The sequence below is a fragment of the Pseudomonas sp. LAIL14HWK12:I10 genome (assembly GCF_900184205.1).
GTDB lineage: Bacteria > Pseudomonadota > Gammaproteobacteria > Pseudomonadales > Pseudomonadaceae > Aquipseudomonas > Aquipseudomonas kermanshahensis.
The window spans coordinates 485,007-542,677 of sequence record NZ_FXWU01000002.1 but is presented as its reverse complement, the minus strand read 5'-3'; the positions used below and the strand labels follow the sequence as shown (position 1 = coordinate 542,677).

43 protein-coding genes (2 of these 43 cut by a window edge) are annotated in these 57,671 nt (G+C 63.2%); 25 read left to right on the top strand and 18 right to left on the bottom strand.

Going from position 1 to position 57,671, the window contains the following annotated elements; genetic code table 11:
- From QOS90_RS06400 to QOS90_RS06375, 6 genes are all read right to left on the bottom strand, one after another.
- Window positions 1–764, bottom strand: partial view of an aminotransferase-like domain-containing protein gene (locus QOS90_RS06400; RefSeq protein ID WP_027592882.1) — the 5' portion only. 679 nt of this gene lie to the left of the window's left edge; only the first 764 of its 1,443 coding nucleotides appear in the window; its start codon is at window positions 762–764; its stop codon lies beyond the left edge, outside the window.
- A 274-nt stretch (window positions 765–1,038) separates the two neighbouring features.
- The gene (locus QOS90_RS06395) at window positions 1,039–1,851 is read right to left on the bottom strand and encodes an OmpA family protein (protein WP_085272563.1); all 813 of its coding nucleotides are present in this window, start codon (window positions 1,849–1,851) and stop codon (window positions 1,039–1,041) included.
- Entirely contained in the window at window positions 1,848–2,201 is a 354-nt protein-coding gene (locus QOS90_RS06390) for a DUF4398 domain-containing protein (RefSeq protein ID WP_027592884.1), read from the bottom strand. The genes QOS90_RS06395 and QOS90_RS06390 overlap by 4 nt, the downstream gene beginning before the upstream one ends.
- Before the next feature lie 9 nt (window positions 2,202–2,210).
- Entirely contained in the window at window positions 2,211–3,032 is an 822-nt protein-coding gene (locus QOS90_RS06385; RefSeq protein WP_085272562.1) for a substrate-binding periplasmic protein, read from the bottom strand.
- A gap of 235 nt (window positions 3,033–3,267) precedes the next feature.
- Entirely contained in the window at window positions 3,268–4,197 is a 930-nt protein-coding gene (locus QOS90_RS06380; RefSeq protein WP_027592886.1) for an electron transfer flavoprotein subunit alpha/FixB family protein, read from the bottom strand.
- Entirely contained in the window at window positions 4,198–4,947 is a 750-nt protein-coding gene (locus tag QOS90_RS06375) for an electron transfer flavoprotein subunit beta/FixA family protein (protein WP_027592887.1), read from the bottom strand.
- A 538-nt stretch (window positions 4,948–5,485) separates the two neighbouring features.
- Here QOS90_RS06375 and QOS90_RS06370 point away from each other — a divergent pair.
- The gene (locus tag QOS90_RS06370; protein ID WP_085272561.1) at window positions 5,486–7,168 is read left to right on the top strand and encodes an electron transfer flavoprotein-ubiquinone oxidoreductase; all 1,683 of its coding nucleotides are present in this window, start codon (window positions 5,486–5,488) and stop codon (window positions 7,166–7,168) included.
- Window positions 7,169–7,347: 179 nt separating this feature from the next.
- On the opposite strand, the gene QOS90_RS06365 is transcribed toward QOS90_RS06370, so the two are convergent.
- The 3 genes from QOS90_RS06365 to QOS90_RS06355 all read right to left on the bottom strand — a co-directional run bounded on the left by QOS90_RS06365 (window position 7,348) and on the right by QOS90_RS06355 (window position 9,871).
- Entirely contained in the window at window positions 7,348–8,673 is a 1,326-nt protein-coding gene (locus tag QOS90_RS06365; RefSeq protein ID WP_027592891.1) for an MFS transporter, read from the bottom strand.
- A gap of 72 nt (window positions 8,674–8,745) precedes the next feature.
- On the bottom strand, window positions 8,746–9,225 hold the full coding sequence (locus QOS90_RS06360) for a response regulator (protein WP_027592892.1): 480 nt from the start codon (window positions 9,223–9,225) through the stop codon (window positions 8,746–8,748).
- Between the two features lie 169 nt (window positions 9,226–9,394).
- Window positions 9,395–9,871, bottom strand: coding sequence for a sigma-70 family RNA polymerase sigma factor (locus QOS90_RS06355; RefSeq protein WP_027592893.1), 477 nt, complete (start codon window positions 9,869–9,871; stop codon window positions 9,395–9,397).
- A gap of 229 nt (window positions 9,872–10,100) precedes the next feature.
- On the opposite strand from QOS90_RS06355, the gene QOS90_RS06350 reads away from it, so the two are divergent.
- From QOS90_RS06350 to QOS90_RS06340, 3 genes are read left to right on the top strand one after another with little or no spacing between them, the layout of a single operon-like run.
- Entirely contained in the window at window positions 10,101–11,273 is a 1,173-nt protein-coding gene (locus tag QOS90_RS06350) for an efflux RND transporter periplasmic adaptor subunit (protein WP_085272560.1), read from the top strand.
- The gene (locus QOS90_RS06345) at window positions 11,274–13,238 is read left to right on the top strand and encodes a MacB family efflux pump subunit (RefSeq protein ID WP_085272559.1); all 1,965 of its coding nucleotides are present in this window, start codon (window positions 11,274–11,276) and stop codon (window positions 13,236–13,238) included. It begins immediately after the preceding gene.
- Between the two features lie 3 nt (window positions 13,239–13,241).
- Window positions 13,242–14,645, top strand: coding sequence for an efflux transporter outer membrane subunit (locus QOS90_RS06340; protein WP_085272558.1), 1,404 nt, complete (start codon window positions 13,242–13,244; stop codon window positions 14,643–14,645).
- A gap of 115 nt (window positions 14,646–14,760) precedes the next feature.
- Here the strand turns inward: QOS90_RS06340 and pvdP are convergent, their stop codons facing one another.
- Complete coding sequence (gene pvdP / locus QOS90_RS06335) at window positions 14,761–16,386, bottom strand: pyoverdine maturation tyrosinase PvdP (RefSeq protein WP_085272557.1); 1,626 nt, start codon at window positions 16,384–16,386, stop codon at window positions 14,761–14,763.
- A 198-nt stretch (window positions 16,387–16,584) separates the two neighbouring features.
- Here pvdP and pvdM point away from each other — a divergent pair, with 198 nt between their 5' ends.
- Entirely contained in the window at window positions 16,585–17,931 is a 1,347-nt protein-coding gene (gene pvdM / locus QOS90_RS06330; RefSeq protein ID WP_085272556.1) for a pyoverdine-tailoring dipeptidase-like protein PvdM, read from the top strand.
- Between the two features lie 16 nt (window positions 17,932–17,947).
- The gene (gene pvdN, locus QOS90_RS06325; protein ID WP_085272555.1) at window positions 17,948–19,237 is read left to right on the top strand and encodes a pyoverdine-tailoring periplasmic protein PvdN; all 1,290 of its coding nucleotides are present in this window, start codon (window positions 17,948–17,950) and stop codon (window positions 19,235–19,237) included.
- 129 nt (window positions 19,238–19,366) lie between these two features.
- Here pvdN and QOS90_RS06320 read toward each other — a convergent pair whose 3' ends face one another.
- The gene (locus QOS90_RS06320; RefSeq protein WP_085272554.1) at window positions 19,367–20,329 is read right to left on the bottom strand and encodes an alpha/beta hydrolase; all 963 of its coding nucleotides are present in this window, start codon (window positions 20,327–20,329) and stop codon (window positions 19,367–19,369) included.
- A gap of 140 nt (window positions 20,330–20,469) precedes the next feature.
- Between QOS90_RS06320 and QOS90_RS06315 the strand changes: the two genes are divergently transcribed.
- A complete protein-coding gene (locus QOS90_RS06315; RefSeq protein ID WP_085272553.1) occupies window positions 20,470–21,591 on the top strand; it encodes a cupin-like domain-containing protein in 1,122 nt (373 codons plus the stop codon).
- 160 nt (window positions 21,592–21,751) lie between these two features.
- Here the strand turns inward: QOS90_RS06315 and QOS90_RS06310 are convergent, their stop codons facing one another.
- The 3 genes from QOS90_RS06310 to QOS90_RS06300 form a co-directional block, all read right to left on the bottom strand.
- Window positions 21,752–23,143 (bottom strand): aspartate aminotransferase family protein, encoded by a 1,392-nt coding sequence (locus tag QOS90_RS06310; RefSeq protein ID WP_085272552.1) that lies wholly within the window; start codon window positions 23,141–23,143, stop codon window positions 21,752–21,754.
- A gap of 164 nt (window positions 23,144–23,307) precedes the next feature.
- The gene (locus tag QOS90_RS06305) at window positions 23,308–24,630 is read right to left on the bottom strand and encodes an ATP-binding protein (RefSeq protein ID WP_085272551.1); all 1,323 of its coding nucleotides are present in this window, start codon (window positions 24,628–24,630) and stop codon (window positions 23,308–23,310) included.
- On the bottom strand, window positions 24,627–25,310 hold the full coding sequence (locus QOS90_RS06300) for a response regulator (RefSeq protein ID WP_027592904.1): 684 nt from the start codon (window positions 25,308–25,310) through the stop codon (window positions 24,627–24,629). Before QOS90_RS06300 ends, QOS90_RS06305 begins: the two co-directional genes overlap by 4 nt.
- Window positions 25,311–25,475: 165 nt before the next feature.
- Between QOS90_RS06300 and dsbD the strand changes: the two genes are divergently transcribed.
- From dsbD to QOS90_RS06260, 8 genes are all read left to right on the top strand, one after another.
- Complete coding sequence (gene dsbD, locus QOS90_RS06295; RefSeq protein ID WP_027592905.1) at window positions 25,476–27,188, top strand: protein-disulfide reductase DsbD; 1,713 nt, start codon at window positions 25,476–25,478, stop codon at window positions 27,186–27,188.
- Window positions 27,188–28,024 (top strand): TlpA family protein disulfide reductase, encoded by an 837-nt coding sequence (locus tag QOS90_RS06290; protein WP_027592906.1) that lies wholly within the window; start codon window positions 27,188–27,190, stop codon window positions 28,022–28,024. Before dsbD ends, QOS90_RS06290 begins: the two co-directional genes overlap by 1 nt.
- Window position 28,025: 1 nt before the next feature.
- On the top strand, window positions 28,026–28,787 hold the full coding sequence (dsbG, locus tag QOS90_RS06285; RefSeq protein ID WP_027592907.1) for a thiol:disulfide interchange protein DsbG: 762 nt from the start codon (window positions 28,026–28,028) through the stop codon (window positions 28,785–28,787).
- A gap of 1,147 nt (window positions 28,788–29,934) precedes the next feature.
- Window positions 29,935–30,801 carry an McbB family protein gene (locus QOS90_RS06280; protein WP_085272550.1) on the top strand — a complete coding sequence of 289 codons (867 nt, stop codon included), beginning with the start codon at window positions 29,935–29,937 and terminating at the stop codon, window positions 30,799–30,801.
- Window positions 30,798–31,589, top strand: a complete 792-nt coding sequence (locus tag QOS90_RS06275; RefSeq protein WP_033693988.1) for a nitroreductase family protein — start codon at window positions 30,798–30,800, stop codon at window positions 31,587–31,589. The genes QOS90_RS06280 and QOS90_RS06275 overlap by 4 nt, the downstream gene beginning before the upstream one ends.
- 3 nt (window positions 31,590–31,592) lie before the next feature.
- Window positions 31,593–32,795 carry a YcaO-like family protein gene (locus QOS90_RS06270; RefSeq protein WP_085272549.1) on the top strand — a complete coding sequence of 401 codons (1,203 nt, stop codon included), beginning with the start codon at window positions 31,593–31,595 and terminating at the stop codon, window positions 32,793–32,795.
- A complete protein-coding gene (locus QOS90_RS06265) occupies window positions 32,792–33,547 on the top strand; it encodes an ABC transporter permease (RefSeq protein ID WP_027592911.1) in 756 nt (251 codons plus the stop codon). Before QOS90_RS06270 ends, QOS90_RS06265 begins: the two co-directional genes overlap by 4 nt.
- Window positions 33,548–34,249, top strand: a complete 702-nt coding sequence (locus tag QOS90_RS06260; protein WP_027592912.1) for an ATP-binding cassette domain-containing protein — start codon at window positions 33,548–33,550, stop codon at window positions 34,247–34,249.
- 67 nt (window positions 34,250–34,316) lie between these two features.
- On the opposite strand, the gene QOS90_RS06255 is transcribed toward QOS90_RS06260, so the two are convergent.
- A complete protein-coding gene (locus tag QOS90_RS06255) occupies window positions 34,317–47,270 on the bottom strand; it encodes a non-ribosomal peptide synthetase (RefSeq protein ID WP_085272548.1) in 12,954 nt (4,317 codons plus the stop codon).
- A 316-nt stretch (window positions 47,271–47,586) separates the two neighbouring features.
- Between QOS90_RS06255 and QOS90_RS06250 the strand changes: the two genes are divergently transcribed.
- Window positions 47,587–48,117, top strand: coding sequence for an RNA polymerase factor sigma-70 (locus QOS90_RS06250; protein WP_027592914.1), 531 nt, complete (start codon window positions 47,587–47,589; stop codon window positions 48,115–48,117).
- A 40-nt stretch (window positions 48,118–48,157) separates the two neighbouring features.
- On the opposite strand, the gene QOS90_RS06245 is transcribed toward QOS90_RS06250, so the two are convergent.
- Window positions 48,158–49,171 (bottom strand): GNAT family N-acetyltransferase, encoded by a 1,014-nt coding sequence (locus QOS90_RS06245; protein ID WP_085272547.1) that lies wholly within the window; start codon window positions 49,169–49,171, stop codon window positions 48,158–48,160.
- Window positions 49,172–49,234: 63 nt separating this feature from the next.
- Entirely contained in the window at window positions 49,235–50,035 is an 801-nt protein-coding gene (locus tag QOS90_RS06240) for a substrate-binding periplasmic protein (RefSeq protein ID WP_027592916.1), read from the bottom strand.
- A 171-nt stretch (window positions 50,036–50,206) separates the two neighbouring features.
- On the opposite strand from QOS90_RS06240, the gene QOS90_RS06235 reads away from it, so the two are divergent.
- Together QOS90_RS06235 and ppnP are read left to right on the top strand one after the other, a co-directional pair.
- Entirely contained in the window at window positions 50,207–50,758 is a 552-nt protein-coding gene (locus QOS90_RS06235; protein WP_027592917.1) for a 3'-5' exonuclease, read from the top strand.
- 73 nt (window positions 50,759–50,831) lie between these two features.
- Window positions 50,832–51,116: a pyrimidine/purine nucleoside phosphorylase gene (ppnP, locus tag QOS90_RS06230; RefSeq protein ID WP_027592918.1), complete on the top strand. Its 285-nt coding sequence runs from the start codon at window positions 50,832–50,834 to the stop codon at window positions 51,114–51,116.
- 113 nt (window positions 51,117–51,229) lie between these two features.
- Here ppnP and QOS90_RS06225 read toward each other — a convergent pair whose 3' ends face one another.
- On the bottom strand, window positions 51,230–51,922 hold the full coding sequence (locus QOS90_RS06225; RefSeq protein WP_085272546.1) for an alpha/beta family hydrolase: 693 nt from the start codon (window positions 51,920–51,922) through the stop codon (window positions 51,230–51,232).
- 49 nt (window positions 51,923–51,971) lie between these two features.
- Here QOS90_RS06225 and ccoN (QOS90_RS06220) point away from each other — a divergent pair, with 49 nt between their 5' ends.
- From ccoN (QOS90_RS06220) to QOS90_RS06190, 7 genes are all read left to right on the top strand, one after another.
- Window positions 51,972–53,396 carry a cytochrome-c oxidase, cbb3-type subunit I gene (gene ccoN / locus QOS90_RS06220; RefSeq protein WP_027592920.1) on the top strand — a complete coding sequence of 475 codons (1,425 nt, stop codon included), beginning with the start codon at window positions 51,972–51,974 and terminating at the stop codon, window positions 53,394–53,396.
- A gap of 13 nt (window positions 53,397–53,409) precedes the next feature.
- Window positions 53,410–54,018 (top strand): cytochrome-c oxidase, cbb3-type subunit II, encoded by a 609-nt coding sequence (ccoO, locus tag QOS90_RS06215; RefSeq protein ID WP_027592921.1) that lies wholly within the window; start codon window positions 53,410–53,412, stop codon window positions 54,016–54,018.
- 5 nt (window positions 54,019–54,023) lie between these two features.
- Window positions 54,024–54,218 carry a cbb3-type cytochrome oxidase subunit 3 gene (locus QOS90_RS06210; RefSeq protein ID WP_027592922.1) on the top strand — a complete coding sequence of 65 codons (195 nt, stop codon included), beginning with the start codon at window positions 54,024–54,026 and terminating at the stop codon, window positions 54,216–54,218.
- Entirely contained in the window at window positions 54,215–55,156 is a 942-nt protein-coding gene (gene ccoP, locus QOS90_RS06205; protein ID WP_027592923.1) for a cytochrome-c oxidase, cbb3-type subunit III, read from the top strand. The genes QOS90_RS06210 and ccoP overlap by 4 nt, the downstream gene beginning before the upstream one ends.
- Before the next feature lie 454 nt (window positions 55,157–55,610).
- Complete coding sequence (gene ccoN, locus QOS90_RS06200) at window positions 55,611–57,053, top strand: cytochrome-c oxidase, cbb3-type subunit I (protein ID WP_027592924.1); 1,443 nt, start codon at window positions 55,611–55,613, stop codon at window positions 57,051–57,053.
- Window positions 57,053–57,661: a cytochrome-c oxidase, cbb3-type subunit II gene (gene ccoO / locus QOS90_RS06195; protein ID WP_003254286.1), complete on the top strand. Its 609-nt coding sequence runs from the start codon at window positions 57,053–57,055 to the stop codon at window positions 57,659–57,661. The genes ccoN (QOS90_RS06200) and ccoO (QOS90_RS06195) overlap by 1 nt, the downstream gene beginning before the upstream one ends.
- Before the next feature lie 5 nt (window positions 57,662–57,666).
- Window positions 57,667–57,671, top strand: the 5' end (the start) of a protein-coding gene (locus tag QOS90_RS06190; RefSeq protein ID WP_027592925.1) for a CcoQ/FixQ family Cbb3-type cytochrome c oxidase assembly chaperone. Its footprint extends 193 nt past the window's final position; 5 of the gene's 198 nt are visible here — the first part of the coding sequence; its start codon is at window positions 57,667–57,669; the stop codon falls past the right edge of the window.

The window sequence follows — 57,671 nt, the reverse complement described above, 5'->3', positions numbered from 1 at the left end:
TTGCTCAGGCGCGACGTCAGCACCAACGCCTTGATCGACCACTGGTTGGCGGCCAACTGCAAGGCTTCCAGGCTGATCCCGGTGGACGGGTCGCTTGGAATTTCGATCACTTTCAGGCCCAGCAGGTCAGCCAACTGCAGCAAACCGTAGTAAGTCGGCGACTCGGCGGCGATCAAGTCCCCCGGGCGGGTCAGCACGCGCAGCGACATCTGCAAGGCATCGACGCAGCCATGGGTGACGATGATTTCACGCGGGTCGACCAGCACACCGGCATCGCGCATGCGGATGGCGATCTGCCGGCGCAGCGGCTCGAAGCCTGGGCTGAACATGTAACTGAACGCACGTGGGCTATGGAAGCGGGTCACCTTGGCAATCTGCTGATGCAGGGCGCGCACCGGCAGGTAATCCACATGAGGCACCGCAGCACCGAACGGAAACACGCCGTCGCGGCGCGCTTCGGTCAACACCTGCTGAATGATGCTGGCCCGGGTCACCAGGCCAGGGCGCTCGACCCGGGCGATATCCGGTGTTTGCGCGGTCAAGGCTGGGGTCTGGTGAACGTAGTAGCCCGACTGCGGGCGCGCGCGGATCAGCCCCTGGTCTTCAAGATTGGCATAGGCCTGCAGCACCGTGGCATGGCTGACATTGAGCTGGGCGCTCATCTTGCGCACGGAGGGCACGCGCTCGCCCGGCTGGTAGACACCGCGGCGGATGTCCTCGGCCAGTTGCTGGGCGATACGCTGGTAAAGCAGCAGGTTGGTCATGGCGATATCTCGACGCGCGGACGGGCTCGTTATTGTTGTGCGACTCACTGACGGCACAGAATACCGTAACAGTTGCGAAGTGTACTGGGACAGATTGCAGAATAGCCAACACTACAGTCGCGTGACAGTACCCCAGCGCAGGAACTCACCCACTCACCGATAATCGGTGTAGGAGCAGCCTTGTGCTGCGAAGAGGCCGGTAATAACAGCACAATTCTCTAGGGCTGCTACCGGCCTCTTCGCAGCGCAAGGCTGCTCCTACAAGGGTCGGGGATCAACGCGCGGGGGCGAGCTTGCCTTTGTCGTCAGAAAAGACGATTTCTACCCGGCGATTCTGCGCCCTGCCCCGCTCCGAAGCATTGGCTTCGATCGGGTACTGGTCACCATAGCCTTCAACCTCCAGACGCTTTTCGTCGATGCCCAGGTCCACCAGCATGTCAGCCACCGCCTGCGCGCGATCACGCGAGAGCTTCAGGTTGTCTTCCGGGGCGCCGGTGCTGTCGGTGTAACCCTCGATGCGCACCACACGGCGCGGGTTGAGCTGGAGGAACTGCACCAGTTTGAGCACCGTACGGCTGGCCGAATTCTTCAGGTCGGCACGCCCGGTATCGAACAGCACATCGCCCAAGGTCATCACCAGGCCACGGTCCGTCTGCTCCGAAGCCAATGCGGCAATCTGCGACTCGACCCACTTGCCTTGCTGCTGCACGCTGGCAAGCTTCGCTTCACGCAGCGCCAATTGCAGGCGTTGGCGCTCCAGGTCGAGCTTGGCCAGGCGCTCCTGGTTCAATGCAAGCTTGGCATGCTCGCTGGCAATTTCGCTGTAGCGCTGGCTCAGGTAGGCGTAGTGGCGCACATCGGTACCGGTGCCGATATAACTGGACAGGCGCTCGGCACGCGCCAGCGACTCACCGGCACGAATTACATCGCGCGGCGCACTGCGCAGCACGTCGGAGTCGTCTTTTACCTTCTGGAAGGTGGCACTGGCTTCATCCAACGCCGCCTCGCTGCGATGGCTGGCGCACCCGTGCAAGCCTGCCGTCAACGCCAGCAACACCAGCGCCGTCATGGGTGTATGGCGCATCATGGCTGCACCTCCAGCTGTTTGCGCAGGCGCGTAACCCGCGATTGCAGCACTTGCAGCTGCTCTTCACTCTTCTGGTTCAGCACCTGAGCCTCGGCCAGGCGTGCATCCAGCTCGGCCTGCTCGGCACGCATGCGCGCATCGCGAAAATCTTCGGTAAGCATGTTGGTCTTGGCCCGGGCCAGCTTGTCTTCGGCCAGCTTCAGCGCCTCGACCTGCTCGGTGGCGCCAACGGCCTTGGCCTGTTCCAGCGCCTGCTCGGAAATGCGCAGTTGCTCGTTCGGCGCCGGGTCGTTGGCGCAACCCGCCAGGCCGAGCATGGCCAGAGCAAGGAATAGTGGTTGGATTCTCACGCAATCTTCCTAATGTTTGGGGGCGTCCAGCGGCACCTGCATCTGCGCCTTCCAGCGCTCGACATTTCGTTGCAGCACAGCCTCGGACGCACCGGAGATCGGCAATTCTGTCAGTTTTTTCGCCAATTGCCCACGCAACCAGCTGTCATTGCACGCCGAGTTGTGCGACACGGCCAGGTACAGCCCTGGGCGATCGACTGGCAGGCCGCGGGCAATCAGGTCGTTGCTCATGCCCAGGCTCTGGGTCATGGCCATGCCGGAATAGCGCCCGGCGAGCACATAGTCCACCTGCCCCAGCACCAGTTTCTGGAATGCCTGGGTCAGGTTTTGCGCAGGCTGCAACTTCAGGTGGGCTTTGGCGAACGCTTCAAAGGCCGGCGTGAGACGCGCGCGCTCAGACAAACTGCCCTGGTACTTGGCCAGGTCTGCCGGGCCCTCGAAGGCCAGCTCGGCGTCATGCCGCGTCCAGACCAGGTATTCGTTCAACTGCAACGGCGGGTGGATGTAGTCCAGTGCGGTCAGCTGGCCGACCTGCAGGGGCGTATCGAGCAGCAGGTCCATTCGCCCACTGCGCACTTCCTCCAGCGCCTGATCGCGTCGCCCAGCACTCAGCACGTCCACCTTCACACCCAGCTCACTGGCCACCTGCTGCAACAGGTCGACATTGGCGCCGATCAGGTGCTTGGGGTCTTTCGGGTCCTGCCAGGAATACGGGGGCGCATCGGGGCTGCCGGTCGCGACCAAACGTTCGCACTTGCCTGCCGCCATCGCGCCGGGCGCCAGCAACGCCGCCATGCATGCCAGCACCCCGCCTGCTTTACGCAGCACCATTGCTCACTCCTTGTATTGCTTGGCCCGGCCCATCAGGTACACGCCGCACCTGTAGGAGCAGCCTTGTGCTGCGAAAGGGCCGGCATGACCAACAAATTTCTGTGGCTGTGACTGCCTCTTCGCAGCACAAGGCTGCTCCGACAGGAACCGCGACAAGCACTGCATCGGAAAAGGCCATAAAAAAACCCGGCCCTCAGTACGAGGGCCGGGCTTCTTTATAAGTGAAGCAGGCGGATCAGACCAGCTTTTCCAGCTCCGGAACCGCTTCGAACAGGTCAGCGACCAGGCCGTAGTCGGCCACCTGGAAGATCGGTGCCTCTTCGTCCTTGTTGATCGCAACGATCACTTTGGAGTCTTTCATGCCGGCCAGGTGTTGGATCGCGCCGGAGATACCGACGGCGATGTACAGCTGCGGTGCGACGATCTTGCCGGTCTGGCCGACCTGCATGTCGTTCGGCACAAAGCCTGCGTCGACTGCGGCGCGCGAGGCACCGACGGCGGCGCCGAGCTTGTCGGCCAGGCTGTACAGGTGCTTGAAGTTGTCACCGTTGCCCATGCCACGGCCGCCGGAAACGACGATCTTGGCAGCGGTCAGTTCTGGGCGGTCGGACTTGGCCAGCTCTTCACCGACGAAGGTGGAGATACCGGCGTTGTGCGCAGCGCCAACAGTTTCGACAGCAGCGGAACCGCCTTCGGCAGCAACGGCGTCAAAACCGGTGGTACGCACGGTGATGACCTTGACCGCAGCGCTCGATTGCACGGTGGCAATGGCGTTACCGGCATAGATCGGGCGCTTGAAGGTGTCGGCCGATTCAACCGAGATGATCTCGGAGATCTGGTCGACGTCCAGCAGTGCGGCGACGCGTGGCAGGATGTTCTTGCCGTTGGTGGTGGCCGGGGCCAGCACGTGGCTGTAACCCTTTGCCAGCTCGACGATCAGCGGCGCGACGTTTTCTGGCAGGACGTGGGCGTAGGCTGCGTTGTCAGCAACCAGTACCTTGGCAACACCCGCGATCTTGGCAGCAGATTCGGCAACGCCGCCGACGTTCTGGCCAGCGACCAGCACGTGCACATCACCACCGATCTTGGCGGCTGCGGCGACAGTGTTCAGGGTGGACGGGGCTACAGCACCGTTTTCGTATTCAGCGACAACCAGGATAGTCATTTAGATTACCTTCGCTTCGTTCTTCAGCTTCTCGACCAGTTCGGCCACCGACTTGACCTTGATACCTGCGCTGCGTGCAGCCGGCGCTTCGACTTTCAGGGTCTTGTTGGTGGAAGCGAGCGATACGCCCAGCGCGTCTGGCGTAACGGTCTCCAGCGGCTTCTTCTTGGCCTTCATGATGTTCGGCAGCGACGCGTAGCGCGGCTCGTTCAGGCGCAGGTCGGTGGTGACGATCGCTGGCAGGCTCAGCGATACGGTCTGCAAGCCGCCATCGATTTCACGGGTGACGTTCAGCTTGTCGCCAGCGACTTCAACCTTGGAGGCGAAGGTGCCTTGGGCGTAGCCGGTCAGCGCAGCCAGCATCTGACCGGTCTGGTTGTTGTCGCTGTCGATGGCCTGCTTGCCGAGAATGACCAGCTGTGGCTGCTCTTTGTCGACAACGGCTTTCAGCGCTTTGGCCACGGCCAGCGAATTCAGCTCATCAGCGGCTTCGACCAGAATGGCACGATCGGCACCCAGTGCCAGCGCAGTACGCAGCTGCTCCTGGGCAGTGGTCGGGCCGACGGAAACGACGACGATCTCGGTCGCAACGCCCTTCTCTTTCAGGCGTACGGCTTCCTCAACGGCGATTTCGCAGAAGGGGTTCATGGACATCTTGACGTTTGCAAGGTCGACGCCGGAGTTGTCCGCTTTGACGCGAACCTTGACGTTGTAGTCGACCACTCGTTTGACAGCTACAAGAACCTTCATGGATTCCTCGTTACTCTCCGGTGAATAGAAAGTCGCCTGGGGACATGCCCGGCGATGCGCGTGGGTACAAGGGCACCTCTAAAAACGTACCGGGAGAAGCAAACTTCAAGGTGACCGAGCAGTCTTGTCGCGACGCTTGCGGCAAATACCCGCGGGTCATTTTCTGTGGTGGCGTGTAAACTCCACTACATACCGTGAATTGGCCCGAAAGCCTTACTCCACACCTGGTCTTTAGAGGTGTACCTGCGCCCGGCGGTAAGCCTACGGCGAACGTAAAACCGCTCGTATCTTGACCGCAACACCCAATCCGGTCAATACGGCAAATCGGTCACCCTCCAGCCGTACGCCTGTGATTTTACTGGCCTGCGGCAAATTCAAACAAACGTTTGTATTGGACCCGCCAAGTGGTGTAGATATAATGCGCGGCCAAGACAAAACGGTGTAGTCCATCCTCTGCGCTGCTACAGCTCCGCTCCCGTGAAGCGCGGTGCGCATGATCACCCCACACCCATAAGACAAAGCAACAGCACGAGCCTTGATGAGTAGGAGAGAACCAGTGGAACGCGAATACATGGAATTCGACGTGGTCATCGTCGGCGCCGGCCCGGCGGGGCTGTCCGCCGCCTGCCGCCTGAAGCAGAAGGCCGCCGAAGCCGGTAGCGAGATCAGCGTCTGCGTGGTCGAAAAAGGCTCCGAAGTCGGTGCGCACATCCTCTCCGGTGCGGTGTTCGAGCCGCGCGCACTGAACGAACTGTTCCCTGACTGGAAGGCACTCGGCGCGCCGCTGAACACCGAGGTCAAGCGCGACGATATCTATGTGCTGAAGGATGCAGGCAGCTCGACCAAGGTCCCCGACCTGTTCGTGCCCAAGACCATGCACAACCACGGCAACTACATCATCTCCCTGGGCAACCTGTGCCGCTGGCTGGCCCAGCAGGCCGAAAACCTGGGCGTTGAAATCTACCCAGGCTTCGCTGCCCAGGAAGCGCTGTTCGATGAAAACGGCGTGGTGCGTGGCATCGTCACCGGCGACCTGGGTGTCGACCGCGAAGGCAACCCGAAAGACGGCCTGTACACCCCTGGCATGGAACTGCGCGCCAAGTACACGCTGTTCGCCGAAGGTTGCCGCGGCCATATCGGCAAGCAGCTGATCAAGCGCTTCAACCTCGACAGCGAGTCCGACGTCCAGCACTACGGCATCGGCCTCAAGGAAATCTGGGAAATCGACCCAAGCAAGCACGAGCAGGGCCTGGTGGTGCACACCGCAGGCTGGCCGCTGGACGTGATGAGCACCGAAAACACCGGTGGTTCGTTCCTCTATCACCTGGAAAACAACCAGGTGGTGGTGGGCCTGATCGTCGACCTGTCCTACAGCAATGCCTACCTGTCGCCGTTCGATGAGTTCCAGCGCCTGAAGCACCACCCGGTGATCAGCCAGTACCTTGAAGGCGGCAAGCGCATCAGCTACGGCGCCCGCGCCTTGGCCAAAGGCGGCATCAACTCACTGCCGAAGATGGTCTTCAACGGCGGTGCGCTGATCGGTTGCGATTTGGGCACCATGAACGTGGCCAAGATCAAGGGCAGCCACACGGCGATGAAGTCCGGCATGCTTGCCGCTGAAGCCGTTGCCGACGCCTTGATCGCCGGTAGCGAGGGCGGCGACCAGCTCAATGGCTACGTCACCGCGTTCAAGGCCAGCTGGCTCCACGAAGAATTGTTCGCCAGCCGTAACTTTGGCCCAGCCATGCACAAGTTCGGCCCACTGCTCGGTGCGGCATTCAACTATGTTGACCAGAACTGGTTCGGCGGCAAGCTGCCCTTCACGCTGCACGACACCAAGCCGGATTATGCCTGCCTCAAGCTCGCAGCCGACTCGAAAAAGATCGACTACCCGAAACCGGACGGCAAGCTCAGCTTCGACAAGCTCAGCTCGGTATTCCTCTCCAGCACCAACCATGAAGAGGAACAACCCTGCCACCTGAAGCTGACCGACCCGAACATCCCGATCGCCAGCAACCTACCGCTGTACGACGAGCCGGCCCAGCGTTACTGCCCTGCCGGCGTGTACGAAGTGGTCAGCCAGGATGACGGCAGCAAGCGCTTCCAGATCAACGCGCAAAACTGCGTGCACTGCAAGACCTGCGACATCAAGGACCCCGCCCAGAACATCACCTGGGTAACCCCTGAAGGCGCCGGCGGGCCGAACTACCCGAACATGTAAGGCCCCCTGCCCTTGCGGCACTAAAAAGCCCCCGCCTCGTGAGAGCCGGGGGCTTTTTAGTGCCTACCTGCATCAGGCAGTGCGTACTTCTTCGAACAGTTCCGGGTGGGTTGGCTAATAGGTTATTCCAATAGCCCCCACCCGAAAGTCTGCCTCACCACCTACCAGCCGCTACTGGCTCATTTGTCACCGCACATGATTGGCATGGGCTCCGCCGCAAACGCCAAGGGCTCGCGACGCCCGAAGTACAGGGCAGTAAGCAGCCCCACCATGCCCATGATCAGACAAAACCCGACACACACCCATGGGCTCCAAGGCATCAAGGCGATCAGCGCCAGCGGCGTGGTGCTGGCCCACAGGGCATAGGCGACGTTATAGGTGAAGGAAATGCCCGACACCCGGATCTGCGCAGGGAACAGCCCGACCATCACCGACGGCACCACGCCCACCACGCCACAGCACAGCCCTGCCACGGCATAAGCCAGCCAGGTTGCGCCCCACTGGCCCACCAGGCTTGCATACAACACACCGATGCCCAGCGGCAGCAGCAGGCTGTACATCATCAGGGCACGCCAGGCGCCCAGGCGATCGACCAGCAGGCCGGCCAGCACACAACCGATATTAAGGAAGACAATACCCGCACTGCTGAGGGCAAAGGTGTGCCCGGCAGTCATGCCAAAACGCTGTTGCATCACCGTCGGCGTGATCACCACCAGCACCACCACCGCCGACGTCAGCACACAGGTCAGCAGCGCCGCGGGGATCAGCGCCCGGCGATGCTCGCCCAGGACGCGCCGCAGCGGAAACGCCACCGGCTGCTCCTGACGCTCGCGCAAGGCCAGGAACACGGGCGTTTCACTGAGCCACCGGCGCAGCCACACACCTATCACGCCAAACACCCCACCCAGCAGGAAGGGGTAGCGCCAGGCATGGTCGAGAATTTCTTCGGGGGTAAACACCTGCGCCAGCAGCGTGGCCGTCAGTGCGCCCAGCAAGTAACCGAAGGTAAGCCCAGCCTGCAAGAAGCCCAGGGCATAGCCCCGTCGCCCAGGTGGCGCATGCTCGGCAACGAACGTCCAGGCACTGGGCACTTCGCCGCCGACAGCCGCCCCCTGCAGAATGCGCAGCGCCAGCAGAATCAACGGCGCGGCGTAGCCGATATCGGCGTACGTCGGCATCACACCGATCAGCAGGCACGGCAGGGCCATCATCAGGATGCTCAGGCTGAACACCCGCTTGCGCCCCAGATGATCGGCGAAATGCGCCATCAGGATGCCGCCCAGTGGCCGCGCCAGGTAACCGGTGACGAAGATCCCGAAGCTTTGCAGCAGGCGCAGCCATTCAGGCATTTCTGGCGGGAAAAATAGCTTGCTGAGGGTCAGGGCGAAGAACACGAAGATGATGAAATCGTAGATTTCCAGCGCGCCACCCAGTGCCGCCAGGCCCAAGGTCCGGTGGTCGCCACGGCTGAAGCGTGGCGGGCGAGCGGTATCGATGGCAGTCATGGCAGAGTCCGCAGATCGGCAAAGGGCAAGAGGATAGCAAATAGCTGCCCCCTTGCCCCGCCCACATCGGCGCTAGCGGCTGAAGACCGTGTGCGCGAAGTTCACCCGCGGGCGCGGGTGCAGCGCGCTGGCGGGCACGGCAGCTGGCAGGGGCAGCTTGCCGACCAAAAGCGGCGCATCGATGATCGCCATGAACGATTCCAGTGCCTCGTTATCGGGCGCTTGCGGCAGGCTCACGCTCACGGATTGGCGCTCGGTTTGCGGCACCGAAGGCACTTGCAACTGCTGGGAGTGGTAAAGCAGGGCGTGCTGGATTTGCGTGCTCACCCGGCAGAAACGCGCCAGGTCGACGCCGACGTGGCTGGCCAGTTCGATGTTGCCAAGCAACAGATGAAAAGGCTGCAAGGCAGATTGCACCAGGCGTTGCAGCTCCTCGAAGCTGTCCACGGGCGCAATCCGGTAATAGCCCAGGCCATTGAGCAACTTTTCCAGCTGCAAGCGCTGGCTGGGGTGCTCGTCGGCGATGAGGATGCGCAGGGTCTTGTTTGCCATTTTCGGACCTGGGCAGTTAGGTAAAAAGGGACACTCCCTGACCATACTGCGCCAGTAACGGCAATCGCCAAAGCTTTGCCTGGCTGGGGTCTACCTAGATAGTTGTCGGGAAACCCGCAGAAATCAAGTCGATGCTTGACGGAATTTTCATTCGTCTTTCACCAGACTTTCAGGATTCCCACTCACGCATGCGCACCCGGCAGTGCTTCATGGCATTGACGATGTGCTTTTCCACCACGCTGCGAGACACCCCCAGGTGCTCGGCAATCTGCTGATGTGACAGGCCATCGAGCTTGCGCAACAGGAAGCAGTCGCGGCAGACCTTGCCCAGTTCATCCAGGGCGCGCTGCATCAGCGCCAGGCGCTGATCGAGCTGCATGTCATGGGTGGGTGCCGGGCTGTGCCAGCGCTCGTCGCTGTCGAGCACCTCCAGTGGCTCGGCCTGGCGAACCTGATGCCGCCGGTGGCGGTCGACCACCAGGTTGAGCGCGGTACGGTACAGAAAGGCACGCGGGTGCTCGATCCGTTCCGCATCGGTGCGCTCCAGCACCCGCAGATAAGCATCGTGCGCAACATCTTCGGCCGCCTGACGACTGCCCAGGCGCGCGGAAAGGAAGCCCACCAGTTCGCGATAGTAATGTTCCACGACGTTACCTGAGAGGGCCCTGCTGCTTTTTCTGAAAGCCATTTCACAAAGCTGTGCAGGACCGAAGTGATGTCAACGTGCGATCTTACAAATTATAATTATTCTCAGCAACACGACATCCTCCTGCCCTGTACGCTAAATCCCGCCCGCTAGCCTTCGTCTATCTGGGACCTCAGTGCGCGCCGCTTCTTGCGCTGCGCGTGGCCTTCACTCCTGGCTGGAAGTCTGCATGCGACGTTTACCCCACACCCGCCGTCGGCTACTGCTCAGTGGCTTGGCCCTGCTGAGCCTGGGCAGTTTGCTGGCCTGGAAGACCCTGCCCTTTGGCGCGCAGCCGATCAGCACAGTCGCCGTCACCCGTGCCGACATCGAAAGCAGCGTGACTGCCCTGGGCACCCTGCAGCCGCGGCGCTACGTCGACGTGGGCGCCCAGGCTTCCGGGCAGATCCACACGCTGCACGTTGAAGCCGGTGACCAGGTACGCAAAGGCCAACTGCTGGTCGAGATCGACCCGTCCACCCAGCAAGCCAGGCTCGATGCCGGGCGTTACTCGATCGACAACCTCAAGGCACAACTGGCCGAGCAACGTGCACAGTTTCAACTGGCCCAGCAGCAGCTCAAGCGCCAGCGTGACCTGGCGGCCGCCGGTGCGACCCGTGACGAAGACGTGCAGACGGCCGCTGCCCAGCTCAAGGTGACTCAGGCCCGCATCGACATGTTCCAGGCGCAGATTCGTCAGGCCCAGGCCAACCTGCGCAGCGACGAGGCGGAACTGGGCTACACGCGCATTTATGCCCCCATGGACGGCACCGTGGTCGCGGTCGATGCCCGAGAAGGCCAGACCCTCAATGCCCAACAGCAGACCCCTCTGATCCTGCGCATCGCCAGGCTTTCGCCAATGACCGTCTGGGCCCAGGTGTCGGAAGCCGACATCGGCAAGGTCAAGCCCGGCATGACCGCCTACTTCACCACCTTGGCCGGCGGCAAGCGCCGCTGGACCAGCACGGTCCGGCAGATCCTGCCGATCCCGCCTAAACCGCTGGACCAGAGCAGCCAGGGCGGCGGCAGCCCGACCAGCGCCACCAATGGCACCACCGGCAGCCAGGTGGTGCAGTACACCGTGCTGCTGGATGTCGACAACCCGGATGGCGCCCTGATGGCCGAGATGACCACGCAGGTGTTCTTTGTCGCCGGCCAGGCCAGCCAAGTGCTGACCGTGCCGCTTGCCGCACTGGACGACAACAATGGCTTGCGCCTCGCCCGGGTACTCAACAGCAAAGGCGAAGTGGAACAGCGCCAGGTCCAGACCGGCCTGAGCGACCGGCTGCGGGTGCAGGTACTTGACGGCCTCAGCGAAGGCGAGCGCCTGGTGATCGGCGCCCCCAGCGTCAGCGGAGGTTGAATGACTACGCCCCTGATCGAACTGATCGACATCCGTAAATCCTACGGCGGCGTCGATACCCCCAAGGTCGACATTCTCCAAGGCATCAGCCTGAGCATCCACCCCGGCGAGTTCGTCGCCATTGTCGGCGCCTCCGGCTCCGGCAAATCGACGCTGATGAATATCCTCGGCTGCCTCGACCGGCCAACCGCTGGCAGCTACCACTTTGCGGGCAAGGACGTGGCCGAGCTGGACAGCGACGAACTGGCCTGGTTACGCCGTGAAGCCTTTGGCTTCGTCTTCCAGGGCTACCACCTGATCCCTTCGGGCTCGGCCCAGGAGAACGTCGAGATGCCGGCCATCTATGCCGGTATCGCCGCCAGCGAGCGGCACGCGCGCGCCACCGCCCTGCTCACCCGCCTGGGCCTGGCCAGCCGCACGGGCAACCGCCCGCACCAGTTGTCCGGCGGCCAGCAACAACGCGTATCGATTGCCCGGGCACTGATGAACGGTGGCCACATCATCCTCGCCGACGAACCCACCGGCGCGCTCGACAGCCACAGCGGCACCGAAGTCATGGCGCTGCTCGACGAACTGGCCAGCCAGGGCCATGTGATCATCCTGATTACCCACGACCGCGACGTGGCGGCGCGGGCGCAGCGGGTCATTGAAATCCGCGATGGCCTGATCATCAGCGATTCGGCCGCCGAGCAGCCACCGCCCCCCACACGCCAAGGGCTGCAGGCCGACGACCTGCGCCAGCGCCTGGGCCGCGGCGCCACCCTGCGCGGGGCCTGGAAAGGTGAACTGGTCGAAGCCCTGCAGGCCGCCTGGCGAGTGATGTGGGTCAACCGTTTTCGCACCGCCCTGACCCTGCTCGGCATCGTCATCGGGGTAGCCTCGGTGGTGGTCATGCTGGCCGTCGGCGAAGGCAGCAAGCGCCAGGTCATGGCGCAAATGGCGGCGTTTGGCTCGAACGTGCTCTACCTCAATGGCAAGCCGGCAACGCTGGGTGAACAGGCCGGCACCATCACCCTCGACGACGTCGCGGCCATCGGCGAGCTGCCCCAGGTCAAGCACGTCATGCCGGTGATCGGCGACAAACTGATGGTGCGCCACGGCAACAACAGCCAGCAGTTTTATGTCGGCGGCAACAACATCTGGTTCCCGGAGATCTTCAACTGGCCGGCGGTCGAGGGCGCCTTCTACACCGAGGCCGACGAAGCCAGTGCCGCGCCTGTGGCGGTGATCGGCCAGAAGGTGCGGGAAAAGATGCTGGACCCTGGGCGCGACCCGCTGGGGCAATACATCCTGATCGGCAATGTGCCGTTCCAAGTCGTCGGCATTCTCGCCGGTAAAGGCGCCAGTTCCGGCGACCAGGACAGCGACGGGCGCATCGCGGTGCCCTATTCCGCCGCGGCTATCCGCCTGTTCGGCCAGCGCGACCCAGACTACATCGCCGTCGCCGCGCACGACTCCACCCGGGTCAATGAAGCCGAAGTGGCCATCGATCACTTGCTGCGCCAGCGTCACCAGGGCCGTCAGGATTTCGAGCTGACCAACGACGCAGCACTGATCCAGGCCGAAGCACGCACGCAGAACAGCTTGTCGCTGATGTTGGGGGCGATTGCCGCGATCTCATTGTTGGTGGGCGGCATCGGAGTCATGAACATCATGCTCATGACCGTGCGCGAGCGTACTCGTGAGATTGGCATCCGCATGGCCACCGGCGCGCGCCAGCGCGACATCCTGCGGCAGTTTCTCAGCGAGGCCGTGATGCTGTCGATGGTCGGCGGCGTGGCCGGCATCGTCCTGGCCCTGGCCATCGGCGGCGGCCTGATGCTGGCCGAGGTTGCCGTAGCCTTCGCCCTGCCTGCCATATTCGGCGCGTTCGCCTGCGCTGTCGTCACCGGCATCGTGTTCGGCTTCATGCCGGCCCGCAAAGCCGCCCGACTCGACCCGGTCAAAGCCCTTACCAGCGAATAATCCATGACCTTGCCAAGCCGTATCAGCCTGTTGACCTTGTGCCTGAGCCTTGCCGCCTGCAGCACGCCGCCCACGCCTGACAGCGGGATTGCCGCGCCGCACGCCTGGCAAGGCGAGGCCGCGCCGTCATCCACCGAGCTGCCATCAGCACAGTGGTGGCGCGCGTTTGCCAGCAGCGAGCTGGACCGCCTGGTCGAGCGCGCCCGGCTCAACGCCTATGACCTCGCGGCCGCCACGGCGCGTGTGCGCCAGGCCCAGGCCCAGGCCGTCATCGCTGGCGCGCCATTGCTGCCCGAACTGAACCTGGGCCTGGATGGCAGCCGCCAGCGGCTGTTGAAGGGTGAAGGCAACGACCAACTGGACGTCAGCAGCAGCGAACGCACCAGCACCGCGTTCGACCTCAAACTCAGCGCCAGCTACGAGATCGACTTCTGGGGTGGCCTGCGCGCAGCACGGGCCAGTGCCTTGCGCAGCCTCGATGCCAGCCGCTTCGACCGGCAGACGGTCGAGCTGACCTTGGTCAGCGCCGTGGCCGACAGCTACCTGCAAGGCCTGGCCCTGGAAGCGCAACTGAACATCGCCCGGCTCAACCTGCGCAATGCACGTGACGTGCTGGGCCTGGTCGAAGCCCGCCAGCGCACCGGCTCGGCCACACGCCTGGAACTGGCCCAACAGCGCAGCCTGGTGGCTGCCCAGGAGCGGCAAGTGCCGTTGCTCGAACAGCAGTGGCAAGACAGCCGGGTCACCTTGGCGACGCTGCTCGGCGACCCGGTGCAGGCCCTGCCGCCCAGCCGTGAAGCGTTCGATGCGCTGCAGTGGCCGTCCATTGGCAGCGGCGTCCCCAGCGACCTGCTGGCCCGTCGCCCCGACATCGCCGCCGCCGAAGCGCGGCTGGCAGCGGCCAGCGCCAACGTACAGGTGGCCAGGGCGGCGATGCTGCCCAAGCTGACCCTAGGGGCCAACCTGGGCAGTGGCGCCAATACCTTTGCTCATGTGCTCGACAGCTCGTTTTATACCCTCAGCGCCGGGCTGGTCGCGCCGATCTTCAACAACGGCCGGCTGCGCGCTTCTCGCGACCTGGCCGAGGCCGAGCAAGCTGAGTTGCTGGAGACTTACCGGGGCAGCATCCTGGCCGGTTTCGCCGATGTCGAGAAAGCGCTCAATGCGATTCACGGCGTGGACCGCCAACGCCGCTGGCAGGACGAGGAAGTGCAGGAGGCGCGCCTGGCTTTCGAGCTGGCCCAGCAGCGCTATGGCGCGGGCGCCGAGACCCTGCTCAGCGTGCTTGAAACCCAGCGCACCCTTTACCTGGCCCAGGATCAGCAGGCGCAGCTGCGCTTGGCACGGCTGCAAGGGAGTGTGGCGCTGTACAAGGCGTTGGGGGGTGGGTGGAAGGTTGAGCGGTAGTGTAGGGCGATGGATTTGCTGCGGGTTCGAGATCGAGCGCCGCCCGCGCGGCGCTCGATCTAAAACCCACCGAAAATCCCTCGCCCTACACCCCGATCCCATCCCCCAATCCCCCTCAAAGCGACCGCTGCGCCACCTTCAGATTGCGCGCATACCAAGGCCGCTGGGGCACCTTCGGTCGCAACTTGTCGAACAGGTCTTCATCGCTGTAGATGATGCGCAAAGCCAGCTTCATCGTCTCCGGGTCCATCTCGACGCTGCGCCCCGGCCGCAAGCCCGGCACCGTCGAGCAACCATGGGTGTCAGGCCCTAGCCAAGGGTCCGACACTTCGACCCAGCGCCCTGGCGCAAACCAAGGCACGCCATTGACTTCCAGGCGCCGCACCTCGCCGGGGTGAACCCGCTCATGGGCGCGGAACCAGTCCTCGATGCGGTCATCGATCCAGCCATGAAAGTGCCAGAACACCGGGTTTACATGGGACGAAAACGGGTCACCCAGAAAGTCGTTTTCGGCCGCAAACCAACGCGCTGCAAAGTCGTCAGGCGTGCGCGCCGTCGGCACCGGCATGCCGTTGGCCGGGTCACGCGGCACCGAAGCCCAGCGCATGTGCAGCCAGTCATGCAGGCCCAGCTCCACCTCTGAACCGAACTGGCCCAGGGTCAGTGTGCTCAGGTAGTCCGGGTCGCTGTAACGCGACTCCCAGACCTGGAAGTTGCCATGGTAGGTATCCGGGTGCTTGATGTCGCGCACCCACTGGGTGTATTCCGCATCACCACTCGCCAACCAGGTGGGCGGCAAGGCGTTGCCGTCATGGTTGTCCCAATAGCGTGCGAACCCGGCACGGTCGCGCTCAAGCTCCGGTTGTGGCTGCGGAAACCGCGTCCATGAAGGCAGGTCCTGCAAGGCACGGGCACTGCCAAGCATGTGCCGGTGCATGAAAAAGAAATCCTCTCCCGAACCGTTGCGGTCCTTGTGCCGGCCGCGCGCGTCACGCTCCCGATCACGCGGCCCCGGCTGCCAGCCCAAGCCGCGCAGGGCGGCTTGCTTGTCTTTGTCCAGCTTGTGCCATTTGTCACGCGAGGAATGCCACAACTGGTGGAACAGTCGGTGCTCCGGGGTGATCAACCAGGCCAGCAGTTGCGGGCTTAACGGCGTGCGCTCGCGCGCCTCGGGGAAGGTGTGTTTCAGCGCCAGAAAGTGGTTGTCTTGCACCGGCAGCGACAACGCTCGGTCCAGTGGCGCAATGCGCCCGTTGAGGGTCGCAGGCCCGGCATTGCCGAAGCGGCCCCAGACCTCGTCGATGACGATATGGCATTCGTAGCGGGCCTGCACCTCACCTGGCCGGCTCGAGAACAAGCGCCAGCGTAAAGTGCCCGGTTTGTCTGCCAGCAGGTCGCCCACCACACGGTAACGCGGCTGTTCATCGCTGCGTAGGCGCTCAGGGGTATCCAAGTAGCCGCGCAACGCCCGCCCACTGGGCGCAACATCCAGGAACAGCTCCAGCTCGCCCTCAGGCAACCCTTGCAGGCCCGCGTCCTTGCCCTGCAAGGTCCAGCGCCAGATCCCGCGCAAGGTGTCACCCAACTGCTGCAGGTGCGTATCAGCCCGTTCGACGACCGCCTCGCCGGGGGTTTCCGGAAACGCCTCGGCGGCCCGCTGGCGCTGTACATACAACGCACCGGGCACCACCACGCCCGTCAATGCCACACCGGCGATGAACCCGCGTCGAGAAATCGTCATTGCAACTACCTGTGCATTTATTGCGGCCGTGGAGCACAGCCCGTCCAAGGCTAGAACGTTGTCCACACCGCGAAATTTACCGCTGCCGACGCAGGGGCGCCGCCACGGCTGGCTAAATTTCCACGGGGTGGGCTCGTTCACTCCAGGTAGCGGCGGCCTCTGTGCCCATCCCTCGACGGTGAACCTACTGAGACCAAGATGACGACTCCACGCTGGAAAAAAGCCCTGTTTATCAGCCTGGCCGCGGCCGTGACCGCAGGTGCCGGATTTGCCGCCTGGCACTACTTCACCACGCCGGCCGGCTACTCCAGAGAGGTGGTGCGCCAGGCCAACGACCTGCAGGAACGCATCATCTCGTTCGACAGCCATGTCACCCTGCCGCTGACTTTCGGCACTGAAGGCAGCGAGGCCGACAAGGATGGCAATGGCCGCTTCGACCTGGCCAAGGCCGCCCGCGGGCGGCTGTCTGGCGCCGCGCTGACGATCTTCGCCTGGCCCGAATCGTGGACCGGCGACGATGGCCCGCACCGGCCGACCGCAGGCTTCGTCGAAGCCGCACGCCACACCCAGGACGTGCGCTACAACGCCATCGACGCCATGGTCCGCGACTTCCCCGAACAGGTCGGTATCGCCTACACCCCGCAAGACATGCGACGCCTGCACGGCGAAGGCAAGTTCGCGGTGTTCCTCAGCATGCTCAATGCCTATGCCCTGGGCGACGATATCGACCAGCTCGACCGCTGGGCCGCCCGCGGCGTGCGCATGTTCGGCTTCAGCTACGTGGGCAACAACAGCTGGGCCGACTCTTCGCGCCCGTTGCCGTTTTTCAATGACACCGCCGATGCTTTGGACGGCCTTTCGCCAGTCGGCAAACGCGCCGTACAGCGCCTTAACGACCTGGGTGTGATCATCGATGTGTCGCAGATGTCGAGCAAGGCACTGACCCAGGCGGTCAGCCTCAGCCGCGCGCCGGTGGTGGCGTCGCACTCTGCGCCACGCGCCATGGTCGACATTGCCCGCAACCTGTCCGACAAGGAAATGCAACTGATCAAGGACAGCGGCGGCGTGATTCAACTGGTGGCCTTCTCCACCTACCTCAAGCCACTGAGCGCGAAAACCCAGGACAAACTCAACGCCCTGCGCGCCCGCTACGACTTGCCACCGCTGGCCAACCTCAACTACGCGCTGATGCCGGGTGACCCGGTCATCGCCGGCTGGCCCGAGCAGAAGGTGGGCCAGTACGCCAACGCGTTGTACGGCATCCTCGACGAAGAGCCACCGGCCACGCTCAAAGACTTCGGCGACGCCATCGACTACACGGTGCGCAAGGTCGGCATCGACCATGTGGGGCTGAGCTCGGACTTCAATGAAGGCGGCGGCATCGACGGTTGGCACGACGCAAGCGAAGCGCGCAACGTCACTGCCGAACTGATCACCCGGGGCTATTCCGAGGCCGATATCGCCAAGCTCTGGGGCGGCAACTTCCTGCGGGTGTGGGAGCAGGTGCAGCACGCCGCGCAACCCGCCACCACTTCGTCCCGATAACCCTGCGAGCGCCTTCATGAACGACCGCCGTACCTTCCTCAAGCAGGCAGGCCTGCTGGCCGCGGCCCTGCCCTTGGCCAGCCAGTTGCTGCCGGGCGCTCAGGCCGCGCCATTACCACCCGCTGGCAGCGACGCCTGGGCCGCCTTTCGCGGCCTGTTCGACCTGGACCCCGCCTACGCGCACTTCGCCAACTTTCTGATCACGTCACACCCAAAGCCGGTGCGCGAGGCCATCGAGGCCTTGCGTGCGAGCTTCGACCGCCACCCGGCGCGCAGGGTTGACTGGGACAGCCAGGCGGAGTGGAAGCACGAGGCCGCAGTGCGTGAATGGGCCGGTCGCTACCTTGAGGTAACCCCCCGACAGATCGCCCTGACCGGCAGCACCACGGAAGGCCTGGGCCTGATCTATGGCGGCCTGAAGCTTGCACCTGGGCAGGAAATTCTCACCACCGTGCACGAGCATTCGGCGGCGCGCCAGACGATGAGTTTCCGCACGGCACGCGATGGCACGCCGGTGCGCCGCTTGCGCCTGTTCGAGAACCCGTCACAGGTGAGCACCGACCAGGTACTCGGCACCCTGGCTGCGGCCATCAGCGCCAAGACGCGGGTACTGGGCATGACCTGGGTCCATTCCGGCAGTGGTGTGAAGCTGCCGGTGGGTGAGATTGGCGCGCTGGTGCGCGAGGTCAATCGCCAGCGCGACGAGAAGGACCACATTATTTACGTGATCGACGGGGTACATGGCTTTGGCGTCGAGGACATGCGCTTTGCCGACCTGAACTGCGACTACTTCATCGCCGGCACCCACAAGTGGATGTTCGGGCCACGTGGCACCGGGATCATCTGCGCGGCCTCCACCGAGCTCAAGCAGCTGAACCCGACCATTGCCACGTTTTCCGAGAATGAAGACTTCGCCACCATCATGACCCCAGGCGGCTACCATGCCTTTGAGCATCGCTGGGCGCTGGGCAAGGCATTCGAGCTGCACCTGCAGCAGGGCAAGGCGAATATCCAGGCGCGTATTCATGGGCTCAATGACTACCTCAAGCAGCGTCTTGAGGCGGTTGAAGCGGTCGAACTGGTGACGCCGCGCAGTGCCCAGTACTCGGCTGGGTTTACCTTTTTCAGGGTCAAGGGCCAGGATGCGGATGACGTGGCCGGGTATCTCAACAGCCAGCGCATTGTCGTCGATGCCGTGTCACGTGATGCTGGGCCGGTGGTGCGTACCGCGCCTGGGCTGCTGAACACCGAGGCCGAGATCGACCGCTTGGTCGATGTGCTGGGGCGGCGGGTGCGTAGTTCGTGACGAATGCTGGGGGCGCTTTGCGCCCCTTTCGCGACGCAAGGCCGCTCCTACAGGCTGAGGATAGCGCTGGACGTGTAAGAGCGGCCTTGCGTCGCGAAAGGGCCGCAAAGCGGCCCCAGTGCCCCCAAACTAACCCCCAACCTTCTGCAGCCAGCCCCCCACATCCTGATAAATCTCCCCCACCTGCCCCACGATCCCGGACATGCGCAAGAAGTCATGGGTCAGCCCCTCGACACGGGCAAACGTCACCTCGGTACCCCCCGCCACCAGCCAGTCACGGTAGGCAAGCCCTTCGTCATGCAACGGATCGTACTCGGCCACGAACAGGTACGCCGGCGCCAATGGCTCACGCACCGTCGACAGCAAGGGCGACACACGCCAGTCCAGACGCTGCTCCGCCTGCGGCGCATAGTGCTGGTAGAACCACTCCAGGGTAGGCGTTTCCAGCAGGTACCCCTCGGCATGCTCGCGGTGAGAGTTGCGCTGGCAGGAAATGTCTGTCACCGGGTAGAACAGCAACTGCGCCAGCGGCTTGAACGCCAGCGCTTCGGGCTGCTCGACGGCCGTGATGGCCAGCACGGCGGCCAGGCTGGCACCGACGCTGTCCCCGGCCACCACCACCCGGCGGTTGTCCAGGCCCAGCGCCACAGCCTGCTCGGCCAGCCAGTTGGCGGCATCCAGCACATCGTGCAGCGCCACCGGAAACTGCTGCTCCGGCGCCAATCGGTAGTCCGGCGCCAGCACCGCGAACTCACCCATGGCTGCCAGGCGGCGGCACACCGAGTCATGCGAGTCGAGGCTGCCTACCACATAGCCACCACCGTGCAGGTAGAAGATCACCGGCTGCAAGGCATCGCCTGCGTCACCCGTGCGGTACAGCCGCGCTGGCAGGCTGGCGCCATCGCGCGCCAGGACCTGCAGCTCGCTCACCGCCACGCTGCCGGGCGGGCTTGGGTCGAGCACTTGCGAACTGCCCTCGAACTCGGCCCGGGCCTGGGCCACGTCCATCGCGTGCATGGGCAGGCTTCTGCCCGTCAACCGGCCAAATTCGACCAGCTCCAGAAATCCCGCCAAATCAGGGTGCAATGCCATGTCGGATCCTTGCTTGAACAATATGACTGCTGTCCCTACGGGACGTAGAAGGCGCACCGAAAATTAGCTGTACGCGCCGCTAAATCGATGGCGGACACACTCGTTATCCCTGCACAACGAAATCCCATCAGAGGCTAACCGTGGACCTTCAGAGCATCCTCAGCAAACTGTTCGCCAACGCCCATGCCGTCGGCATCGAAGGCGTGTTCCAGTTCGTCTTCGGCCAGGACCGTGCCTTCTGGTCGGAAGTGCGCGACACCAGCCGCACCGGCGCAGGCCGGCACAGCACCCCGGATGTCACCATCGAGGTGGCCGAGCGCGACTTCCTCGGCATCATGGGCGGCACGGCCAACGTCGAGGAGCTGTTCGCCAGCGCACGCCTGAAGATCACCGGCAACATGGGCCTGGCCACCTTGCTGCCGCAAATCATCAACAACGCCCGCAAAGGCGCCGCAGCAACCAAAGTGGCGATGAACCAGCGCTACCCAACGCCGTCACGCCTCAGCGAGCGGGTCTCGGCCGCGCAGCCGGTGCAGCGCGAAGTGCAGCGCATTGCCCGGGCAGACATGCCTCTGCAACGGTTTCAAAGCGACTACCTGGCGCACGGCATACCGGTGGTGCTCAGCGATGCCCTGCAGGACTGGCCACTGTTCACCATGGGCCGCGAAGCGTCACTTGAGCATTTCGCCGAACTGCAAGGCATTACCCGGCACGGTGACTACGTCAAGAAAACCTTCTCTACCGACCGCGACTTCCGCTCGACCTCCATGGCCGATTTCATCGCCTCGCTGGACACCCCGGCCAAGCCTGGCGAAACGCCGGCCTACATGGGCAACAACATCGTCCCGGAAAAACTCCTGACCCTGATCCGCTTTCCGGACTACTTCGAGCGCCAGCGCTTCATCTCGCCACGCATCTGGATCGGCCCAAAGGGCACCCTGACGCCCCTGCACCGCGACGACACCGACAACCTGTTCGCGCAGGTGTGGGGGCAGAAGTCGTTCATCCTGGCTGCGCCCCACCACCGTGCGGCACTGGGCACCTGGTCGACCAGCCCCAAGGGCGGCCTGGACGGCTGCGATTTCAACCCCGACGCACCGGACTACCAGCGCTTCCCGGCAGCGCGTGACGTGCCGTTCCTGCGCGTGGTGCTGCAGGCCGGTGACCTATTGTTCCTGCCTGAAGGCTGGTTCCACCAGGTGCAGTCGGTGTCCACGTCGTTGTCGGTGAACTTCTGGGTGAATTCCGGGCGCGGCTGGTAGCCGCACCTGCGGGGTTAATTTGCAGTGGCGTCGGCTCGTTCCTTGAGAAACCGCTTGCAAGAGGACTCCCGCATGCCCCCCTCAAAAGGTCTGAGCCTGCGCAGTTACCTGTGGGAGCTGGCTTGCCGGCGATTGGGCCGCAGAGCGGCCCCGGAAATGATCAGACAGCAGCCCTGAGGGCTTCGGCAAACCGCTGCGCCACGTCGTCGATCTGCTCGCCACTGATGATCAACGGCGGCAGGAAGCGCACGACCGCGCCATGGCGCCCACCCAGCTCCAGGATCAGGCCACGCTTGAGGCACTCACGCTGCACCTTCGGCGCAAGCTCACGGTTGGCCACAGGGTGACCTAGGGCATCGCGCTGACCTTGCGGGTCGACCAGCTCCACCCCAAGCATCAGCCCACGCCCACGGATATCACCCAGTTGCGGGTAATCCCGCTGCAGGTGAAGCAAATGCTGGCGCAGGCGCTGGCCCATGGCCTCGGCATGCTCGGCCAGGCGATTTTCGACCAGATAATTAATCACTGCGGAACCTGCGGCCATGGCCATCTGGTTACCACGGAAGGTGCCGGCATGGGCGCCCGGCTTCCAGGTGTCCAGCCAGTCGCGGTACACCACCACTGCCAGCGGCAGGCTGCCGCCAATTGCCTTGGACAAGGTCACCACGTCCGGCACGATACCGGCATGCTCGAAGGCGAACATGCGCCCGGTGCGGGCGAAGCCGCTCTGGATCTCGTCGACGATCAGCGCCACCCCGGCTTGCTCGGTGATCCGCCGCACGCCCTTGAGCCACTCGATATCGGCCGGGATCACCCCGCCCTCGCCCTGCACCACTTCAAGGATCACTGCCGCCGGCAGCGGCACACCGCTTTCTGGGTCGAGCAGCAGGTTTTCCAGGTAATGCAGGTTAGCCTTCACCCCCGCTTCGCCACCCAGGCCGAACGGGCAACGGTAGTCGTACGGGTACGGCATGAACTGCACACCGTTGCCCAACAAGGCACCCAACGGCTGCTTGGGCCCGTGGCTGCCCATCAGGCTCAGCGCACCTTGGCTCATGCCATGGTAGGCACCTTGGAAGGCCAGCACGGTGCTGCGCCCCGTGGCGCCGCGCACCAGTTTCAGCGCCGCCTCAACGGCATCGGTCCCGGTCGGGCCGCAAAATTGCACCTTGGCTTCCCGGCGCAGCGCCTCGGGCAGCACGCCGAACAGGTCCTGAACAAAGCGGTCCTTGACCGGCGTGGTCAGGTCGAGGGTGTGCAGCGGCAGTTCGTCGGCCAGTACACGCTGGATCGCCTCGATCACCACCGGGTGGTTATGGCCCAGGGCCAAGGTGCCGGCACCGGCCAGGCAGTCGATGAACTGACGGCCTTCGACATCTTCGACATGGATGCCACGGGCGCGCTTGAGCGCCAACGGGATGCGCCGCGGGTAGCTGCGGGCGTTGGATTCCTGTTGCTGCTGGCGTTGCAGCAAGGGCGAATCGGTGAACGCATACAGGGGTTGCGGCGCACTGGCCGGCAAGACCTGGGCAAAGCTGGAAGCGGTCGACATGGGTAGATCCTCGCAAGCAAGCGAAAGTGCCCCGCCACGCCCCTGTAAGCAGATGTGTGCGGGTAGTTGTCGCTTGGAGAACGCTTCAGCGCAAGGAGGATTTAGCGGTTGTTGTGGGATTTTTACAGCCTGGGCCGGCCAATAGGCCGGCCCAGGCCAGCAGATCAACGCCCCGAACGCGCCGGTACCTGCAACAGCACCCGCAAGCCATCGCTACGGCTGTCGAAACGCAGGCTGCCGGCACAGCGCTGGACGATTGCCTGGACGATCGCCAAGCCCAAGCCACACCCGCCACTCTGGCCGTTGCGCCAGAAACGCTCGGTCAGGTGCTGCAGGTCCGCTTCGGCAATGCCGGGCCCGTGGTCGCGCACCATGAACCCCACCTGGCCGTCAGTCATCTGCACCTCCAGCTCCACCGCGCTTTCGCCACCATGGCGCAGGGCGTTGTCCAGCAGGTTGCGCAAGGCCGCAACTGCCAGCGGCGCGGGCATGCCCAGGTAGATTTGCGTGGCCTCCTCGGGCAGACGCAATACGATGCGACGGTTATCGCCACCGCCGGCATCCTGCACCGCCTGGCGGGCGACCTGATCGGCGCTGCACTGCACGCCATCCTCGAACGACAGGCTGCCTTCCACACGCGCCAGCATCAGCAGTTGCTCAAGCGTGCGGTGCATGCGGTCGGTACCTTGCTCGGCATGCTCCAGTGCCTGCTCACGCACCGCGCCGTCGGTCATCCGCGCCACCTGCAGGTGAGTCTTGATCGCCGTCAGCGGGCTGCGCAGCTCGTGGGCGGCGTCATCGGTCAGGCGCCGTTCGCGCTCGATGGTTTGGGCGATCCGCAGGAACAACTGGTTCTGCGTGTCCAACAGCGGCTGCAGCTCGCTGGGCAGGCCCGCCACCTGCAGGGGTTCGACGCTGTCGGCGCGCCTTCGACGCAAGGCGTCGCGCATCCGGTTGAGCGGCTCCAGCCCCTTGCCCAAGCCGATCCACAACAGGCCGAGGCTGCCGAGCAATGCCATCAGCACCGGCGCCGAGGCGGCCAGCAGGATCGACTGGTTGAGGGCCTCGCGCTCCATGTGGCGGTCGGCGGTGGTGATGCGCACATCGCCGTGGTTATAGGTGAACGTACGCCACAACGCCCCGTCGATGGTCTGGTCACGGAAGCCGCTGCGCTGGTCATCCATGGCGCCATCATGCTTGTGGTTGCTGGCCAGGATCTCGCCGCGCAGCGAGCTTACCTGGCACGCCATGCCATCCGGCACGCTGAACTGGTCGGCGGAAAAATGCGCGTCCTCGCCCTTGGCCGCCAGCGGCTGCGGCAACTGGTCGATCAACCCGGCCACCATGCGTGCCGAAGCCACGAGGCGCTGGTCGAGGGAGAACATCATCTGCTGGCGCAAGTCGCGCAGCATCCACGCGGCAGCCAGTACCCAGATAATCACGAAGGCGCTGCCCAGGATCAGGCTCAGGCGTACCCGCAGGCTCATGAAGCAGCCTCTTCCGGTGCTTGCGCCGGGCCAAGCCGGTAGCCCAGGCCGCGAACGGTCTCGACGATACCGTTGCCAAGCTTGCGGCGCAGGTGGTGGATATGCACGTTGAGGGCGTTGCTTTCGACCTCGTCGCTGAAGCCGTACACGCAGTCCTTCAACTGCTCGCTGGACAGCACCCGCCCAGGGTTCTGCAGCAATGCCTGGAGCAGCGCCTGCTCACGACGGGACAGATCGACCGGCTGCCCGGCCAGGAAGGCTTCGCAGCTGCTAGGGTCGTAACGCAGCGGCCCATGCTCGATGACATTCACCGCGCGCCCGGCCACCCGGCGCAGCAGGGTGTGCAGGCGCGCTGCCAGCTCGCGCAGGTCGAACGGCTTGAGCAGGTAGTCGTCGGCACCGGCTTGCAAGCCATCGACCCGGTCGGTGACCGCATCGCGGGCGGTGAGCACCAGCACAGGCAGGGTCTCGCCCTGCTGACGCAAGCGCCGCAACAGCTTCAGGCCATCTTCGTCGGGCAGGCCGAGGTCGAGGATCATCACATCGAACTGCGCGGCCTGGAGCATCGCCCGCGCACCTGCAGCATTGGCTACCCGGTCCACGGTCAGGCCCTGGGCGGTGAGGCCGGCGCAGATGCCGCTGGCGATCAGGTCATCGTCCTCGCAGAGCAGAACGTGCATGGTGGGGGCTCCGGGGTAAGTGAGGCAGATACTGCACCACGGGTGGATTAAGTGGGGATTATGGACCTTGAGCGTGCGTTTAGGGGGGATGTAGGACCGGGTTAACCTTGGGTTAATCGACCCAGGCCAGCATGGCCCACTTCATCGTATAGCCAAGGCGAAGACATGCGCGCCCTCTTTCTGTTCCTGGCCCTCCTGCTGGCCGGCCCCCTGCAAGCCAACCCGTTCGAGGTCAAATCCGACTTCCTGCCGGTCGACCAGGCCTTTGTCCTGAGCCACGACCGCCAACCCGACGGCCAGATGCGCCTGTTCTTCCAGATCAAGCAAGGCTACTACCTGTACCAGAAGCGGCTGAAGTTCGACGGGCTGAGCCCCGAGCAGCAGCCACAGCTGCCCCCCGCGCTCAACCACCATGACGAATTTTTCGGCGACAGCGCGGTGTACCGCGACCAGCTCGAACTGCTGATCCCGGCCAGTGCGCAAGGCCAACTGCGCCTGGGCTGGCAAGGCTGTGCCGACGCCGGCCTATGCTACCCGCCGCAGACCACCGCCATCGACCTGGGCGGCAGCGTGGCCCCCGCCGCCGATCAGGCCAGCGACCAGGCCCTGGCCAGCAACCTGCAACAGGGCAACCTGGCCTGGGGCCTGCTGGCCTTCTTTGGCCTCGGCTTGCTGCTGGCCTTTACACCCTGCTCGCTGCCGATGCTGCCGATCCTTGCCGGGCTGGTGCTGGGCAATGGCGCCAGCGCCCGGCGCGGCTGGCTGCTGGCCGGGGTCTACGTGCTGAGCATGGCGTTGGTGTACGCCGCCCTGGGGGTGGTGGCCGCGCTGCTCGGCGCCAGCCTGCAGGCCTGGTTGCAGCAACCCTGGCTGCTGGGCAGCCTGGCGGTACTGTTCGTGTTGCTGGCGCTGCCGATGTTCGGCGCTTTCGAGCTGCAGTTGCCCGCTGCCTTGCGCGATCGCCTCGACCGCGCCGGCCAAGGCACCCGTGGCGGCAACCTGTACGGCGCGGCGTTGCTCGGGGCGCTTTCCGGCTTGCTGCTCGGCCCGTGCATGACCGCACCGCTGGCTGGCGCGCTGCTGTATATCGCCCAGAGCGGTGACGTGCTGCAGGGTGCGCTGGTGCTGTTCAGCCTGGGCCTGGGCATGGGCGTGCCGCTGCTGTTGCTGGTGACCCTGGGCAATCGCTACCTGCCACGCCCCGGCGCGTGGATGAATCGGATCAAGGGCGTGTTCGGCTTCGTGTTCCTGGCCATGGCCCTGTATACCGTGCGCAGCCTGCTGCCAGACAGCCTGCTGCTGGCCCTGAGCGGCGCCTGGCTGATCGCCCTCGCCTGGGCCGCGTGGCCGGCCCTGCAGCGGTTGCCGGCACTGCGCGCGGTGCCGTTGCTGGGCGCGCTCTGGGGTGCCCTGTTGCTGGTCGGCGCGGCCGCCGGGGGGGATGACCTCTGGCAACCCCTGCGACCGTTCGCGGGGGGTGCCGCGCCTGCGGCCGGGCAGCACGCCGAGGATGCCTTCGTCACCGTCAACCGCCCCGAGGACCTGCAACGCGAGCTTGCGGCTGCCAAAGCCCGTGGCCAGTGGGTGATGGTCGACTACTATGCCGACTGGTGCGTGTCGTGCAAGGTCATGGAAAAAAACGTCTTCACCCGCGCCGACGTGCAAGCCAGCCTGGCCGGCGTGCACCTGCTGCGCCTCGACGTGACCGCCGATACCCCGGCGAGCAAGGCATTGTTGCAACGCTACCAGGTACCCGGCCCGCCCAGCATCATCTGGGTCGGCCCGGAAGGCGACGAACGCCGCGCGCGGCGCATCACCGGTGAAGTGGATGCCGCCGCGTTCCTGCAACACTGGACCCAGACCAGGAGCCAAGGCTGATGCTGACCGTAACCCTCGGGCCACTGACCATGGCCCTCAACCACCTGCTGATGCTCACCGCCCTGGTGATCGCCAGCGTGGTCGGCTGGTGGGTCGCCCGACGCGGTGGCGAAAGCCCGGAGTCGGCCCTGTTCAACCTGTTTCTGATAGGGGTGCTGTGCGCGCGGCTGGGCTTCGTCGTGGCTTACTGGCCGATGTACCAGGATGACCTGGTGCAAGTCATCGACATCCGCGACGGCGGCTTCCTGTTCTGGTCTGGCCTTGCCGGCATCGTGCTGGCCGCGCTATGGCAAGGCTGGCGTCAACCAGGCCTGCGTCGCCCGCTGGGCTGGGCATTGTTCAGCGGCGCGCTGTTCTGGGGCCTGAGCAGCCTGGGCAGCCACCTGTACAGCAAAGGCACCGAGCTGCCTGAGTTGAGCCTGCGCAACGCTGGCGGGCAGCCCGTGGCGTTGCACAGCTACCGCGGCAAGCCACTGGTCATCAACATCTGGGCCACCTGGTGCCCACCTTGCCGCCGTGAAATGCCCGTGCTGCAACAAGCCCAGGGTGACTATCCCCACGTAACCTTCCTGTTCGTCAACCAGGGCGAGACGCCTGAGAATGTCAGCACCTTCCTCGCCACCACTGGCTTGAGCCTGACCCACGTGCTGTTCGACGGCGCCGGGCAACTGGCCCAGCGCGTCGGCTCGATGGCCCTGCCCACCACGCTGTTCTACGACAGTGATGGGCGGCTGATCGGCAGCCACCTTGGCGAGCTGTCCCGGGCCAGCCTGCGCCATGCCTTGGAACCTTTCGACCGGGCCACCGCGCCCACCCCTGCCGCACAAGGAAACTGACATGCGATTGACTGCACTGCTGCCCCTGTCCCTGGCCCTGCTGGCCGCCCCGCCCTTGCACGCCGAAGACGCACTGCCCAAGGCGATCCAGCAACTGCAAACCAAGGGCGCCGTGATCAAGGGCAGCTTCGACGCCCCCGACGGCCTGCGCGGCTACGCCGCCGAATACCAGAACAACGGCATCGCCCTGTACCTGACGCCTGATGGCAAGCATGTACTGGTCGGCAGCCTGTTCGACGAACAAGGCCAAGACCTCAGCGCCGCACCGCTGGACAAGCTGGTGTATGGGCCGATGAGCAAGGAAATCTGGGCGAAGATGGAGAAAACCGCCTGGATCGCCGACGGCAAGGCCGACGCCCCGCGCAAGGTGTACCTGTTCAGCGACCCCAACTGCCCGTACTGCAACATGTTCTGGGAACAGGCGCGGCCGTGGGTCGAGTCGGGCAAGGTGCAGCTGCGCCACATCATGGTTGGCATCATTCGCGAAGACAGCCCCGCCAAGTCGGCGGCATTGCTGGCGGCAAAAGACCCGGCCAAAGCATTGGCAGAGCACGAGAAGGCCGGCAAGGCCAGTACGCTCAAGCCGCTGGAGAAGGTGCCAGAGGCCGTGCAGCAGAAGCTGGCGGCGAACATGGCGTTGATGGAAGAAATGGGGCTGCAGGCGACCCCGGCGATTTTCTACCAGGATGAGCAGGGTAACTTGCAGAGCCAACAAGGGGCGCCGCGGCCGGAGGTGCTTGGGAAGATTTTGGGTAAGCGCTAGCGCATGTGTTGAGTTTTGCAGTGGGGCAGAAATCGAGCGCCGCCCGCGCGGCGCTTCGCGGGGCAAGCCCGCTCCCACATTTGTTTCGGGCCAGTTATTCCTGGGGCAAATGCGCGCGGCCCCTTTAGTGCCCGCCTCAATATAGAGTCGAATCAACAAGGCGGTCGCGCGCGGAAGGCACAGGCGAAACTGGCCCGAAACAACTGTAGGAGCAGCCTTGTGCTGCGAAGCGCCGCGCGGGCGGCGCTCGATGTCCGCCGCCCCGCAAAACCCAAGGCGAAACCCTAACCCTACAGCCCCTCAAGCTCCGCCATCAGGTCACTCAGCCGGTCGACCTTGTCGTCATCCAGCACACGCCCCTGCAACCCCTCCACATACACCGCCAGTTCCGGCGCCGTGCCCGCCATGATCGAAGAGCATTACCCCTACCTACTTCATGCACATAAGCCCTTTCGACTTTAGTACTACTTCTCTTTCGTACGTCAGCTTGCATAGTTGAAAACAGCCACATGGAAATATAATGAAACACTACAACTTACTCATTTGCAACTGAACACAGAGCCAGCAACACCAGTGCCAAAATATAAAAATCAAACCAATCTAGGAAACATCCTTATTGCGATCAGAACCATCAGACACAGGAATCAGAAAATTCCGACTATGATTCGAGAAACGAAAACCAAATAACTGCAACGCTAACCCTTTGCAGGAATATCCTTAAAGAACACTCTTACACAAAGCTATTCTGGCAAACAAAGCAGGCAACAGCGCCTGCGACCCTAAAACCCACAAACCATTGACATTATGCAAATCCAAATCTAATCCTCTAAGTGCCCTGGCAATCGGGGCGACAACAAAAACAATCGAGGATATATCAATGGAAATTCAATACGGCATCAACCTGTTGGAACTAGCTCCTGATGCAAACTGCGAAATGGAAGCGACATTTTTCGGTGGTTCAGGGGGTGCCGGCGGGTGTGGCGGTAGTGGCGGTTGTGGAGGTGGCGGTGGATGTAGTGGTGGCAGCGGTGGTTCAGGAGGTAGCGGCGGCAACGCGGCAGACAATAGCGAGAACGCTAGCCACTAACTAAAAGGCGGCGCTCTTGATGATTTATCGAGAGCGCCCGCCCCTGCCCAGGCGACAACTATGAATACGCTGAGAATTTACAACTACGAAATCCTCAACTTTGACACTGAGCCTATGGTCTTCTCTGCCACGGGCTTTACGAAAATCACTGAACCTAACATTACAAATGCGCTGAAACGTATCGAAAAAATTCGATCAAAATACATTCACTACGACGCATTACAACAACTACTTCGCGATGAAAACCTTCATCCCGACACCGCCATTCAATTCCTGAAATCGCTACTAATTATTAGCGAAAAAGCAGAAACACCCCACATTAAAAACACAATAATATATCACGACCTAAACATATCAGATAACCTGAAGCTCCACCTGGAGAAAACAAACGAAAGAAATATACAATTCAAAGATCTCCCAACCAACGACCTACCTCATTCGGACTCACCCACCTTATACGTGCTCGCCTGTTTAAAACTTTGCCCTCAATCGCTTAGAAACACCTATACCGAACTACTAAAACAGAATCCAGAATGCGCAATTAGCGTTGGCTTTGTCAGTGGAAATCATTTCCACTTGACCGAGCCTCACATACCAGCGATTGGGAATCCTTGCGCCTACTGTACGCTCGACCGCATCGCTCATTACGAGTCAAACAGGACCAGCCAGCACTACTGGAGCAAGATTTGGACGTTCTGTTGCGCTAACAACCTTGACCTTCCCAGAACAGAGACTGACGAGTTTCAAAACACCTTAATTCTCGGAGCCATCATTTCCTTCGCAAACAAACTGACGCAGGCCCCTAAATCCAAGATCACGCAAGATCAAACATTACTCTCAAGAACCCTTAACTTGGACAACGGCACATACACTGAGGACTGCAGCATTCACTGGCCACTCTGCCAATGCCTAGGAGACAAACCATGAGCATTAGCCACGATCACTACCTGAAATACACCTCCCCCAGCGTACTGGATGAAACCTTAGCATTCCACGCCAAAGGCAATTACGTAATTCACAAGACCACCCACCACTTGAGCACCCTCCATCAACTACCACCCAGCGCGCTCGGAAAACTGACCGGCAATGAACTTCAACTCAATATCCTCGCCTGCGAAAACGGACAAGGAAATATCGAACTTACAGGACTCCCCTCGCCCCACCCCCTGCAGAGAAACAGCTCCTGCGAACGATTTAATGAACGTCCACTCCACTTTGACACTGTCCGAGCACTCCTTGCCCCCTTACTTGAAAAGGACAGTACCACGGGTAAGCGAGGCTACCCAAGTGGCGGAGCACTTTACCCTGTTGAGGTTTTTTGCATTAAATTAACTAACACCATTCAACAATGGCCATCCGAGCAGAGCGCACTGCACTTACTTCCCTCATCAAGATCCTTTGAAGTGCATACACCCGACCTCAATTCAAAGCCACTCGCGCGTGCAATTCTACCGATGACTGCCGACATAGGCTCGCCCTCGCTGGCGCTGATTTACTTCATTTACTTACCCAAGGCGCTGTTCAAGTATCGCTACAGAGGGTATCGCTTAGCGCTCATGGAGGTGGGTTCAATGTACATGCTCACAGATCTGCGTTGTAAGGAGCTGAAGCTTGGCAGTAGGCCTTGGTCAGGCTTCACCGACCATCAAGTATCAAAGTACTTAAACTTAAATCCCACCCTCTTTTTACCTGCATGCATCCAACTAATTGGTTGACCCATGAATACGTATAACGAGATCCACAACCCTACCTTTGCTGATTTTAAATTACTCCGACCCAGCGCGACCCTCCACTTCCCGCACAGCATCGAATGCGGTAGCCGCTGGCAAACATTCGGCTCCAGCAGCGGCTGGACCACTGACATAGCATCAAGCGCCTTAGGTGAGCATTTCGAACGCAAGCATTTCTATTTGGACGTACCGGTGCATTACACTGGTACGCTCGATGACGGATTGACATCTCAAGAATACGACGATTTTATCAAAGCATTCTCCCAGACAAAAAACCACCGAACGAGGGCGGACTTGGCTTTACATGTCTTTGATCGTACAAATGTTTATAGGATCGTTGACTTTACACGCTGCAAAGTACCGACCGCATGCATCTCAATATCAGCGTGCCTAAATCCCATCGACAATCACTTTTACCCCATGAGGGACACCTGCGGCTGCAGCGCACATATTAGTGTAGAGCGCGCACTTCTTGGCGCTCTTAAAGAGGCTATGGAACGCCAGTTTCTGCTCCGATTCTGGTTAACCAACACCTGCACTGAGAAAATCGGACATGACGAATCCTGCGCCATGCTTCTTGGGCGCTCTTGTTTGTCGCTTTTTAAGGAGCTGTGTAAAACGGGGGAAATCTGCGTACTCGATCTAACTGATAAGCGCTTCCCCGGTAGCTGCATTTTTCTGTCTTACGGAAATCAAAATGACAACGCTAAAGTCAAATATTGCGCTGGCATGGCGTATGCGGAATCGCTAGACAAAGCACTCGACAAGTCGATTGTTGAATTATGGCAGACCTTTCGCTTCATGCTGTCATTCGACCAGGCAAACATCGGCAAGACTGAAACCTTAGACCCTTACATCAAGCACTTTCTAGAGTGCAATCGATATGAGACATTTGGCAAGACCTCTTCCCCCACCAAACTGGCAGCTCTCCAACATCACAAAATACAACCCGACACACTGAGCCTTAGCAGCTTGCTCCCTGCTGTACGCCGCCTCGAAATCAATGGCTATTTTTATTTAGCCTCCCTACCAACAAAAGGGCCGACCCTCTACTTTTGCAAGTACCTTTCACCCAAACTATTCCTCCACATGAACAATGCCAGCAACTTCAATCTTGAGAACACCTACTCCGCCCCCTTCCTTGATCAAATTATTAAAAATCGTCTAACAGAAATGGTACCCTTCCCATGACCCACTCAGTCCAGCACATTACTTCCACTGCGGCAAGTATATTTAAGCTTACAAAAACCCTCACCCTCGAAAACCTGAGAGAACCCACTGCACTTCTATGGACAGCTATTGCACCATCGGTGATGTTCATCTTCGCAACCCAAAACAACCGAGCACTCCCCCCTTTAGAAGAAAACTTCCTAGCCTCAGCCGCGTGGTTTTACTCATATATTTCTGCAAGCGTCGCCTTTTTTGGATTCAGTTTTTACTTAATAGGAAGAAGGGAAAGTGGGTTTCTCCGATCCTTTATTTATCAACGGAACGCAATCAGGCTCTTCCTCGCCTCACACACCCTAAGCTATTCATTACTCAGCTTCGTCTACTCCTCGCTTTTCTACATCGTCGCCAAACCCTTGCACGGTCCTTATTCGGCCAACGAGTTCTTTTACCTTACAGCATGTTTCTATACCAGCTATCTTATATTTACCTGCATTGGCCTGGTGATCATTGCACTGCCGATTAAATTCAGCACTGCCAGCACCCTATTCTCGCTCATGTCATTTCTCATGCTGCTTTCCGGCTATTTAGGTGCAGCTCAACACAGCACTCCTCACGCAGTGACACTGCTCAGCCCATTGTATTTAAGCACCCAAATCTTCCTGGGCGACGTCTCACTGCCTATCAGTTTTCTCTCAGCGTTTAGCGCCTCAACGCTTGGCATCTACCTCACGGGAAGATTCTTCAGAACCCAGCCTGTCTGGAGCAGATATTAAATGAACCTATTATCTATCGATAACTTAAAATACCAACACAACCGCAAGACACTCATGGAGAACTTATCACTCACGGTAAAAAAAGGCGAACTCGTTGGCGTCCTCGGCATTAATGGTGCCGGAAAAACAACACTATTTGATCTGATCTGTAAAATGAGAAAACCCAGCCACGGGACGATTATCAACCGCGCCGAGCGCCAAGTTTACTTGACGCAGATCCTGACACCACCTCCTTTACTTCGTATGCGTGAGATTTTCAGCATCATCAGTTGCCTAAATTCAAACCATGCGCTCAGCCAGCGCGAAGTTTTTTCCCGCCTAGCCCACTGGTCACCCTCATTGTCCAAACGCTATGCGGATATATCGGAAAAGAAAGCCGCCACGTGCAGCTATGGTGAGATTCGCAGTTTTTTCACGCTGACGCTTCTGCTGATGGGCAGTGACTTGATCATCCTCGACGAGCCCACTGCAGGGGTGGACCCTGAGTTCCGACATTATATTTGGCTCGGCATCAAGCACGCCTGCGAGGAAGGCGCAAGTGTGCTGGTTTCCTCACACTACACTCAAGAAATCTCAGAGAACTGCCACCGTTTTTACATGCTTGCCCATCACCGGCTCGAAGCCTTCGACAATGGCGATCAATTTTTGAATCGCCACAACGCAGCCACGCTCGATGAGGCGTTTATCAATGCCGCGATGTAGTAGCTGAGGTTGCTGGGTGGGGAGACTTGGCATGCCCGCGAAGGGGCGCAAAGCGCCCCTCAACTTTTTACAGCCCCTCAAGCTCCGCCATCAGGTCACTCAGCCGGTCAACCTTGTCGTCATCCAGCACACGCCCCTGCAACCCCTCCACATACACCGCCAGTTCCTCCACCGTGCTGCACTCGAACATCGCCCGCAGCGGCACATCCAACTGCAACTGCTTCTGCACCCGCGAAGCGATCTGCGTGGCCAGCAGCGAATGCCCGCCCAACGCGAAGAAGTTGTCGTGTACCCCCACCCGCTCGGCCTTGAGCACATCGGCCCAGATACCGGCCAACACCGTTTCCAGCTCGTTGCGCGGCGCCAGGTAGGCCTGGCTGTGCTGGCTGCCGATGTCGATGGCCGGCAGTGCCTTGCGGTCGAGCTTGCCGTTGGCGTTGTGCGGCAGGCTGTCGAACCAACCCCAATGCAGCGGCACCATGTACTCCGGCAATGCCGCGCGCAGGCGCTGCTTGATCTGTTCGAGCAACGCCGCATCAGGGGTTACGCCCTGATGGGCCACCAGGTAGCCGACCAGGTGCTTGCCGTTGGCGCCTTCCTGCACGCCCACCGCGGCATCACGGATTTCGGCCTGTTCATGCAGGCGCGCTTCAATCTCACCCAGTTCGATGCGGTACCCGCGAATCTTCACCTGGTGATCGATGCGGCCCACATACTCCAGCACCCCGTCCAGGCGCTGGCGCGCCAGGTCGCCGGTACGGTACAGGCGTTCACCCGGCGCGCCATGGGGGTGCGGGATAAAGGCCAGGGCGGTACGCACGGGGTCGCCAACATAGCCACGGCCGACGCCGGTACCGGCAACACACAGCTCGCCAACCGCGCCCAACGGCACCAGGGCCTGGTCCTCGCCGAACAGGTACAGGCGGTTGTTGTCGGTCGGGGTGCCAATCGGCAGGTAACTGCCGCGGGTGGACTCGACATCGACACGGAAGAACGCCACATCGTCCGAACACTCCGCCGGGCCGTAGGCATTGACCAGGCCAATGCCTGGGTAACGCTGTAGCCATTGCGCGGCCAGCTCTGGCGGCATCGCCTCGCCGGTCGGCAGCATCCAGCGCAGGCCGTTGAGGGCCTGGTGATCGTTGGCCAGCATGCCCTGGATCAGCGACGGCACGCTCTCCAGCACGGTGATGCCGGTAGCCTGCACATGCGCCAGCAGGCCTTGCGGATCATGGGCGATGGCATTGGGCACGATCTCCAGCCTGGCGCCGAACAACGGCGCGGCCAGGAACTGCCAGACCGAGATATCGAAGCTCTGCGAAGCGGTCTGGGCAATTACGTCCTGCTCGTTCAGGGCCAGGTAAGGCACCTTGCTGAGCTGGTTGTTGAGCATGCCGCGCTGCTCGACCATCACCCCTTTGGGCAAACCGGTGGAGCCCGAGGTGTAGATGACATACGCGAGGTTGTCGGGCCCGCTATGAATACCCGGGTTGTGGCTGGCGATGTTGCTGGCCTGGATGTCTTCCCACACCAACAATTGCGGCCGCGCCACACCCTCCAGTGCGTCCAGCAACTGCCGCCCCTGCTCGGCACAGGCCGCGCTGCATACCAGCACCGGTGTGCGGCTGAGCGCGACGATGCGCTGCAGGCGCGCGGCGGGCAGGCCGGGGTCCAGCGGCAGGTAGCCGGCACCGGCCTTGAAGCTGCCGACGATCATCCCCAGCAATGGCAAACCGCGCTCGGCCAACAGCGCAACCGGCTGATCGACGGTTACGCCTGCGCCGATCAGGGCATGGCCCAGGCGGTTGGCCGCAAGGTTCAGGCCCGCGTAGTCAAAGGACGCGTCCAGGCAACGCGCCACCGTGCGTTCTGGGTGCGCGGCGACCTGCGCCTCGAACTGCTCGACATAGCTCTGTTCCAGCGCATAGGCGTGCTCGGTGCGGTTGCAGTCTTCAATCAGGAAGCGTTGCTCTTCGGCACCCAGCAGCGGCAAGTCGCTTACCTCGCCCTCGAAGCCCTGCACCAGCGCCAACAGCAGGCGCTTGAACTCGGCCAGCAGGCGTTCGACGGTCGAAGTGTCGAAGTAACGTTGGTCGAACGACAGGTGCAGGCCCAGGTCATCCCCCGGGTAGCACACCGCCGTCAACGGGAAGTTGGTGTGGGTGCGGCCCGAGTCGGAGCTGGCGTTGAGGTGCTGGGCGTGGTCCAGCACTGCGGTTTCCACCGGCGCGTTCTCGAACACGAACAGGCTGTTGAACAGCGGCTGGCCCTTGGGCAGTTCGCTGCATTCCTGGATCGCCACCAGCGGCAGGTACTCGTACTCGCGCACTTCCATATTGTGCTCGAGCACGCCTTGCAGCCACTGGCGCACGCTGCAGCGCTCGCCGGCAGCGGGCAGTTGCACGCGCAAGGCGATACTGTTGATGAACAGGCCAACGGTGCGCTGCATCTGCGGCATGCTCACCGGGCGCCCGGCCACGGTGACGCCAAAGGCCACGTCGCGCTCGCCGCTGTAGCGCGCCAGCACCAGGGCCCAGGCCGCCTGGGCAAAGGTGTTGATGGTCAGCTGATGGGCCTGGGCCAGTTCGCGCAAGCGAACACCGTCAGTGACGTCCAGGCGGGTGTAGCAGTCGCCGACGATCATGCCGTCACCGGCGTGGTCGTGGCGCAACGGGCGGTCGCTGGGGATCGCCGTGGCCCGTTCGAACCCGGCCAGGTTGGCTTGCCACCACTGGCGCGCTTCGTTCAGGTCCTGGCGTTGCAGCCAGCCGATGTAGTCCCGGTAGCGTGGCGGCACCGGCAACTGGGCCGGGCGGCCTTCGCCAAGGGCCTGGTAGACCTCGAAGAAGTCGTTCATCAGCAACGAGCGGCACCAAGCATCGATCAGGATGTGGTGGTTGCTCATCATGAACCAGTAGCGTTCATCGGCGACGCGCACCAGGCGCAGGTGGAACGGCGCTTCACGCAGCAGTTCGAAACCGGCCTCGCGCTCCTGTTTGTGCAGGGCTTGCAGGCGGGCTTCCTGGGCACCGTCGTCGAGGCCGCGCCAGTCTTGATAATCCACTGCCGTCTTGCCGGGCTTGTGGATGATCTGCAGCATCGCCTCGCCGGCGTTCCAACTGAACGACGCCCGCAGGGCCTCATGGCGCGCCACCACCGCCTGCCAGGCCTGGGCGAAGCGTTCGGCGTCGAGCGCGCTGTTGATGCGGTAGCGGTCCTGCATGTAGTAGATGCCGGTGCCTGGCTCCAGCAGGGTATGCAGCAGCATGCCTTCCTGCATCGGCGTCAGCGGGTAGACATCGTCGATCTCGGCGGCAGCGACCGGCAAGTTGTCGATCTGCTCCTGGGTCAGGTGCGCCAAGGGGAAGTCGGACGGCGTGAAGCTGCCGTTGCCGTCGGCCAGGCAGTGGCCGACCAGTGCCAGCAGCTCCTGGCGGTAGCCTTCGGCCAGGGTGGCGATGGTCTGCTCGTCGTAGCGCTCGGTGCTGTAGGTCCAGCGCAATTGCAGGGCACCGGCATAGACCTGGCCGTCGACACTCAGCCAATTGGGCAGCGGCGCCTCCAGGTCATGGGCCAGGCCCGCCGGTGCATCCAGCGGCTGGAACAGCGCATCGGCGTCAAACTGCTGGTCGAACTGCCCCAGGTAGTTAAAGGTGATGCGGGCCTGCGGCAGTGCGGCCATGCGCTCGCGCCCGGCCGCGTCGGCCAGGTAGCGCAGCACGCCATAGCCCTGCCCTTTGTGCGGCACCTGACGCAGTTGCTCCTTGACCCGTTTGATCGAGCGGGCGCGCGCTGCATCGTCATCACCCAGCACCGGGCAAAGGCTCAGCGGGTAGGCGTTGGTGAACCAGCCGACGCTGCGGGTCAGGTCCATGTCTTCGAACAGCCCGTCGCGGCCGTGGCCTTCGAGCTGTACCAGCACTTGGCTGTCACCGCTCCACCGGCACAAGGCGCGGGCCAGGGCTGTCAGCAGCAGGTCGTTGACCTGAGTGTGGTAGGCCGCGGGTGCCTGTTGCAGCAACTGGCGGGTCTGCTCGGCATCGAGGCCGATGACCAAGGTGCGGGCGTGGCGGTGCAGGTTGCCACCCTGCGGGTGATCACACGGCAGTTCGTGGCGCACAGTGCCGAGCTGGGCGTGCCACCAGTCCAGCTCGTCGCGCAGCGAGTCGCTGCCGGCGTAGCTGGCCAGGCGTGCGGCCCAGTCGCCCAGGGTGTGGGTCTTGGCCGCCAACGGCTGGCCACGGTACAGCGCCTGCAAGTCTTCGAGCAGCACGCGCCAGGACACGCCATCGACCACCAGGTGGTGAATCGCCAGCAGCAGGCGTTGGCTGCCCTGCCCGTCCGTCACCAGCAAGGCGCGCAGCAGCGGGCCTTGCTCCAAGTCGAGGCTGCGCTGCAGGTCGGTGTACAGCGCCTGGCACTCATCGAAGTCGGCAACCGTGGCCGCCCACAGCAACTGCTGAGGCGCAGGCTGGGCATACTCGGCCTGCCAGCGACCATTGGCCTGGCGGAAACGCAGGCGCAGGCTGTCGTGGTGCTGCACCAGGGCGGCCAGGGCCTGCTCCAGTGCCGCGCTGTCCAAAGGCTGGCGCGCCGCCAACAGTACAGCCTGGTTCCAGTGCTGTGGCTGGGCGACTTCGCTGTCGAAGAACCAATGCTGGATTGGCGTCAGCCCAGTTTGCCCCTCGTGCAGGCCCTGCTCGATACCGCTTGGCGCGGCGCTCAGGCTGACCACCGTGGCCAGGGTCTGGATGGTCTGGTGCTGGAACAGGTCACGCGGGGTGAACTGCAGGCCCACCTGACGGGCCCGGCTGACCACCTGGATCGACAAAATCGAGTCGCCACCGAGTTCGAAGAAGTTGTCCTGCACGCCAACGCGGGCAACGTTGAGCACGTCGCGCCAGATCTGCGCCAGCTGCGCTTCCACTTCGTTGCCTGGGGCCTGGTAATGCTGGTGCGCCTGCTCCAGGTCCGGCAGCGGCAGCGCCTTGCGGTCGAGCTTGCCGTTGCCCATCAGCGGCAGGCTGTCGAGCAGCACCAGGTGCGCGGGCACCATGTAGTCAGGCAGTTGCTGGCGGGCATCGGCCTTGACCGCGTCGCGCAGCGCGGCCTGGGCGTCGCTGTTGGCACCGGCCTGCTTGCACACCAGGTAACCCACCAGTTGTTTGCCGCCCGGCAGGTCGAGGGCCAGGACCACCGCCTCGTCGACATCGGCATGCGCCTGCAGGCGGCTTTCGATTTCGCCCAATTCGATACGGAAGCCGCGAATTTTCACCTGCTGGTCGGCACGGCCAACGTACTCGACCAAACCATCGACGCCCAGGCGCACCAGGTCGCCGGTGCGGTACAGACGCCCGCCCTGTGTGCTGAAGGGGTCGGCAACGAAGCGCTCGGCGCTCAGCCCCGGGCGGTCGTGATACCCCTGGGCCAGGCCGGCACCGCCGATGTACAGCTCGCCGATGCCGCCTTGTGGCAGCAAGGCCAGGTCCTCATCGAGGATGTACGCATTGCGGGCGCCAATCACGCGGCCGATCGGCACACTGCCCAGGTCGGCCGGCAGCGTGGGTGGCGCCAGGCAGGCCAGCGGCATGACCACGGTTTCGGTCGGGCCGTAGGCGTTGAAGAACTGTTGCGGCGTGAACGCCTGGCGAATGCGCTGCAGGTGCTCGCCGGTCAGCGCCTCGCCGCCGGTGATCACCAGGCGCACCGGCAACTGCTCGCCCTGCCCGGCCAGGTACTGGGCCAACTGGCTGCCATAGCTTGGGGTGAAGCCAAGGATGCTTACCTGTTGCTCGCGCACCAGTTGGCAGATCTCTTCAGCGCCCCACTGGCCTTGGGCACGGATCACCACGCGGGCACCACACAGCAGCGGGGTCAGCAGGCGTTCGCTGGCCGCGTCGAAGTTGATCGAGTAGAAGTGCAGTTCGCAGTCGTCGCTGCGCATGCCGAAGGCCTCGATCACGGCCTGGCAATGCATGGCGATTTCACCATGGCTGACCACCACGCCCTTGGGCTTGCCGGTGGAGCCGGAGGTGTAGATCAGGTAAGCCTGGTGCTGCGGCAGGTTGAGGTTATCCAGCGGGGCATCGCTGAAGGCGGACAAGCCTGCAGTATCGTCTTCCATGCTCCAGCGGGCCACGCCGTCTGGCAGTTCGCCAAGGGTTTCCAGCAGCGCGCGCTGGCTGAGCAGCAGGCCGATGCGGCTGTCTTCGATCATGTAGCGCAAGCGGTCGAGGGGGTACTCGGGGTCGAGCGGCACATAGGCACCGCCCGCCTTGAGGATGGCCAGCAGGCCGACGACCATTTCCAGCGAACGCTCCAGGGCCAGGCCGACGCGTACCTGCGGGCCGACACCGCGCTCGCGCAGGGCGCGGGCCAGGCGGTTGGCCTGCTGGTCCAGTTCGGCGTAGCTCAGGTGCTGGCCCGCGAAGGTCAGCGCAGGGGCCTGTGGTGTGCGCGAAGCTTGGGCGGCAAACAGGCCGTGCACGGTCTGGTCGAGGGCAAAATCCTGCTCGCCTTGTAATTGCCCAACCAGCACTTGCTGCTCGCCTGGGCTCAGCATCGGCAGCTCGCACAGGCGCTGTTGTGGGTCGTCCAGCAGGCCGATCAGCAACTGCTGCCAGTGCTCGGCCATGCGCGCAATGCGCGGCGCGTCGAACAGGTCGCGGCTGTAGGTCAGGCAGCAGCCCAGGCGGCCATCGAGGTCAGTGACTTCGAGGTACAGGTCGAACTTGGTGGCGCTGGCGTCGTTCACCAGGTAGTCGACCTGCATGCCCACCAGCTCGCGGCTTTGCTGGAACGCCCAGCGCTGGACGTTGCACATCACTTGGAACAGCGGGTTATAGGCGCTGCTGCGCGGTGGCTGCAGGGCTTCGACCAGCTGGTCGAACGGCAGGTCCTGGTGCGACTGGCCTTCGATGGCGGCCTGGCGCATCTGCTCCAGCAGCTCGGCGGCGGTCATCTGGCCGTCCAGTTCGCAGCGCAGTACCTGGGTGTTGAGGAAGGCGCCGATCAGCCCCTCGCTTTCCGGGCGGATGCGGTTGGCCACCGGTGCGCCGATGCGCAGGTCACGCTGGCCGCTGTAGCGGTGCAGCAAGGCCGCCAGGGTTGCCGTCATGGTCATGAACAGAGTCAGCCCGCGCTGGCTGTTGAACGCATGCACGCGCGCCACCAACGCCGGGTCGAGCTCGAACCGGTGCAACTCGCCACGGTGGCTCTGCACCGCTGGGCGTGGGCGATCGGACGGCAATGCCAAGACCGGGTGCTCATCGCCCAGGCGGGCTTTCCAGTAGGCCAGCTGCCGCGCGCCTTCGCCGCTTTCCAGCCAGTGCCGCTGCCACACGCTGTAGTCCAGGTATTGCACCGGCAGCGGCGTCAGTGGCGACTCGCGATCATCGACAAAGGCTTCGTACAGCTCGCCCAACTCGCGGGCGAAGATGTCCATGGCCCAGCCTTCGGTGACGATGTGGTGCAAGGTCAGGACGAAGTAATGCTCACGTTCCTCGGCCTTGACCAGGCAGGCGCGCAGCAGCGGGCCACGCTCGAGGTCGAACGGCTGGTGCGCCTGGTCGTCGGCGAGCTGTTGCAGGCGCTGTTGGCGGGCCTCGGCGGGCAAGGTGCTGAAGTCTTGCCAGTCGAGGTGCACGCCGCTGTCTTCGGCCACGCACTGGTACGCCACGCCGTCGATGCTGGGGAACGTGGTGCGCAGGGTTTCGTGACGCACGATCAGCGCCTGCAGCGCCCGCTCGAATGCGTCCACGTGCAGCGTGCCACGCAAGCGGGCCATGCCGCCGACGTTGTAGGCGGGGCTGTCAGGCTCCATCTGCCAGAGGAACCACATGCGCTGTTGCGAGTACGACAACGGCACCGCTTGGCGGCGGTCGACACGGGCGATTTCGCCTTGCAGGTTATGCGCGCCGGCCTCGCGCAGGCGCGTGATCTCGGCGCAGAACGCGCCCAGCTCGCTGGCATCGAACAGCACTTTCAGCGGCAGCTCGACATCGCACGCCTGACGGGTCCGCGAGACGATCTGGGTGGCGAGCAGCGAGTGGCCTCCCAGGGCAAAGAAGTCGTCCTGCAGGCCGACACGCGGCAGGTTGAGCACTTCACGCCAGATCGCCGCGACCTGCTGCTGCACGGCACTTTGCGGCTCGACATGCTCGCGCTGTTGCCACACCGGGGCGGGCAGCGCCTTGCGATCGACCTTGCCACTCGGGCCCAACGGCAGGTGTGCCAGTGGGATCAACTGCGCCGGCACCATGTACGCCGGCAGTTGCTCGGCCAAGGCGGCCAGCAGTGCAGCCGGCTCGGCCGCACCGCTGTAGTAGCCGACCAATTGCGCGCCCACAGCGTCCTTGTGGATCAGCACCAGGGCCTGCTCGACACCCGCTTGCGCCAACAGGCAGGCCTGGACTTCTTCGGGTTCGACGCGGAAGCCGCGCACCTTCACCTGCTGGTCGAGGCGCCCCAGGTATTCCAGCGCTTCCAGCTGGACTTGCCAGCGGGCACGGTCGCCACTGCGGTACAGGCGCTGGCCGTCGCCGTCGGCCTGGGGCACGAAACGCTCGGCCGTCAGGCCCGGGCGGCCCAGGTAACCTCGGGCCAAGCCTGCGCCGCCCAGGTACAGCTCACCCGGCACACCGGGCGCGGTGAGTTCCAGTTCATCGTCCAGCACGCGGCACAGCACGTTGCCCAACGGGCGGCCGATCGGCGAGCGCTCGCCGTCTTCGGCCTGGCAGTGCCAGTGGGTGACGTTGATCGCGGTTTCGGTCGGGCCATAACGGTTGTGCAGTTGCACCTGGGGCAGCAGTTGCAGCACACGGTCACGCAGGTTGGCCGACAACGCCTCGCCGCCGGAGAACAACCGGCGCAGGCTGGTGCAAGCTGCGGCCTGAGGCTCTTGCACGAACACCTGCAACAGCGGCGGCACGAAGTGCAGCGTGGTCACGCCATGCGCTTGCACCAGCGCAGCGATGCGCTGCGGGTCACGATGCTCGCCAGGGCCTGCCAGCACCAGCCTGCAGCCGGTGACCAGCGGCCAGAAGCACTCCCACACCGAGACGTCGAAACTGATGGGCGCTTTTTGCATCAGCACGTCGCTGTCGTTCAGCGCATAGGTGGCCTGCATCCACTGCAGGCGTTCGGCCAGGGCCGCATGGGTGTTGCCCACGCCCTTGGGCTGGCCAGTGGAGCCCGAGGTGTAGATCACATAGGCCAAGTTGTCGCCGTGCAGGTGCAGGCCGGGGGCATGGCTAGGCCAGCTGTCCAGGTGCAACTGGTCGAGGGCGATGGCGCTGACACCTTCGACCTGCGGCAGCTTGCCCAGCAGGCCGCTGTGGCTCAGCAGTAGGCTGGCCTTGCAGTCGCCGAGCATGTAGGCCAGCCGCTCGGCCGGGTAGTCCACGTCCAGCGGCACGTAGGCGCCACCGGCCTTGAGGATGGCCAGCAGGCCAACCAGCAGCTGCGGCGAACGCTCGACGGCAATGGCCACACAGGTATCGGGGCCAACGCCTTTGTCACGCAGGTAATGGGCCAGGCGGTTGGCTTGCTGGTGCAACTCGGCATAGTCGAGGCTGCCGCCCTGCCAGGCCAGCGCGGTTCGCTGCGGGGTCAGCCGGGCCTGCTCGTTGAGCTGGTCGACCAGCAGGCGCTGGGGCGCCGCCTCCGGTGCCTGGCCCCAGCCGAGCAGCTGTGCGCGGTGCTGTTCATCGAGCAACTGCACCTCGCCCAGCGCCAGCTGCGGCCGGGCGCAAACCTGCTCGAGCAAGGCCAACAGGTGGGCGGCCAGGCGTTTTACCGTGCTGGCCTCAAACAGTTCGGCGGCATAGTCGAAGGCCAAGGTCAGGCGGCCTTGATGGTCCTCTTCACTGTGCAGCTGCAGGTCGAACTTGGCTTCGCGGCTGTGCCACGGCAACTCTTCGGCAAGCAAACCTGGCAAGCGGCGCAGCGCCGAAAGGTCACGCTGCTGGTGGTTGAACATGACCTGGAACAGGCCCTGCTCGCGCGCCTCGGGCAGGGCTTCGAGCAGCTGTTCGAACGGCAGGTCCTGGTGGGCCTGGGCCTCAAGGGTGGCCTGGCGGGCCTGGGCCAGCAGGTGATCGAAGGGCAAGCGGCCATGCAGTTGCGCACGCAGCACCTGGCTGTTGATGAAGAAGCCGACCAGGTCCTGGGTTTCCAGGCGCGGGCGGTTGGCATTGGGCACGCCGATGCGCAGGTCTGCCTGGCCGCTGTAGCGGTGCAGCAGCGCTTGCCAGCCGGCCAGCAGCACCATGAACAGGCTCGCCTGCTGCTCGCGGGCCAGGGCGTCGAGCGCTTCGGTCAGCTTGGCCGGCACCTTCAGGGTGTAGCGCGCCGCGCGTTTGTCACGCTGGCTGGCACGCGGCTGGTCGGTGCACAGGTCGAGCACCGGCAGTTCATCACCCAGCTTGGCTTTCCAGTACTGCAACTGGCGTTCGGCCTCGCCGTCGGCCAGCCATTGCCGTTGCCAGGTGCCGTAGTCGGCGTAACCCAGGGGCAGCGGCGCCAGCGTGGCCGTTTGGCCCTGGCAGTGCGCGGCGTACAGTTTGCCGAACTCGTCGAGCAAAATGTTCAGCGACCAGCCATCGGCGACGATGTGGTGCAGCGTCACCCACAGCTGGTGGTCTTCATCGTCCAGGCGCGCCAGGGTCACGCGCAGCAGTGGGCCTTGGCACAAGTCGAACGGCTGCTGGGCCTCTGCCTCGCGGCGCGCGGCAACTTGCTCGGGGGCCTGGCCTTCGAGGTCCAGACGACGCAGGCCGAACGGCTGCTGGGCCTGAATTCGCTGCAGGGCTTGGCCATCCACTTCGCTGAACACCGTGCGCAGCGATTCATGGCGCGCCACCAGGGCCTGGAACGCAGCCTCCAGTGCGGCGACGTCCAGCTCACCGCGCAGGCGCAGGCCGGCCGGAATGTTGTAGGCCGCCGATTGTGGCTCCAGTTGCCACAGCAGCCACAGGCGGTTCTGTGCCAGCGATTGCGGCAGCGACTGGTCGCGCGCCAGGGTGGTGATGGCCTGGGCTTGGGCGCCACCCTCAGCGAGGATCGCGGCCACCGCAGCGCTGTACTCGCCCAACAGCGGGGCTTCGAACAGGGTGCGCAGGCTCAGGTTGATGCCCAGCTCATCCGCCAGGCGCGCGGTGGCCTGGGTGGCTGCAATGGAGTTGCCGCCCAGCAGCAGGAAGTGGTCGTCCGCCGCCACGGCTTCGACCTTGAGCACATCGCGCCACACGGCGGCGATACGGGCCTGCAGATCATCTGCCACCGCGCCGCTTGCGGGTTGCTCGTTGGCCTGCGGGAAGCGCGCGTAACAGTCGAGGCTGCCATCGTCCATGCGCTGGCGGCAGGCCGAGCGTTGCAGCTTGCCGCTGGAAGTCTTGGGCAGCGCGCCCGGGTTGAGCAACAAGACCACGGCCGGCGCCTGGCGGCAGGCGTCGGCAATGACCTGGCGCAGGGTTTTGATCAATGCCTGGGGCTCGAGGGCTTTTTGCACGTTGCGGCTGATCTCCACCGCCACACCGATACCCTCCTCGCCCTGGTGGTCCACGGCAAATACCGCCACGCGGCCTTTGCGCAGCACGTCGACTTCGCGCTCCAGAGTTTTTTCCAGGTCTTGCGGGTAAAGGTTTTGGCCGCGGACGATGAGCATGTCTTTCAAGCGCCCGGTGACAAAGACTTCACCCTCGCGCATGAAGCCCAGGTCGCCGGTACGCAGCCAGGTCTGGCCATCGCGCTCGACGAACGTGCGCGCGCTGGCCTCAGGGTTGCGCCAGTAGCCCTGGGCGATGCTCGGGCCACCGGCCCAGATTTCACCCACCTGGTTGTCGCCCAGCGCTTCGAGGCGCTGCGGCTCGACGATGCGCACCGCGTGCCCGGGCTGCGGGTAGCCACAGCTCATCAGCACGCTGCCGCTGCCGTTTTCGGCGCGGTTGGCGGCAAAGGCTTCGGCGTCCAGCGCCAGGGCGCCGATGCCCTGGCCACGGCGGCTGCCGCTGACAAACAGGGTCGCTTCGGCCAGGCCATAGCTGGCAAAGAAGCTCTGCGGGTCAAAGCCACAGGCCTGGAACTTGTCGGCGAAGGTTGCCAGGCTGTCCTGGCGAATTGGTTCGGAGCCGGAATAGGCCACGCGCCAGCGGCTCAGGTCGAGCCCGGCCAAGGACGCTTCGCTGACCCGTTCGCTGCACAAACGGTAGGCGAAGTCGGGGCCACCGCTGATGGTGCCGCCGTATTCGCTGATCGCCTGCAACCAGCGCAGCGGCCGGGCGAGGAAGTAGCCCGGCGACATCAGCACGCACGGCACGCCGCTGAAGATCGGCTGCAGCAAGCCGCCGATCAGCCCCATGTCGTGGTACAGCGGCAACCAGCTGACGATGACATCGTCGGGGTTCACATCGATGCCGAAACCGTGACGGATCAACTGCTCGTTGGCCACCAGGTTGCCGTGGCTGACCTGCACGCCCTTGGGCAGCGCGGTGGAGCCCGAGGTGTACTGCAGGAAGGCGATGTCATCGCTGGCCAGGGCAGGTGCCTGCCAGGCATCGGCCAGGCCCGGGTCAAGGGCATCCACGGCCAGCAGTTCAGGGGCGTTGTCCGCCGCCAGCGCGTCCAGGCCCTGCAAGCTGTCGCGCAGCGCCACGACGGTCAGCAGCAGGCGCGGTTCGGCGTCGTCGATGATCGACAGCAGGCGCTCCTGGTGATGGTGACGGGTGGATTCCGGTGGATACGCTGGCACGGCGATGACGCCGGCGTAGAGGCAACCAAAGAACGCCGCGACATAGTCCGGGCCACTGGGGAACAGCAGCACCGCACGGTCACCGAACTCGGCCCGGGCCTGCAGGGCGGCGGCGATGGTGCGCGCGCGGCGGTCCAGGTCCCGGTAGCTGAGCACGGCCTGCTCGCCAGGAGCGTCGGCGAGAAAGCGCAGGGCTATCTTGTCCGGGGTCTGCGCGGCGCGTTGCGCCAGGGCCTGGACCAGCGAGAGCGGGAGTTCGAAGGCGTCCGTCATGGGGTGTTCCTGCCAGTGTCTGGTGAAGTCGGGCCGGCTGCGCCGCACACGTCGGCGGGCAGCACTCGGCGGCCGGATGTACACAGGGGAACGGATGGGCGGGGGAAGAAATTAGCGGGGTTTGCCTTCGGAGGTGTGGCGCGTGGGAGACCCGCAATGTGCCACACGTCTCAATCCTTGCTTAGAACCGAAACGTACAGTTACTAATTACGTTTCGTATTTGACAATCATTATCATTCTGAATAGCTTGTCGCACGTCTCGGGAAGCTTCCCAACTTTGGGTGCCTCCTCTCCCCTCTGTGACAAGGTGATTTCCATGGCGGAACAACTATCCACAAGTAAGTGCGATTCACCATTACTCCAGGCCTTCGTCGACAATCGCAGCATTCTGGTCAAGATCGCTGCGCGCATCACCGGCTGCCGCTCACGCGCGGAAGACGTGGTGCAAGATGCATTCTTCCGGCTCAGCGCCGCCCCGCAGATCACCTCGTCCTTCAAGGCGCAGCTCAGCTACCTGTTCCAGATCGTGCGCAACCTGGCCATCGACCACTACCGCAAGCAGGCGATGGAGCTGAAGTATTCCGGCAGCGAAGAGGAAGGCCTGAACGTGGTCATCCAGAACGCTTCGCCCGAAGCCACGCACATCAACCTCGCCGCCCTCGATGACATCGCCGAAGCATTGAGCGAGTTGCCCCAGCGCACCCGTTATGCGTTCGAGATGTACCGTTTGCACGGCGTGCCGCAAAAGGACATCGCCAAGGAATTGGGCGTGTCGCCGACCTTGGTCAACTTCATGATTCGCGATGCCTTGGTGCATTGCCGCAAGACGGCCAACCGTCAGGTTTGAATAGCTGAAATGGCTGGGGTGCGAAGCGCCCCCAGCAATCTCAGACCAAGGTACACTGATCGAAAAACCGCTCCCGCCCCAGAATCATCAGCGCCGCGCGCTTGTGCGGGAAGTCGAATTCTTTGTCGCAATGGAAACACTGATCGTGCATGTAGCCGATCATCTTGCCGTTGTCCGCCCGCGGCTCTGCCACCACCCGTTGGGTGCGCGGGTCATCGAGGAACAGGTAGTGCACCAGCGCCGATAACCAGCTGGCCACCTTGTGCGGCCCACGGTGCGCCTCCTCCCCTACCAACATGTGAATGCCGCGGTCGTAATCATCAGCCGAGTAGAACGGCGCAATCCGGTCTTCCTTTGCCCAATACGCCTCGAAGTAGGCGAACGGCTCATCGTCGAAGCAGCCGATGAGCGTGAGGGTATGCGGGTCGGCTTCCAGCTTTTCCAGGTATTCACGGTGCTGCTGTAAAGAGCCGCTTTCCTGCCAGAACGCGTCGACCCGAGGGTTGTTCTGCCAGCGGCTGAAGCGCTCCAGGTCCTGATCGATTTCCAGTGCGCGCAGCGACACCCAACTGCCCAGGCGCGCATCGAAGCGCCGGTACACTTCGCCGCGGGGCTTGGGCGCCCGGCGCGGATGGCGCTTGCCGTTGCTGATCTGCATCTGCTGCGGGTAAACACTCGCAGCCGTGTCGCCGAGCCAAGGCTGGGGCAACTGCCAGAACAGCGCACGCTCGCACAAGTACACACCCGGCTGCTCGCCGGGCAGCAACAGGCCGCTGGCAAGCGCCTGTGGCACGCCCTCGGGCAGGTGCCAGGCCAGGCGCTGGCAGGCGACATCACGCGATAGCAGCCAATAGCAGGCGGCCCACAGGGCCTGGTAAGGGCGCTCTGGGCAAAGGTTTTGCAGGTGCACTTCCAGGCACGCACCCGGCACCAGCCGCAACTGGATCAGCGGGCGCCCTTCAAGGGTCAGGCTCAGCCAGCTATCGCCCTCATCGGCGCTGAGGGTGCGCCAGCGTGGCGGTGACAGTGGCTGCGAAGCGGCATCGAACGGCATGGTCTTGGCTCACGAAGATGAAAAGAAGGCTCACCGTGGAAAACGTTGCCGCTGCAGCGGAATTTAGTCGCGCGGCGCCTGCACCGTGATCCGGTAGGGCTGGAAGATACGCGTCAGTTCCCCGTTGTCGCGCAGGGCACGCATCAGCGCCGCGAACGACTGCTCGCCGATGGGCGCGCCCGGGCGTAGCAAGGCGTAGTGGTGATAGACCTGGTCGATACGCTGCGATGCCACCAGTTGCGCCTGGCTGCCGGGGTTGCGCTGCAGAAAGTCGCTTAGGTACGAACGGGTGACCAGGGCGATGTCGGCACGGCCAGCCTGCACCATCAGCAGGTTGCTGTCGTGGGAATAGGTCAGGGTCGCGTTGAAGGCTTTACGCAAGTAGTCAGGGTCGGCATTGAAGCGGGCGAAGGCGTAGTGATAGCCGTTGAACAGCGCCAGGCGCTTGCCGCGCAGCTCATCGAAGTACCGAGGGTCACGGCCATTGGCCTGGCTGGCGACGAACACCTCAGCATCCTCCAGGCCCATGTCCACGGCCTGGTGAGCAATGCCCTGCCAGCCCCACTGCGGGTTCTCGAAGATCGCCATGTCGGTGCGGCCCTGCTGCAAATCGCCAAAGCGCCGCTGGATGGACGTGGGCACCAGCACAAAATGGTAGCCCTGTTGCGCACGGTTCAGGGCTGCAACCAACTGCGGCAACAGACCGGTGTCGGCCCCCTGCTCGGGGCGCACGGTGTAAGGCGGGAAGTGCGCGGCGCCGATCTTCACTTCGATCGCGTCGGCAGCCCAGCCTGGTATTGCCAGCCAAAGCGCGGCCAGCATCAGCAGAATGGGCAAGGCCTTTAAGCCGGGCGCTGGGGTCAAGACGCACACTCATCAAGGTTCGTACCTGGTTGCGCCTAAGCTAGGCGTTTTCCGGGCAGGGCACAACTGCTGGTCGCCGGCCTTAGTGCCAAAGCAGGCGGCAAATTGCCAGGGGGTGCCGTAAGGCCAGACATTGGCTACGCTCTAGCAGGATCTGCAAGGGAGCCTGGTATGGGCCATTGGTTGGTGATCGACCTGGAAGCCACCACCGACGATGGTGGGTGGCCGGTCACAGAGATGGAAATCATTGAAATCGGTGCAAGCCTGGTAACCCGCGAAGGCCGCGAAGTCGACCACTTCCAGCGTTTCGTACGGCCCCGGCGGCGGCCACAGCTGACGCCGTTTTGCCGCGAGCTCACGCACATCAGCCAGGCCAGCGTCGACAGCGCCGCGCCCTTCCCTGAGGTGTGGGCGCGCTTCGAGCGCTGGCTGGGGCACCACCGCGGGCAGTTGCAGGCCTGGGTCAGCTGGGGCGACTACGATCGCCAGCAGTTGCTGCAGGAATGGCAACAGCATGGGCTCGACAGCCTGCTGCGCAACGTGCCGCACATCAACCTCAAGCAGCGCTTCGCCAAAGCCCGTCACCTGCAGCGGCCGACCGGCCTCAATGGCGCCTTGCAACTGGCCGGCATGCACTTTTGCGGGCAGCAGCACCGGGCCCTGGAAGATGCGCGCAATACCGCGCGGCTACTGCCCTTGAGCCTGCCGGCCAATGGCACCTGAAAGCAGATGACGACGGGGATGGCCTTGGGCATACTGGCCAGCCCTTTTTCATCCCCCTGTTCAGGAGTCGCCCATGTTCCAGGTCAACGAGTACTTCAACGGCACCGTCAAGTCGATCGCATTCGCAAGCGAAGAAGGTCCGGCCACCGTGGGTGTGATGGCACCGGGCGAATACGAGTTCGGCACAGCCAAGCGCGAAATCATGCATGTGATTTCCGGTGCTTTGACCGTCAAGCTGCCGGGTAGCGACAACTGGGAAACCTTCAAGGCTGGCGACAAGTTCAATGTGGCCGCGGACAGCAAGTTCCAGCTGCAGGTGAAAGTGGATACCGCCTACCTGTGCGAGTACCGCGACTAAGCGCTGGCCTGCACCGGCCTCTTCGCGGGCAAGCCCGCTCCCACAGGGACATCACAATGCTTGAGTCCAGTGCCACACCTGTGGGAGCGGGCTTGCCCGCGAAGAATCCAGCACTATTTCGACAAAAAGCCCGCCACCTTCTCAGCCGCCGCCTGCAAATGCTGCGCATGGCTGAACCCCGAAGCCTTCAACGGCTTCAGGTCATGATCGCCCGCCACCAGCCAGCTCACCTCGATCGCCGGTGACAGTGCATACCCCGCCACAGCCTCACGGTTACCCAGCGCATCCCGTTCGCCCTGCACGATCAACGTCGGTGTCTTGAGCCCCGCCAGGTGCTCGACCCTGGGCTTCTCCGGCTTGCCCACGGCATAGAACGGATACCCCAGGCACACCAGTGCATCCGCTTCGAGCTCGTCAGCCAACAAGCTGGCCATACGCCCGCCCATGGACTTGCCACCGATGGCCAGCTTACCTGTGACCAAAGGTCGCACCTGCCGGTACACCTCGCGCCAGCATTCCAGCAGCACCTTCTGCGGATTGGGCGGCCGCTTGCCGCCGTTCACCCTGCGCTCGGCCATGTACGGGAACTCAAAGCGAATCACCCCGACCCCAAGCGCCGCGAGCCTTTGCGCCATCTCGTCCATGAACCCGCTGTCCATCGGCGCACCGGCACCATGGGCCAGGATCAGACAGCCTTTGTAGCCGTCATCCCCTTGAATTTGCGGAAGATCGCAGCGCAAGCCTGGGACATTTCCGACCTTCGCCCATTGATCCCCGTCAATACCGGCACTTTGCCCATTAATCATGCTTGCCTCGCTCTATAGCCTGCCAATAACCGTGGATGGGAACCCATACATGAACACAACCAGCAGTACCGCCTACAACTACAAGGTGGTCCGCCAATTCGCCATCATGACGGTGGTGTGGGGAATCGTCGGGATGGGGCTCGGCGTCTTCATCGCCGCCCAGCTCGCCTGGCCGTCCCTCAACTTCGACCTCCCCTGGACCAGCTTCGGCCGCCTGCGCCCCCTGCATACCAATGCGGTGATCTTCGCCTTCGGCGGCTGTGCACTGTTCGCCACCTCGTATTATTCGGTGCAACGTACCTGCCAGACCACCCTGTTTTCACCCAAGCTGGCCGCGTTCACCTTCTGGGGCTGGCAACTGGTGATCCTGCTCGCGGCCATCAGCCTGCCGCTGGGCTACACCAGCTCCAAGGAATACGCCGAGCTGGAATGGCCGATCGACATCCTGATCACCATTGTCTGGGTCTGCTACGCCATCGTGTTCTTCGGCACGCTGATGAAGCGCAATACCAAGCATATCTACGTGGGTAACTGGTTCTTCGGGGCCTTCATCCTGACCGTGGCGATGCTGCACATCATCAACAACCTGGAGCTGCCGGTCAGCCTGACCAAGTCTTACTCGGTCTACGCGGGCGCCACCGACGCCATGGTCCAGTGGTGGTACGGCCACAACGCGGTGGGCTTCTTCCTGACCGCAGGCTTCCTGGGCATGATGTACTACTACGTGCCCAAGCAGGCCGAGCGGCCGGTGTATTCCTATCGCCTGTCGATCGTGCACTTCTGGGCGCTGATCACCCTGTACATTTGGGCCGGCCCGCACCACCTGCACTACACCGCGCTGCCCGACTGGGCACAGTCGCTGGGCATGGTGATGTCGCTGATCCTCCTGGCACCGAGCTGGGGCGGCATGATCAACGGCATGATGACCCTCTCTGGCGCTTGGCATAAGTTGCGCAGCGACCCGATCCTGCGGTTCCTCGTGGTATCGCTGGCGTTCTACGGCATGTCCACCTTCGAAGGCCCGATGATGGCCATCAAGACGGTCAACGCCTTGTCGCACTACACCGACTGGACCATCGGCCACGTCCACGCCGGCGCCCTTGGTTGGGTGGCGATGATCTCGATCGGCGCGCTGTACCACACCATCCCCAAAGTGTTCGGCAAAGAGCAGATGCACAGCATCGGCCTGATCAACGCTCACTTCTGGCTGGCGACCATCGGCACCGTGCTGTACATCGCCTCGATGTGGGTCAACGGCATCGCCCAGGGCCTGATGTGGCGCGCGGTCAACAGCGACGGCACGCTCACCTACTCGTTCGTTGAAACCCTGGTGGCCAGCCACCCTGGCTTCATCGTGCGCTTCGTCGGCGGTGCGATCTTCCTCAGTGGCATGTTCCTGATGGCCTGGAACACCTGGCGCACGGTGCGTGCGCCAGCCACTGACGCCGCCCCTGCGAACGCCCAGCTGGCCTGAGGAGACACGCCTGATGAAACATGAAGTCATCGAGAAAAACATCGGCCTGATGGCGCTGCTGATGGTGTTTGCCGTCAGCATCGGCGGCCTGACCCAGATCGTCCCGCTGTTCTTCCAGGACGTCACCAACAAGCCGGTCGAAGGCATGAAGCCCTACACCGCACTGCAACTGGAAGGCCGCGACATCTACATCCGCGAAGGCTGCGTCGGCTGCCACTCGCAGATGATTCGCCCATTCCGCGCCGAGACCGAACGCTACGGCCACTACTCGGTCGCTGGCGAGAGCGTGTGGGACCACCCGTTCCTGTGGGGCTCCAAGCGTACCGGCCCGGACTTGGCCCGCGTGGGCGGCCGCTACTCGGACGACTGGCACCGCGCGCACCTGTACAACCCGCGCAACGTGGTGCCCGAGTCGAAGATGCCGTCCTACCCGTGGCTGGTCGCCGAGCAGGTCGACAACAGCCACACCGAAACCAAGATGCGCACCCTGCGAACCCTCGGCGTGCCGTACACCGACGCGGACATCGCCGGTGCCCGCGACGCGGTCAAGGGCAAGACCGAGATGGACGCGCTGGTCGCTTACCTGCAGGTGCTCGGCACCGCGATCAAGAACAAGAGGTGAGTGCGATGGAAATAGACATCGGCATGATCCGCGGGCTGGGCACCCTGGTGGTGATGATCGCCTTCATCGGCCTCTCGCTCTGGGTATTCAACCGCCGCCGCGACCGTGATTTCGCCGAAGCGCGCCTGCTGCCCTTCGTCGACGACCGCCTGCCCCCTGCCGGGCAGGAACCTGCTGCCAAGAGGAGTTCCGGGCAATGACCACCTTCTGGAGTACGTACATCAGCGTACTGACCATCGGCAGTTTGATCGGCCTTACCTGGCTGCTGCTGTCGACCCGCAAGGGCCAGAGTACCGACACCACCGACCAGACCATGGGCCACAGCTTCGATGGCATCGAGGAATACGACAACCCGCTGCCCAAGTGGTGGTTCTGGTTGTTCGTGGGCACTCTGGTGTTCTCGGTCGGCTACTTGATCCTCTATCCAGGCCTGGGTAACTGGAAAGGCATCCTGCCGGGCTACGACAACGGTTGGACCGGGGTCAACGAATGGCAGAAGGAAATGGACAAGGCCGATGCCAAGTTCGGGCCGATCTTCGCCAAGTACGCGGCCATGCCGGTCGAGGAAGTGGCCAAGGACCCGCAAGCCCTGAAGATGGGCAGCCGCCTGTTCGCCTCCAACTGCTCGGTGTGCCACGGCTCGGACGCCAAAGGCGCCTATGGCTTCCCCAACCTGACCGATAAGGACTGGCGCTGGGGCGGCGAGCCGGAGACCATCAAGGCCTCGATCATGAACGGTCGCCACGGCGTGATGCCGGCTTGGGCCGAGGTCATTGGCGAGCAGGGCGTGGCCGATGTGGCCGCATTCGTGCTGACCAACCTGGATGGCCGCAGCTTGCCGGAAGGGGTCAAGGCCGACCCGGCCAAGGGCAAGGAAATCTTCGCCGGCAACTGCGTGGCCTGCCACGGGCCCGAAGCCAAAGGCACCCCAGCCATGGGCGCGCCTGACCTGACTCACCCGCAGGCGTTCATCTACGGCTCGAGCTTTGCCCAGTTGCAACAGACCATTCGTTATGGTCGCCAGGGGCAGATGCCGGCACAGGCCGAGATCCAGGGCAATGACAAGGTGCACTTGCTGGCGGCTTATGTGTATAGCCTGTCGCACGGTGACGCGCCTGAAGCAGTGACTGTTAAGTAATACCAGGGGGCCGCTTTGCGGCCCATTCGCAGCACAAGGCTGCTCCTACAGGCGATCGCATGCTTCTTGTAGGCGCAGCCTTGTGCTGCAAATGGGCTGCAAAGCAGCCCCCGCGCCCTTCCCCGCCATACCCCTCCCCTTGCACCCCCCCCTAACCGAACTAAGCTTGTTGCCTCAGTGGGCTTCGCTGCCAATCCAGCGAAGCAGACGCGGCGCATAGCCTGGTGCCGTCCGACAAAAAAGCCTGACCGATCGATCAGAAAAAGATGAAAAACGGTACACATTACAAATATTTATTTGTGTACAATCGTTCGAACCCAACACCGCTGGACACAGGTGGACGGGCTTGGACACGGGTCGGCGTACCAAAGTTGCGTTGCGGTAACCCGAGGGGTTATCGATACTGGCGCCGATTTTTCGACCAACAAGAACATCAAAACCGTGGAACCTTAGAATGAGCACAGCAATCAGTCCGACTGCTTATAACTATAAGGTCGTCCGCCAGTTCGCCATCATGACGGTGGTCTGGGGGATCCTTGGCATGGGCCTCGGCGTTTTCATCGCCTCGCAACTGGTATGGCCGCAACTGAACCTGGACCTGCCCTGGACCAGCTTCGGCCGCCTGCGCCCGTTGCACACCAACCTGGTGATCTTCGCCTTCGGCGGCTGTGCGTTGTTCGGCACCAGCTACTACGTGGTGCAGCGCACCTGCCAGACCCGGCTGATCTCCGACAGCATGGCGGCCTTCACCTTCTGGGGTTGGCAAGCGGTGATCGTCGGCGCACTGATCACCCTGCCGATGGGCTACACCACCACCAAGGAATACGCCGAGCTGGAATGGCCGCTGGCGATCCTGCTGGCCATTGTCTGGGTGACCTACGGGCTGGTGTTCTTCGGCACCATCGTCAAGCGCAAGACCAAGCACATCTATGTCGGCAACTGGTTCTACGGCGCATTCATCGTGGTCACCGCGATGCTGCACATCGTCAACCACATCTCGCTGCCGGTCAGCCTGTTCAAGTCGTACTCGGCCTACTCCGGCGCCACTGACGCCATGATCCAGTGGTGGTACGGCCACAACGCCGTGGGCTTCTTCCTCACCACCGGCTTCCTGGGGATGATGTACTACTTCGTGCCCAAGCAGGCCGAGCGGCCGATCTACTCGTATCGCCTGTCGATCGTGCACTTCTGGGCGCTGATCACCCTGTACATCTGGGCCGGCCCGCACCACCTGCACTACACCGCCCTGCCCGACTGGGCACAGTCGCTGGGCATGGTGATGTCGATCATCCTGCTGGCGCCAAGCTGGGGTGGCATGATCAACGGCATGATGACCCTGTCCGGTGCCTGGCATAAATTGCGCACCGACCCGATCCTGCGCTTCCTCGTGGTATCGCTGGCGTTCTACGGCATGTCCACCTTCGAAGGCCCGATGATGGCCATCAAGACCGTGAACTCGCTGTCGCACTACACCGACTGGACCATCGGCCACGTCCACGCCGGCGCCCTTGGTTGGGTAGCGATGATCTCGATCGGCGCGGTGTACCACATGATTCCCAAGCTGTATGGCCGGGCGCAGATGCACAGCGTCGGCTTGATCAACGCGCACTTCTGGCTGGCGACCATCGGCACCGTGCTGTACATCGCCTCGATGTGGGTCAACGGCATCACCCAGGGCCTGATGTGGCGCGCCATCAACGATGACGGCACGCTCACCTACTCCTTCGTCGAAGCCTTGCAGGCCAGCCACCCGGGCTACATCGTCCGCGCGCTGGGCGGTGCATTCTTCGCCTCGGGCATGTTGCTGATGGCCTACAACGTGTTCCGCACCGTACGCGCGGCCAACCCGGTTGAAGCAGATGAAGCCGCCAAGATCGTCGTCGTGGGAGCGCACTGATGAAGCATGAAGCCGTCGAGAAGAACATAGGCCTGCTGGCCTTCTTCATGGTCATCGCCGTCAGCGTCGGTGGCCTGACCCAGATCGTCCCGCTGTTTTTCCAGGACGTCACCAACAAACCCGTTGAAGGCATGAAGCCGCGCACCGCGCTGGAGCTTGAAGGCCGCGACATCTACATCCGCGAAGGCTGCGTGGGCTGCCACTCGCAGATGATCCGCCCGTTCCGCGCCGAGACCGAGCGCTACGGCCACTACTCGGTGGCCGGTGAAAGCGTGTGGGACCACCCGTTCCTGTGGGGCTCCAAGCGCACCGGCCCGGACCTGGCCCGCGTGGGCGGCCGCTACTCCGACGACTGGCACCGTGCGCACCTGTACAACCCGCGCAACGTGGTGCCCGAATCGAAGATGCCGTCCTACCCGTGGCTGGTCGAGAACAAACTCGACGGCAAGGACACCGCGAAGAAGATGGAAGTGCTGCGGACCCTCGGCACGCCGTACACCGACGCCGACATCGCCGGCGCGCGGGACGCGGTCAAGGGCAAGACCGAGATGGACGCCATCGTCGCGTACCTGCAGGGTCTTGGCACCATCATCAAAAGCAAACGGTGACGCTGATGGA

Coding starts and splice junctions, on each gene's coding strand:
- dsbD (WP_027592905.1), top strand. CDS start 25,476: ATGCGCGCCCTCTTTCTGTTCCTGGCCCTCCTGCTGGCCGGCCCCCTG.
- QOS90_RS06340 (WP_085272558.1), top strand. CDS start 13,242: ATGACCTTGCCAAGCCGTATCAGCCTGTTGACCTTGTGCCTGAGCCTT.
- QOS90_RS06300 (WP_027592904.1), bottom strand. CDS start 25,310: ATGCACGTTCTGCTCTGCGAGGACGATGACCTGATCGCCAGCGGCATC.
- QOS90_RS06360 (WP_027592892.1), bottom strand. CDS start 9,225: ATGGCAAACAAGACCCTGCGCATCCTCATCGCCGACGAGCACCCCAGC.
- QOS90_RS06345 (WP_085272559.1), top strand. CDS start 11,274: ATGACTACGCCCCTGATCGAACTGATCGACATCCGTAAATCCTACGGC.
- QOS90_RS06310 (WP_085272552.1), bottom strand. CDS start 23,143: ATGTCGACCGCTTCCAGCTTTGCCCAGGTCTTGCCGGCCAGTGCGCCG.
- pvdP (WP_085272557.1), bottom strand. CDS start 16,386: ATGACGATTTCTCGACGCGGGTTCATCGCCGGTGTGGCATTGACGGGC.
- ccoN (WP_027592920.1), top strand. CDS start 51,972: ATGAACACAACCAGCAGTACCGCCTACAACTACAAGGTGGTCCGCCAA.
- QOS90_RS06370 (WP_085272561.1), top strand. CDS start 5,486: ATGAGTAGGAGAGAACCAGTGGAACGCGAATACATGGAATTCGACGTG.
- QOS90_RS06280 (WP_085272550.1), top strand. CDS start 29,935: ATGAATACGCTGAGAATTTACAACTACGAAATCCTCAACTTTGACACT.
- QOS90_RS06320 (WP_085272554.1), bottom strand. CDS start 20,329: ATGGCATTGCACCCTGATTTGGCGGGATTTCTGGAGCTGGTCGAATTT.
- pvdM (WP_085272556.1), top strand. CDS start 16,585: ATGACGACTCCACGCTGGAAAAAAGCCCTGTTTATCAGCCTGGCCGCG.
- QOS90_RS06225 (WP_085272546.1), bottom strand. CDS start 51,922: ATGATTAATGGGCAAAGTGCCGGTATTGACGGGGATCAATGGGCGAAG.
- QOS90_RS06235 (WP_027592917.1), top strand. CDS start 50,207: ATGGGCCATTGGTTGGTGATCGACCTGGAAGCCACCACCGACGATGGT.
- ccoP (WP_027592923.1), top strand. CDS start 54,215: ATGACCACCTTCTGGAGTACGTACATCAGCGTACTGACCATCGGCAGT.
- QOS90_RS06365 (WP_027592891.1), bottom strand. CDS start 8,673: ATGACTGCCATCGATACCGCTCGCCCGCCACGCTTCAGCCGTGGCGAC.
- ccoN (WP_027592924.1), top strand. CDS start 55,611: ATGAGCACAGCAATCAGTCCGACTGCTTATAACTATAAGGTCGTCCGC.
- ccoO (WP_003254286.1), top strand. CDS start 57,053: ATGAAGCATGAAGCCGTCGAGAAGAACATAGGCCTGCTGGCCTTCTTC.
- QOS90_RS06210 (WP_027592922.1), top strand. CDS start 54,024: ATGGAAATAGACATCGGCATGATCCGCGGGCTGGGCACCCTGGTGGTG.
- QOS90_RS06250 (WP_027592914.1), top strand. CDS start 47,587: ATGGCGGAACAACTATCCACAAGTAAGTGCGATTCACCATTACTCCAG.
- QOS90_RS06350 (WP_085272560.1), top strand. CDS start 10,101: ATGCGACGTTTACCCCACACCCGCCGTCGGCTACTGCTCAGTGGCTTG.
- QOS90_RS06260 (WP_027592912.1), top strand. CDS start 33,548: ATGAACCTATTATCTATCGATAACTTAAAATACCAACACAACCGCAAG.
- QOS90_RS06380 (WP_027592886.1), bottom strand. CDS start 4,197: ATGACTATCCTGGTTGTCGCTGAATACGAAAACGGTGCTGTAGCCCCG.
- QOS90_RS06305 (WP_085272551.1), bottom strand. CDS start 24,630: ATGAGCCTGCGGGTACGCCTGAGCCTGATCCTGGGCAGCGCCTTCGTG.
- pvdN (WP_085272555.1), top strand. CDS start 17,948: ATGAACGACCGCCGTACCTTCCTCAAGCAGGCAGGCCTGCTGGCCGCG.
- QOS90_RS06265 (WP_027592911.1), top strand. CDS start 32,792: ATGACCCACTCAGTCCAGCACATTACTTCCACTGCGGCAAGTATATTT.
- QOS90_RS06245 (WP_085272547.1), bottom strand. CDS start 49,171: ATGCCGTTCGATGCCGCTTCGCAGCCACTGTCACCGCCACGCTGGCGC.
- QOS90_RS06375 (WP_027592887.1), bottom strand. CDS start 4,947: ATGAAGGTTCTTGTAGCTGTCAAACGAGTGGTCGACTACAACGTCAAG.
- QOS90_RS06270 (WP_085272549.1), top strand. CDS start 31,593: ATGAATACGTATAACGAGATCCACAACCCTACCTTTGCTGATTTTAAA.
- ppnP (WP_027592918.1), top strand. CDS start 50,832: ATGTTCCAGGTCAACGAGTACTTCAACGGCACCGTCAAGTCGATCGCA.
- dsbG (WP_027592907.1), top strand. CDS start 28,026: ATGCGATTGACTGCACTGCTGCCCCTGTCCCTGGCCCTGCTGGCCGCC.
- ccoO (WP_027592921.1), top strand. CDS start 53,410: ATGAAACATGAAGTCATCGAGAAAAACATCGGCCTGATGGCGCTGCTG.
- QOS90_RS06395 (WP_085272563.1), bottom strand. CDS start 1,851: ATGATGCGCCATACACCCATGACGGCGCTGGTGTTGCTGGCGTTGACG.
- QOS90_RS06385 (WP_085272562.1), bottom strand. CDS start 3,032: ATGGTGCTGCGTAAAGCAGGCGGGGTGCTGGCATGCATGGCGGCGTTG.
- QOS90_RS06290 (WP_027592906.1), top strand. CDS start 27,188: ATGCTGACCGTAACCCTCGGGCCACTGACCATGGCCCTCAACCACCTG.
- QOS90_RS06275 (WP_033693988.1), top strand. CDS start 30,798: ATGAGCATTAGCCACGATCACTACCTGAAATACACCTCCCCCAGCGTA.
- QOS90_RS06255 (WP_085272548.1), bottom strand. CDS start 47,270: ATGACGGACGCCTTCGAACTCCCGCTCTCGCTGGTCCAGGCCCTGGCG.